At 63.5% G+C, this 43,462-nt stretch carries 45 protein-coding genes; 20 read left to right on the top strand and 25 right to left on the bottom strand.

Features of this window, described 5'->3' with window-relative positions; translation table 11 throughout:
- A partial coding sequence (locus tag VFZ66_12535) for a LysE family transporter (GenBank protein ID HEX6290015.1) occupies nucleotides 1-300 on the top strand: 300 nt, incomplete at its 5' end.
- Here the strand turns inward: VFZ66_12535 and VFZ66_12530 are convergent.
- From VFZ66_12530 to VFZ66_12515, 4 genes are all read right to left on the bottom strand, one after another.
- Complete coding sequence (locus VFZ66_12530; protein HEX6290014.1) at nucleotides 244-501, bottom strand: hypothetical protein; 258 nt, start codon at nucleotides 499-501, stop codon at nucleotides 244-246. The two genes, VFZ66_12535 and VFZ66_12530, sit on opposite strands and share 57 nt — an antisense overlap.
- On the bottom strand, nucleotides 458-1,576 hold the full coding sequence (locus VFZ66_12525; protein HEX6290013.1) for an MraY family glycosyltransferase: 1,119 nt from the start codon (nucleotides 1,574-1,576) through the stop codon (nucleotides 458-460). The genes VFZ66_12530 and VFZ66_12525 overlap by 44 nt, the downstream gene beginning before the upstream one ends.
- Nucleotides 1,577-1,599: 23 nt before the next feature.
- The gene (locus VFZ66_12520) at nucleotides 1,600-1,896 is read right to left on the bottom strand and encodes a (2Fe-2S) ferredoxin domain-containing protein (GenBank protein HEX6290012.1); all 297 of its coding nucleotides are present in this window, start codon (nucleotides 1,894-1,896) and stop codon (nucleotides 1,600-1,602) included.
- 192 nt (nucleotides 1,897-2,088) lie between these two features.
- A complete protein-coding gene (locus VFZ66_12515; protein HEX6290011.1) occupies nucleotides 2,089-2,730 on the bottom strand; it encodes a Crp/Fnr family transcriptional regulator in 642 nt (213 codons plus the stop codon).
- Nucleotides 2,731-2,865: 135 nt separating this feature from the next.
- Here VFZ66_12515 and VFZ66_12510 point away from each other — a divergent pair, with 135 nt between their 5' ends.
- On the top strand, nucleotides 2,866-3,795 hold the full coding sequence (locus VFZ66_12510; protein HEX6290010.1) for a LysR family transcriptional regulator: 930 nt from the start codon (nucleotides 2,866-2,868) through the stop codon (nucleotides 3,793-3,795).
- A 126-nt stretch (nucleotides 3,796-3,921) separates the two neighbouring features.
- On the opposite strand, the gene VFZ66_12505 is transcribed toward VFZ66_12510, so the two are convergent.
- From VFZ66_12505 to ligA, 4 genes are all read right to left on the bottom strand, one after another.
- On the bottom strand, nucleotides 3,922-4,506 hold the full coding sequence (locus VFZ66_12505) for a response regulator (GenBank protein HEX6290009.1): 585 nt from the start codon (nucleotides 4,504-4,506) through the stop codon (nucleotides 3,922-3,924).
- Nucleotides 4,507-4,655: 149 nt separating this feature from the next.
- Nucleotides 4,656-5,795 (bottom strand): glycosyltransferase family 4 protein, encoded by a 1,140-nt coding sequence (locus tag VFZ66_12500; GenBank protein HEX6290008.1) that lies wholly within the window; start codon nucleotides 5,793-5,795, stop codon nucleotides 4,656-4,658.
- A gap of 183 nt (nucleotides 5,796-5,978) precedes the next feature.
- Complete coding sequence (locus VFZ66_12495) at nucleotides 5,979-6,182, bottom strand: hypothetical protein (protein HEX6290007.1); 204 nt, start codon at nucleotides 6,180-6,182, stop codon at nucleotides 5,979-5,981.
- Nucleotides 6,183-6,371: 189 nt separating this feature from the next.
- Nucleotides 6,372-8,471 carry an NAD-dependent DNA ligase LigA gene (gene ligA / locus VFZ66_12490; GenBank protein ID HEX6290006.1) on the bottom strand — a complete coding sequence of 700 codons (2,100 nt, stop codon included), beginning with the start codon at nucleotides 8,469-8,471 and terminating at the stop codon, nucleotides 6,372-6,374.
- A gap of 334 nt (nucleotides 8,472-8,805) precedes the next feature.
- Here ligA and VFZ66_12485 point away from each other — a divergent pair, with 334 nt between their 5' ends.
- Nucleotides 8,806-10,836, top strand: a complete 2,031-nt coding sequence (locus VFZ66_12485) for an ATP-binding protein (protein HEX6290005.1) — start codon at nucleotides 8,806-8,808, stop codon at nucleotides 10,834-10,836.
- A gap of 137 nt (nucleotides 10,837-10,973) precedes the next feature.
- Here VFZ66_12485 and VFZ66_12480 read toward each other — a convergent pair whose 3' ends face one another.
- The 6 genes from VFZ66_12480 to VFZ66_12455 all read right to left on the bottom strand — a co-directional run bounded on the left by VFZ66_12480 (nucleotide 10,974) and on the right by VFZ66_12455 (nucleotide 15,771).
- Nucleotides 10,974-11,465 (bottom strand): MogA/MoaB family molybdenum cofactor biosynthesis protein, encoded by a 492-nt coding sequence (locus tag VFZ66_12480; GenBank protein ID HEX6290004.1) that lies wholly within the window; start codon nucleotides 11,463-11,465, stop codon nucleotides 10,974-10,976.
- An 11-nt stretch (nucleotides 11,466-11,476) separates the two neighbouring features.
- The gene (locus VFZ66_12475) at nucleotides 11,477-11,863 is read right to left on the bottom strand and encodes a DUF309 domain-containing protein (protein ID HEX6290003.1); all 387 of its coding nucleotides are present in this window, start codon (nucleotides 11,861-11,863) and stop codon (nucleotides 11,477-11,479) included.
- Nucleotides 11,863-12,858 carry a diphosphomevalonate decarboxylase gene (gene mvaD, locus VFZ66_12470; protein HEX6290002.1) on the bottom strand — a complete coding sequence of 332 codons (996 nt, stop codon included), beginning with the start codon at nucleotides 12,856-12,858 and terminating at the stop codon, nucleotides 11,863-11,865. Before mvaD ends, VFZ66_12475 begins: the two co-directional genes overlap by 1 nt.
- A 226-nt stretch (nucleotides 12,859-13,084) precedes the next feature.
- A complete protein-coding gene (locus VFZ66_12465; GenBank protein HEX6290001.1) occupies nucleotides 13,085-13,996 on the bottom strand; it encodes a class I SAM-dependent methyltransferase in 912 nt (303 codons plus the stop codon).
- Between the two features lie 72 nt (nucleotides 13,997-14,068).
- On the bottom strand, nucleotides 14,069-14,962 hold the full coding sequence (locus VFZ66_12460; protein ID HEX6290000.1) for an acyl-ACP desaturase: 894 nt from the start codon (nucleotides 14,960-14,962) through the stop codon (nucleotides 14,069-14,071).
- Nucleotides 14,963-15,123: 161 nt separating this feature from the next.
- Nucleotides 15,124-15,771, bottom strand: coding sequence for a lysophospholipid acyltransferase family protein (locus tag VFZ66_12455; GenBank protein ID HEX6289999.1), 648 nt, complete (start codon nucleotides 15,769-15,771; stop codon nucleotides 15,124-15,126).
- 546 nt (nucleotides 15,772-16,317) lie between these two features.
- On the opposite strand from VFZ66_12455, the gene VFZ66_12450 reads away from it, so the two are divergent.
- Together VFZ66_12450 and VFZ66_12445 are read left to right on the top strand one after the other, a co-directional pair.
- Nucleotides 16,318-17,589: a S8 family peptidase gene (locus VFZ66_12450; GenBank protein HEX6289998.1), complete on the top strand. Its 1,272-nt coding sequence runs from the start codon at nucleotides 16,318-16,320 to the stop codon at nucleotides 17,587-17,589.
- 177 nt (nucleotides 17,590-17,766) lie between these two features.
- Entirely contained in the window at nucleotides 17,767-18,282 is a 516-nt protein-coding gene (locus tag VFZ66_12445; GenBank protein HEX6289997.1) for a PaaI family thioesterase, read from the top strand.
- 82 nt (nucleotides 18,283-18,364) lie between these two features.
- Here VFZ66_12445 and VFZ66_12440 read toward each other — a convergent pair whose 3' ends face one another.
- The gene (locus VFZ66_12440; protein ID HEX6289996.1) at nucleotides 18,365-19,444 is read right to left on the bottom strand and encodes a M20/M25/M40 family metallo-hydrolase; all 1,080 of its coding nucleotides are present in this window, start codon (nucleotides 19,442-19,444) and stop codon (nucleotides 18,365-18,367) included.
- Between the two features lie 326 nt (nucleotides 19,445-19,770).
- On the opposite strand from VFZ66_12440, the gene VFZ66_12435 reads away from it, so the two are divergent.
- The 12 genes from VFZ66_12435 (at nucleotide 19,771) to VFZ66_12380 (ending at nucleotide 30,387) form a co-directional block, all read left to right on the top strand.
- The gene (locus VFZ66_12435; protein HEX6289995.1) at nucleotides 19,771-20,448 is read left to right on the top strand and encodes a helix-turn-helix domain-containing protein; all 678 of its coding nucleotides are present in this window, start codon (nucleotides 19,771-19,773) and stop codon (nucleotides 20,446-20,448) included.
- Between the two features lie 99 nt (nucleotides 20,449-20,547).
- Nucleotides 20,548-21,354 carry a Fe-S cluster assembly ATPase SufC gene (sufC, locus tag VFZ66_12430; GenBank protein ID HEX6289994.1) on the top strand — a complete coding sequence of 269 codons (807 nt, stop codon included), beginning with the start codon at nucleotides 20,548-20,550 and terminating at the stop codon, nucleotides 21,352-21,354.
- Entirely contained in the window at nucleotides 21,344-22,531 is a 1,188-nt protein-coding gene (sufD, locus tag VFZ66_12425) for a Fe-S cluster assembly protein SufD (GenBank protein ID HEX6289993.1), read from the top strand. The genes sufC and sufD overlap by 11 nt, the downstream gene beginning before the upstream one ends.
- Nucleotides 22,532-22,605: 74 nt before the next feature.
- Nucleotides 22,606-23,859 carry a cysteine desulfurase gene (locus VFZ66_12420; GenBank protein ID HEX6289992.1) on the top strand — a complete coding sequence of 418 codons (1,254 nt, stop codon included), beginning with the start codon at nucleotides 22,606-22,608 and terminating at the stop codon, nucleotides 23,857-23,859.
- Nucleotides 23,860-23,921: 62 nt separating this feature from the next.
- The gene (locus VFZ66_12415) at nucleotides 23,922-24,320 is read left to right on the top strand and encodes an SUF system NifU family Fe-S cluster assembly protein (protein HEX6289991.1); all 399 of its coding nucleotides are present in this window, start codon (nucleotides 23,922-23,924) and stop codon (nucleotides 24,318-24,320) included.
- Between the two features lie 54 nt (nucleotides 24,321-24,374).
- A complete protein-coding gene (sufB, locus tag VFZ66_12410) occupies nucleotides 24,375-25,793 on the top strand; it encodes a Fe-S cluster assembly protein SufB (protein HEX6289990.1) in 1,419 nt (472 codons plus the stop codon).
- Between the two features lie 118 nt (nucleotides 25,794-25,911).
- Nucleotides 25,912-26,229 carry a non-heme iron oxygenase ferredoxin subunit gene (locus VFZ66_12405; protein ID HEX6289989.1) on the top strand — a complete coding sequence of 106 codons (318 nt, stop codon included), beginning with the start codon at nucleotides 25,912-25,914 and terminating at the stop codon, nucleotides 26,227-26,229.
- 23 nt (nucleotides 26,230-26,252) lie between these two features.
- On the top strand, nucleotides 26,253-27,110 hold the full coding sequence (locus tag VFZ66_12400; protein HEX6289988.1) for a sulfurtransferase: 858 nt from the start codon (nucleotides 26,253-26,255) through the stop codon (nucleotides 27,108-27,110).
- A gap of 202 nt (nucleotides 27,111-27,312) precedes the next feature.
- Nucleotides 27,313-27,765 carry a SufE family protein gene (locus VFZ66_12395; GenBank protein HEX6289987.1) on the top strand — a complete coding sequence of 151 codons (453 nt, stop codon included), beginning with the start codon at nucleotides 27,313-27,315 and terminating at the stop codon, nucleotides 27,763-27,765.
- 77 nt (nucleotides 27,766-27,842) lie between these two features.
- On the top strand, nucleotides 27,843-28,118 hold the full coding sequence (locus VFZ66_12390; protein HEX6289986.1) for a MoaD/ThiS family protein: 276 nt from the start codon (nucleotides 27,843-27,845) through the stop codon (nucleotides 28,116-28,118).
- 48 nt (nucleotides 28,119-28,166) lie between these two features.
- Nucleotides 28,167-28,487 (top strand): metal-sulfur cluster assembly factor, encoded by a 321-nt coding sequence (locus tag VFZ66_12385; GenBank protein ID HEX6289985.1) that lies wholly within the window; start codon nucleotides 28,167-28,169, stop codon nucleotides 28,485-28,487.
- Between the two features lie 406 nt (nucleotides 28,488-28,893).
- Nucleotides 28,894-30,387 (top strand): Mbeg1-like protein, encoded by a 1,494-nt coding sequence (locus VFZ66_12380; protein HEX6289984.1) that lies wholly within the window; start codon nucleotides 28,894-28,896, stop codon nucleotides 30,385-30,387.
- Nucleotides 30,388-30,408: 21 nt separating this feature from the next.
- On the opposite strand, the gene VFZ66_12375 is transcribed toward VFZ66_12380, so the two are convergent.
- From VFZ66_12375 to VFZ66_12365, 3 genes are all read right to left on the bottom strand, one after another.
- Nucleotides 30,409-30,930: a hypothetical protein gene (locus tag VFZ66_12375; GenBank protein ID HEX6289983.1), complete on the bottom strand. Its 522-nt coding sequence runs from the start codon at nucleotides 30,928-30,930 to the stop codon at nucleotides 30,409-30,411.
- A complete protein-coding gene (locus tag VFZ66_12370; protein HEX6289982.1) occupies nucleotides 30,900-31,877 on the bottom strand; it encodes a hypothetical protein in 978 nt (325 codons plus the stop codon). Before VFZ66_12370 ends, VFZ66_12375 begins: the two co-directional genes overlap by 31 nt.
- An 83-nt stretch (nucleotides 31,878-31,960) precedes the next feature.
- Entirely contained in the window at nucleotides 31,961-32,623 is a 663-nt protein-coding gene (locus VFZ66_12365; protein HEX6289981.1) for an HAD family hydrolase, read from the bottom strand.
- 119 nt (nucleotides 32,624-32,742) lie between these two features.
- Here VFZ66_12365 and VFZ66_12360 point away from each other — a divergent pair, with 119 nt between their 5' ends.
- Complete coding sequence (locus VFZ66_12360; GenBank protein HEX6289980.1) at nucleotides 32,743-33,456, top strand: YsnF/AvaK domain-containing protein; 714 nt, start codon at nucleotides 32,743-32,745, stop codon at nucleotides 33,454-33,456.
- A 127-nt stretch (nucleotides 33,457-33,583) separates the two neighbouring features.
- Nucleotides 33,584-34,825, top strand: coding sequence for a YsnF/AvaK domain-containing protein (locus tag VFZ66_12355; protein ID HEX6289979.1), 1,242 nt, complete (start codon nucleotides 33,584-33,586; stop codon nucleotides 34,823-34,825).
- A 55-nt stretch (nucleotides 34,826-34,880) separates the two neighbouring features.
- Here the strand turns inward: VFZ66_12355 and VFZ66_12350 are convergent, their stop codons facing one another.
- From VFZ66_12350 to galE, 4 genes are all read right to left on the bottom strand, one after another.
- Entirely contained in the window at nucleotides 34,881-35,654 is a 774-nt protein-coding gene (locus VFZ66_12350) for a hypothetical protein (protein HEX6289978.1), read from the bottom strand.
- Between the two features lie 138 nt (nucleotides 35,655-35,792).
- A complete protein-coding gene (gene proC / locus VFZ66_12345; GenBank protein ID HEX6289977.1) occupies nucleotides 35,793-36,617 on the bottom strand; it encodes a pyrroline-5-carboxylate reductase in 825 nt (274 codons plus the stop codon).
- Nucleotides 36,618-36,670: 53 nt separating this feature from the next.
- Nucleotides 36,671-37,288 carry a glycerol-3-phosphate acyltransferase gene (locus tag VFZ66_12340; GenBank protein HEX6289976.1) on the bottom strand — a complete coding sequence of 206 codons (618 nt, stop codon included), beginning with the start codon at nucleotides 37,286-37,288 and terminating at the stop codon, nucleotides 36,671-36,673.
- Between the two features lie 36 nt (nucleotides 37,289-37,324).
- Complete coding sequence (gene galE, locus VFZ66_12335) at nucleotides 37,325-38,311, bottom strand: UDP-glucose 4-epimerase GalE (GenBank protein HEX6289975.1); 987 nt, start codon at nucleotides 38,309-38,311, stop codon at nucleotides 37,325-37,327.
- Nucleotides 38,312-38,550: 239 nt separating this feature from the next.
- Here galE and VFZ66_12330 point away from each other — a divergent pair, with 239 nt between their 5' ends.
- A complete protein-coding gene (locus tag VFZ66_12330) occupies nucleotides 38,551-40,686 on the top strand; it encodes a Tex family protein (GenBank protein ID HEX6289974.1) in 2,136 nt (711 codons plus the stop codon).
- A 42-nt stretch (nucleotides 40,687-40,728) separates the two neighbouring features.
- Here the strand turns inward: VFZ66_12330 and VFZ66_12325 are convergent, their stop codons facing one another.
- The 3 genes from VFZ66_12325 to VFZ66_12315 all read right to left on the bottom strand — a co-directional run bounded on the left by VFZ66_12325 (nucleotide 40,729) and on the right by VFZ66_12315 (nucleotide 42,981).
- On the bottom strand, nucleotides 40,729-41,454 hold the full coding sequence (locus tag VFZ66_12325; protein HEX6289973.1) for a Wzz/FepE/Etk N-terminal domain-containing protein: 726 nt from the start codon (nucleotides 41,452-41,454) through the stop codon (nucleotides 40,729-40,731).
- A 184-nt stretch (nucleotides 41,455-41,638) separates the two neighbouring features.
- On the bottom strand, nucleotides 41,639-42,058 hold the full coding sequence (locus VFZ66_12320; protein ID HEX6289972.1) for a hypothetical protein: 420 nt from the start codon (nucleotides 42,056-42,058) through the stop codon (nucleotides 41,639-41,641).
- 140 nt (nucleotides 42,059-42,198) lie between these two features.
- Entirely contained in the window at nucleotides 42,199-42,981 is a 783-nt protein-coding gene (locus VFZ66_12315) for a class I SAM-dependent methyltransferase (GenBank protein HEX6289971.1), read from the bottom strand.
- Nucleotides 42,982-43,462: the final 481 nt, after the last annotated feature.

The following is a 43,462-nucleotide window of genomic DNA, read 5'->3' as shown; positions in this document are numbered from 1 at the left end:
CTGGCAGCCGCCTATACCTCGACGTTCGTGCTGACCATCACCAACCCGATGACGATCATAGCCTTTTTGGCGATATTTGCCGGGCTGGGTATTGCCACCACCGCGCGCGACTACGCCGCAGCAAGTATGCTTGTGCTGGGCGTTTTCACTGGCTCGGCGCTCTGGTGGCTGCTGCTAAGCGGCGGCATGGGCCTGCTGAGAACACGACTCGACCTGCGTCATCTCTGGTGGATCAACCGACTCTCAGGCGCGATCATCGTCGGGTTCGGGGTGCTGGCGCTGCTCGGCCTGCGTGGGTAAAGGAGGCGAATCCTGATCGGCCTGCGCTGCCTGCCGCTCAAGCCGCTGGTGCAGCCGCCAGATCGTCTGGACGCGGGCGCGATGCCAGGCGGCGCTCTTGGGGCCAGTCTCTTTCATCAACACCAGCCGCCGCACGGTGTCCCGCAGCCGCGCGGCCTCATCGTCCGGCGCTGGCCTGCCGTGGTCCGCGTCGTGTGACATAGATCAACGCTCCCGCAAGTAAGAGCACCAGCAGGCCAAGCGCGCCGAGCTTGAAAAGCCGGTAGCCGTCGGGCACCAGCAGCGCGATAGCGCCGAAGAGCAGGCTGACGGCGTAGTACAGCATGACTACCTGGCGCTGCGACAGGCCCAGATCGAGCAGCCGATGATGAAGATGCCGCCGGTCGGCTCCCATCGAGCGACCGCCGGTAAAGCGCCGGTAGAAGACCATCCAGACGCCGTCGAGGATCGGAATGCCGAGCACCAGCAGCGCCGTCGCCAGCTTCGCGCCGCCGATGATCGCCGTGATCGCCAGCAGGTAGCCCAGCACCATCGCGCCGGAGTCGCCCATGAAGATACGCGCCGGATGGAAGTTGTAGGGCAGGAAGCCGCAGCACGCGCCCGCGAGCGCCAGCGGCAGCAGCGCGATCGTGTACTGCTTGAGCGTAATCGTGTGGATCGCCAGAATCACCAGCGCGATAAAGGTCACGCCAGCCGCCAGTCCGTCAAGACCGTCGATCCAGTTGATCGTGTTGGTCATGCCGACGATCCAGAAGACCGTCACGCCGATCGCCAGCCACGGACTCAGCGCATGGAAGTTGATCTGACCGCCGCCGAGGGGATTGTTGAACGCCGTGAAAATGATGCCAAGCGCCTGATTATCCGGCTGGTGGAGCCGCTGATCCCACAGGTAGGGGCCGACCGCCACCAGCGCGCAGAGGAATTGCCAGATCAGACGCGGCAGCGCCGGGAGATCGCGCAGATCGTCGATCAGCGACACGATCCAGAGCATCGTCGCGCCGATCAGCAGCAGCACCACCCGCAGATTCTCGAAGCGGTCGCGCGGCAGCCAGCCCGTGACGTTGGTCAGCACCACCGAGAGCAGCATCGCCACCACAAAGCCCGCGAAGATCGCAATACCGCCAAGCTGCGAGATCGGCCGCTTGTGGATCGTGCGCGCGTTCATCGGCGCGTAGACGCCAAAGCGATCGGCCAGCGCGCGCACCAGCGGCGTGAGCGCCGCCGTCGTCAGCAGCGCCGCGCCGAACACGATTGCCATGATCGTCAAGCCGTCCACCCTACCTCCTCGCGCTGCTTGCGCTACCATTCGTCGCGGTACGTGTACTCCGCAACCGGATGACCTTCGGCCAGATGCTCGTGGACGATCCGCCGCACTTTTTCGGGCGTCAGGTGCGCGTATTTGGTCAGGTTCGGATACACGTTGATATTCGGCCCGTGGTCGCAGCGGCCCTGGCACCCGCTGACGATCAGCTCGCACCGATCGCTCAGCCGACAGGCGCGCACCTCGCTCTGCAAGGCGCTCCAGATCTGCCGCGCCTGATGCTGCGAGCAGGTCGGGCCATGACACACATAGATTCGGGTTTCTTGCATACTCATTGTAGCGAACAAAAAAGAAAACAGAGGAACAGGGGGAGAACCAAGAGCCGGAAACTTGAAACTCGAAACTTGAAACTTCTAACCCCGACCCCTGACCCTTGATTCTCCATTAATAACGAAAGGACGAGCCTGCGCCCGTCCCCATTGTATCGTATGTTACGCGATTAAGCCTGAACCGTGCGCAGCGCGCATTCAGTGCTGCGCGACCTTCTGCAAGCCTGAGACATCCAGCAGCGTCACGCCGCGCCGATCGACATCGATCAGATGGGCCGCGCGAAATTGATTGAGCACCTTGGTCGTCGTCTCGCGGTAGGCGTTGATCATATCGGCCAGCTCCTGGTGCGTCCAGCGCCCAGTCGTCACCGGCTCGTCGCGGCTGCTCGGCTGTGCCAGCTCCAGCAGCAGCGCGGCCAGACGCGCCGGAACCGATTTGAAGGCGACGTTTTCCAGGCGGCGGCTGAGCGCCTGCGAGTGCCTTCCCAGGTCATCCATCATGCCGAGCGCCAGCGCAGGCCGAGCGATCATCAGCGACTCAAGCTCATCGCGGCACACGGCGGCAACGGTTGTCGGGCGCAGCGCTTGGGCAAAGGTATCGAAGGCGCCGTCGGAGAGCAGCGCCGCATGACCAAAAATGTCGCCGGCTCTGACGACGCGCACGGTCAGCGTGCGGCCTTCGGACGAGAGCAGGTTGAGCGCAACCCGGCCTTCTTTGATCACATACAGCTCCGTCGCGGGCTCATCGGGCATGTAAATGGTAGCACCCTTCACAAAGCGCCGTGTCACACCACGCCGTTCCAGCTCATCCCACCGACGATTTGCTCCGTTTTCTGCCATACAGCTATGCCTTCCTCTGCCTCCAACCAGGATGCAGAGGTATTATAGCACGTCGGGAGCGGGAGCGGCGGCTATCGATGCGACGTGATTCATGCGCGTACGCTATAATGCGCCTTCGATGTGGAGGCAGATCAGGTGGAACTACGCCAGCTTGAGTGTTTTCGTGTGGTTGCCAGAGAGGGCAATGTAACACGGGCGGCCAGGAAGTTATACATCACACAGCCCTCGCTCAGTCGGCAGATCCAGAAACTCGAAGACGAGCTGGGCGCGCCGCTGTTCGATCGCTCGAAGCGCGGCATGCGGCTGACGGCGGTCGGCGAGACGTTTTTACAATATGTCGAGCGCGGCTTCGATCAGTTCGAGGCCGGTCGTCAGGCTGTACGCGATCTGCTGGGGCCGGAGCACGGCCATGTTCGGATGGCGTTCATGCCCGCAGTTGGAGCGGATCTGCTGCCGGAGGCACTAGCCGCCTACCGATCGCGCTATCCAGACGTGCAGTTCACGCTGCGCCAGAGCACAACGCTGGAGATGCTGCGCTGGCTTCAGGCGGGCGAGATCGAGCTGTGCATCGCCACAGCGCTGCCCTACAGCCACGAGATGGCAGAGCTGGCGAGCGCGCCGCTGCTGATCGAGGAGCTACACGCGGCGCTGCCGCCCGATCATCGCTGCGCCGAACACGCGGCGATCGACCTTCAAGATCTCGCCGCCGATCCGTTTGTGCTGGTCCGAAGCGGATCGGGCTTACGCCGGGTGATCGAGGCGGCCTGCCAGCGGGTGGGATTTTTGCCGCGCATCGCCGTCGAGGGCGAAGACCTGGCGACGGTGCGCGGCCTGGTAGCGGCTGGGCTGGGCGTATCGCTGCTGCCGGGGCTGGCGCTGCACGAGTGGGGGCGGCTGCGGCCCGCGATCGTGCCGCTGAGGGCAGCGCCGAGCTGGACGGTCGAGGCGGTGTGGCACGCCGGGCGCTACCTGCCCGTCGCGGCGCGCATGTTCCGCGACTTTCTGCAAGAGTATATCGCGGCGCATCCGCCGACGCGGATCGAAAGCGGGCGGCTCGGACGGTAGCCGCGCACGGAGCTGCTACAAAAAACGGCCCCACCGACATACCCGGCGGGGCCGCCTTCAAGCCAATCAAAGATAGGAAATAAGTACAGCTTTCAGCAGATCGTCTCTTTGGGGGGCGAGGCTCGTCTAGCCCGACAAAAACTCTTCGGCGGCGATAATCGTCTGCGCGACCTGAACCATCTTGACGCGCTTCTCGCGCGCGCGCTGGCGCATGCGCGAGTACGCATCGTTCTCGCTCAGGCCCACACGCTGCATCAAGATCGCTTTGGCCTTGTCGATCGTCTGGCGCTCGGCCAGCGTTTCTTCCAGCCGCTCGACCTCGCTGCGCAGCGCCTCTTTGTCCTTATGCCGAGCCAGCGCCAGCCGCAGCGACGCTCCCAGCTCTTCGGCGGCAACCGGCTTGAGCAAGTAGGCCAGCGCCCCGGCCTCGGCGGCGCGCAGCACCAGCGGACGCTCGCTATAAGCGGTCAGCATCAAGATCGGAATATCGAACTCACGGCTGATCTCTTCGGCGGCGCTAATGCCATCGCGATTCGGCATCTTGATATCCAGAATCGCAATGTCGGGCCGCTCCTGCTGCACCATTGCGACCGCCTCCTCGCCATCGCTCGCGACCGCGACCACATTATGTCCCAGCTCAGTCAGTTGATCCGACAATGTCACAGCGACAAGCGGATCATCCTCGGCGATCAAAACGCGCAAGCGATCCATCGCACGCTCCCTTTCACGCGGCAAAAGAATAGATCAAGAAGAAAGTATGACTATTATCTCACAGGTAGATCCAAAAAACATCAGGGATCGCGTCTGTATACCTGAGACGCGAGACACAGGCAGCACATAGATTCATGATGAGCTACGTATCAGATAGCGCGATCGAATCTCCGGCGCTCGGCGCGTACACGCTCGTACACGTCGAGCACCGCCTGCCCGACGGTACGCCAGTTGTACCGCTCCGCCGCAGCCCGATTACGAGCACCGACGCTTTGTGCATACGCCGGATGCTCGACCAGGCTGGCAATCGCTCCTGCCAGCGCGCGATCGTCGCCGGGGGGTGCGAGCAGGTTGCCGGGATGCGCCGCCAGAAGCCCGGCATATCCGGCATTAGCCGCCGCCACGATCGGAAGGCCCGCCGCCATCGCCTCGATCAGCACGATGCCGAAGCTCTCGGCGTAGGTCGCGGGAGCGCAAAAGAGATCGGCGGACGCGAATAGCCGTGGCAGATCGGCGGACGGCACGTAGCCCAGAAACACAACGCGCTCAAGAGCGTGCTCCTGCACCAATCGTCCCAGCGTTGCGCGCTCCGGCCCGTCACCGCCGATCACGAGCCGCAGATTGGGATACTGCCGTTGCAGACGGGCGAACGCCCGCACCAGATGCGCGACGCCTTTGCGCTGCTCCAGCCGCCCCAGGTACAGCAGATTGACGCAGCCATCGCGCAGACTCGGCAGCGGCGCGACATCGGGCGTAAAGCGGTCGGTATCCACGCCACACGGCACCAGATCGTAGTGACCGCCGTAGAGCGCCTGCGCCGTCTCGGCTGCCGTCTCCGAGATAGCGATGCGCGCGTGGAACCGCCGTAGCGAGCGGCGCTGAAGCCGCGCCAGCAGGCCCAGCAGGGAGCGATACGGCCCCGGCTCGATCGCGACCAGAAAGGTCAGCACATGCGCCGTCCGCGACTGGACCAGCAGCCGCCCGCTCAGCGTCGGCGAGTAGGGGGCCATCACATGCAGCACATCGCAGGCTTCGCGCGCGAGAAGCTGCCGCAGCCGTGCGGGAGCAGCCAGCGTGATCGGGATCGACGTGGATGAGCCGCTGCCGCTGAGCGGCAGCGCAGCGCCAAGCGGGATCAGCCGGAGATCGGCCTGGGGCTGGCCGCCCGCGCTGGAAAAGATCACCGCCTCGTGGCCGTGGGCGCGCAGGTAGTGATATAGCCCGCGCACGTACTCCTGCACGCCGCCGGGCCGCGCCATGTGATCGTCGATAACAAAGCCAACTTTCATCGTCGCGGATGATACCACAGCCCGTAGAACGGATGCATGGAACCAACGAGGCTTCGGCAGGGCGGTACGGTATTGTTCAAGGGTCTGGGTTTGTGCCCGAATGTCACAAGGACACACCCCCAACCAATGACAATGGGGCCGGCACGATCGTACCAGCCCCATCGACGATGATTGTGCTAGCGATTAATCTTTCAGCGCCTCCGCATCTTCGCGGGTCCGCTCGCTATCGTCAAGGGCCAGGTCGTAGGCTGGATCGGAGACATCGATCTCAAGATCATCCGCCGACGGCTCACGCAGACGAGCAGGCGGCATCGTGAGCGGCGAAGGCTCGTGGGAATGCTGTTCGTGGGAATGCTCCTGGTGTTGTCGCGACTCTCTCTGGCTCATCGCATCCTCCTTCATCGCATCCTCAAGACACGGGGAAATCCCGGCTATGTCTCAGCTCTGGAATCGAGGATACGTGGGGGACAACCCCCACAACCCCCGGCCTGACGGCGCATTAACCTCGTCGGCACAGCATGCCTATGCCTGCGATGCCTCGATCAGTGCAGCAAGCTACGGGCCATCGCCCCGGCGCTACGCTTCGAGATCCAGCTTGAGCTGGCTCTGCGGCTGCTCCGATGGCGCGGCGGCTGGCTCCGAATCGGCAGCCGGTGTTTGCTCCAAAAGCTGCAACAGCGCGGCCTCATCCAGGATCGACACGCCAAGCTGCTGCGCTTTGGTATACTTCGAGCCGCCCGGCTCAGCGCCAACCACCAGATAATCGGTCTTTTTGGTGACGCCGCTCCCCAGCTTCCCACCAGCCTGCTGAATGCGCTCCCCGGCCTGCTCACGGGTCATCGTCTCCAGCGTGCCGGTGATCACCAGCGTCTTGCCGCTGAGCGGGCCATCAGCCGCGATCTGCTGCGCTGGCTGCGTATCTTCGGTCTGGACGCCGACCTGCTTGAGCTTCTCGATCAGCGCGCGATTGTCGGGCTCTCCACAGTACCGCGCGATGCTCTGCGCCACGTGCGGCCCGATCCCGTCGATCGTCTCCAGTTGCTCCGCCGACGCATCGGCCAGCGCCGACAGCGAGCGGAAATGCCGCGCCAGCGTCACCGCCAGCGTGCTGCCGACGTTGGGAATGCCCAGCGCCGAGATCAGCCGGTGGAGCGGGCGGTGCTTCGACGCCTCGATCCCGGCCAGCAGGTTGGCGATCCGCTTCGGTCCGTAGCCCTCGATGTCGGCGAACGCCTCGGCAGTCAGCGTGTAGAGATCGGCAACATCTTTGATCAGCCCGCGCTCGACAAACTGCCGCGCCTGCCGCTCGCCCATGCCGACAATATCCATCGCGCCCTGGCTGACCCAGTGCTCCACCGAGCGCACGATCTGCTCGGGACAGTAGCGGTTGGGACAGTGATAATCGGCCTCGCCCTCGCGGCGCACCACGGGCGTACCGCACGACGGGCAGGTTGCGGGCATGCGCCACTGCCGCTCGGCTCCGGTCCGCGCCGCGACGATCGGCCCAACCACCTGGGGGATCACATCGCCCGCGCGCTTGACCGTGACCCGATCGCCGATGCGAATATCGCGGCTGACGATATAATCCTCGTTGTGCAGCGTCGCGTTGGCGACAGTCACACCGCCAAGATTGAACGGCTCCAGCACCGCGTTCGGGTTGAGCTTGCCGGTGCGCCCGACGTAGACGACGATCTCACGCAGCGTGGTCGTCGCCTCGCGCGCCGGGAACTTGAAGGCCGTGGCCCAGCGCGGCTCGCGCGCGACCACGCCCAGCTCGCGCTGCTGCCCAAAGCTATCGACCTTGATCACCACGCCGTCGGCCTCGTACGGCAGCGAGTCGCGGCGCGACATCCACTCTTCGCAGTAGGCGATCACCTCGTCGAAATCTTCAAGGCGGCGAATGTCGGGATTGACCGGAAAGCCCAGCGTCCGCAGATATTGGAGCGTCTCGTACTGCGAGCGCAGCGTCACGCCCTCGACCGGGCCGACGCCATAGGCGAAGAAGCGCAGCGGACGGCTGGCGGTGATCGTCGAGTCGAGCTGGCGGAGCGATCCGGCTGCGCCGTTGCGCGGATTGGCAAAGACTTTCTCGCCGTTGGCGGCCTGCTGCTCGTTGAGCCGCTCGAAGTCGGCGATACGCATGTAGATCTCGCCGCGCACCTCGATCCGCTGTGGGATCGAGCCATCGCCGCGCAGCGTGAGCGGCACGCTCTTGACCGTGCGCACGTTGGCGGTGACATCCTCGCCGATGAAGCCGTCGCCGCGCGTTGCCGCCACGGCAAGCCGCCCCTGATCGTAGGTGATCGCCATCGCCAGGCCATCGATCTTCGGCTCGACCACGTAGGCGATGCTGGTATCCGCGCCCAGCAGCTTCACCACGCGGTCGCGCCAGGCCAGGAGATCGGAGCGATCGAAGGCGTTGCTCAGCGAGAGCATCGGCTGGGGATGCTGCACCTTGGCGAAGCGCTCCGCCACGGGAGCGCCAACCCGCTGCGTGGGCGAGTCGGCTGTCACCAGCTCAGGATGCGCCGCCTCCAGCTCGCGCAGCTCGCGCAGCAGTGCATCGTACTCGGCATCGCTGATCGTAGGATCATCCAGGACATGGTACCGATAGTTATGCTGGTGAATGTCGTTACGCAGCGTTGTGATGCGATCGAGGATAGCAGGAGATGTCATGAGGCACCTTTATTCAGCGGATTGGAGTCAGAGACAAGAATAGTACCAAAGCCGATCCAAAGTATGACTTGCGGTGGATAGGTCGCCGCCGCCGTTGGGGCTATTATAACAGCACATCCTCCTTCTCCCTCCTTCCACCAGCGGCCCGTCGAATGGCGAGTAACGACGGGCTGTTGGTTTTAACAAGGGAAACGCTCCGCGCACAATCAGCGAAGAATGACCGGCTCCTTTTTGCTGTACAATCCAACCCGGCGAGCATTCTTCAACATCAGAGGCATGAACGAGCAGCAGATCTCGATCGGAGAGCGGCGCGACGCCGCAATCGAGCAACACTATGGAACGCATTCTGATTGTTGAACCACATCGCACGATGGCACGTCTCTTCGCCGAGCACTGGCTCCCGGCGCTGGGCTATCAGGTGCTCATTACGCACAGCTATGCCCAAAGCCGCACGGCGCTAGCCAGCCAGCCAGTCGATCTAGTCCTCCTCGAACTCCATCTGCCCGACGCGACCGATCTGGAGCATGTCGCCGCGCTGCGCCGCGAGTTTCCCGCGCTGCCGGTGATTCTGATGACCGCGCACGGCTCGGAGCGCGTCGCCGTCGAGGCGTTCCGCCTGGGCGTGCGCAACTATCTCAAAAAACCGTTTACGGTCGAGCATCTCCAGCAGGCGCTTGAAGCGGCGCTGCGCGAGCGCCGCCTTCAGCAAGAAAAAGAGCAACTGGCGGCGGGCTTGCAGCAGCGCGTGCAGGAGCTAACCGTGCTGCACGCCGTCGGACGATCGCTCACGACGGCTAAAGAGCTTGACGAACTGCTGAAGCAGATCGTCGAGGCGGCGATCCATCTGTCGCAGGCTGAGGAGGGCTTTCTGCTGCTGCGCGACGGCAACAGCACTCAGTTGACGGTCCGCGCCGCCAAAAATATCGGCGATGCGCGCGTGCAGGTGTTGCGGCTGCCGGTGAAGGAAAGTCTGGCCGGCCAGGTGATGCGTACCCGGCAGCCGGTACGGCTCAATCGCCCGCATCCGGCCCAGCAGCTAAAGCTCAAAACGGGCTACCTTGTCCGCTCGCTGCTGCTGGTGCCGCTGATCGCGCAGACCGAGGCTCTGGGCGTGCTGGGCGTCGATAACGTCGTGGAGTCCGCCGCCTTCACCGACGCTCACGAGCGCCTGCTGACCGCGCTCAGCGACTACGCGGCGATTGCGCTCGAAAATGCCCGGCTGCTGCGTACCAGCCAGCGCTCCGAGGCGCGCTACCGCGACCTGTTTACCCATGCGAACGATGTGTTTCTGGTGCTGGATCGCCATTTACGGATCACCGAGGTGAACGCCGCAGGGCCGCGTCTGCTGGGCTATCCCCCGGAGCTGATCGTCGGACAATCGCTGCACACCTTCACGCTGGCCGAGCGCTGGGCCTACATCGAGGCGCAGATCCAGCGCTGCGCCCAGGGCCAGGATGTCACGCCATTTGAGCTGACGCTGAGCAAGCGCGACGGCGAGCGCATCAAGGTCGAGATGTCGGTGCGGATTATGCTGGACCCCGACGGCGAGCCCGCGATCTTCTGCTCGATCCGCGATCTGACCGAGCGGCTGATGCTTCAGAAGCAGATCGCGCACGCCGACAAGCTGGCCGCGCTGGAGCATGTTGTGGCGGGCGTGTCGCACGAGCTCAACAATCCGCTGGCGAGCATCATCGGCTATAGCCAGCTGCTCCTGCGCGATCCGCAGTTGCCGCCGGGCGCGCGCAGCGACATCGAGCGGATCTTCGACCAGGGCCAGCAGGCCAGCCGGATCGTCCAGGGCATGTTGATGTTTGGCCGCAACTCGCAGCTCCACCGCTCGACGGTCGACATGAACGCGCTGATCGACCGCGCGCTTGAGCAGCACCTCACCGACGCCTGGCCGGAGACGATCACCGTGGCGCGAGAGCTGACGCCGCGCCTGCCCGGCATCCTGGCCGATCCGTCCCAACTGCACCAGGTGTTGCTCCATCTGCTGAGCAACGCGCAGCGCGCCATGGAGAGCAGCGGCGGCACGCTGACGATCCGCACCTACGCCGTCGACGATCTGGCAAACCTGACGATCGAAGGGCCGACCTCGCCGCTGCCGACGAGCATGCACGGCCCGGCGGTGATCACCGAGATTCGGGATACCGGCGTGGGCATCTCGGCCCATGAGCTGCGCAGTATCTTCGACCCCTTCTGGACGACCAAGGATGTTGGTCAGGGGCCGGGGCTGGGGCTATCCATGTGTCACGGTATGATCACCCAGCATCGCGGGTATATCTGGGCGTCGAGCGTGCCGGGCGGCGGCACGACGATGTACCTGGCGCTGCCGCCTAAATCGGCGCTGCTCAACGGGCTGTAGCAAGCGATCGGCGTAACCTCCCAAAAGATCCTTGACGTATGGCTGCTATATTCTGCCTATTCCTCAGCCTAGACTTTTGTCCTATTTTCACCTATTGACGCCAGGAATAACCTTGTGGACGATGTTGTCTACAAATTTTACGGCGCGCAATCCTGCGGATCGCCAAGCAGCTTGTCGAGGCCATGCGCCAGCGCCGGGAGCACGACCGCCAGGTTTTCGCGCACGCCCTTGGGGCTGCCCGGCAGATTGATGATCAAACACTGGCCGCGCGTCCCGGCGACCATCCGCGACAACATCGCGAACGGTGTCACCGCGAGGCTGGCGGCGCGCATCGCTTCGGGAATGCCCGGCACCTCACGCTCGATCACGGCGCGGGTGGCCTCCGGCGTCACATCACGCGGCGCGAGGCCGGTACCGCCGGTCGTCAGAATCAGATCGGCGCTGCGACCATCGGCCCACTCGCGCAGGGCAGCCTCGATCGCCGGTCGCTCATCCGGCACCACGCGGTACCCGACGACTTCGGCGTTCAGCCCGGCGGCGATCATCTCGCGGATCACCGCGCCGCTGGCATCGGCGCGCACGCCCTGGGCGCTCCGATCGCTCACCGTCAAAATAGCGACTCGAAACATATCAACCTCGCTTAGACGCGCTGCTCGTTTCGCGCCGCATCCTCCGCTGATGCTCCCGACGGCGCGGGATCGAGCGCGATCTCAAAAGGAGCAACGTCGATCTGTGGCTGATCGAGGCGCGCCTGCTGTGTGGCGATCCAGCGATCCAGCGCGGCCAGATCCAGCCCATGATGGCGCGGCTGATACGGCTGCAATAGCTCGCGGGCCGTCGCCAGCAAGAAGCGCGGCCCGCTGTCCAGCCCCAGCCGGATCTGATTCAGCCCGACGACCAGCCGGATCAGCCCTTTATGAAAATCATCGCGCTGGGCAAACCACAGCTCCTCCAGCGGCTCGACGCACGCGCGATACTCGCCTCGATTGAAGTGGGCCACAAAGGCCAGATATGGCTGCGGATACATCAACTGATCAGCCTCGCGCCCGCGCCCGGCCCGTTGGCAATCGTAAATTGAACTTCGGGCAGCGCCTGCAAGCGCCGCTCGATCTCGGCGGCATCCTGCTGCGCGCAGATCACATGCACATTCGGCCCGGCGTCGATCGTGAAGTAGCTGAACAAGCCTTCGTTGCGCCAGCGCCGCAGCGCGTGAATCACCGCCATCGTCCCGGCGTTCCAGTAGAACGTCGGAGGAATAGCCGTCATGGCGACCACATGCATCGAGACGGCATCGGCCTCGCAGATCATGCCAAGCTGCCCCAGATCACGATCGCGGATCGCCGTCAGCGTCTGCTCGATCCGGCCCAGCACCTCTTGCAGGCGCACAGGAAAGTACGGACTGGTTGATACCAAACGATGATTATCGGCGGATGTAACACTCTTGACACCGGGATCGACTACCGCCACAACATCGGCGAGCGCCCAGTGGTCGGGCGGCGCGACCGAGACAGCGTACGAGCCCGCGTCGGTGCCATCGTTGAGCCAGTGGACAAAGCCCGTGGGGATCGAGCGACAGGCCGAGCCTGAGCCGGAGCGCCGCGTCAACGCCGACAGCTCCGGCTCGCTCATCTTCAGGCCGAGCGCCGCGACCGCCGCCAGCGTCAGCGCGGAGAACGCCGCCGCCGACGAGGCGATCCCCGCATCCGAGGGAAAATTATTCTCCGAGCGGACCCGTGCCCGCGTGGTGGTATTCGACAGCGCGCGCACCCGATCGAGCTGCGCGACCACCCGCTCAAGCGCACGGCCCGCCGCTGGCTGCTCGTCCTTGCCGTGCAGCTTGAGCGTAACCTCGTCGGCGTTGAGCCGGGCATCGAACTCGACCGTCGTGGTGGTCAGGCAGCGATCGAGATTCATCGAGATCGACTCGTTGTAGGGCAGCGTGAGCGCGGCGTCTTGCACGCCCCAGTATTTGACAAACGCGATATTGGCAGGGCTGATGGCTGTTGCTCGTCCGGTGGTCATAGCCTGTGGGCGATCCTTTTCAAACGCCGCAAGCCGATAGCTGCGACGATCCTGATTGCTGAGCGCTCCTGGACGCTGGGCAGAATCATTGAACCGCAGAGCGTGCTGCCGCTCCGCCAGGGTCAATCCATCTGCCCATTGCTTTAGACGCTGGCGCAATCCTACCACAATTAGCAACAGACGCTCGCACGAGCGTCTGTTGTCAGATTCGGTTGCCGAGATCGAGCTAGATTTTGTGCGACACGATCACGTCCAGCGTCATCTTCGTGCCGCTAAAGGTCCGCCGCACGATCTTGAGATAGGCCCTGAACTGGCGATAGTACTCCTCGCCGACCAGCGCTTGCAACTCCTGTTTGTGCTGGTGCATATTCGAGAGCCAGCGATCCGCAGTCTTGCGGTAGTGCTCCAGATCGATCTGGTGGATCGTGCGGACCTCGAAATTATTCTGATCGACCAGGGTCAGCTCGTCGGCCAGCGTGCGATAGCTGCCAGTCAGGCCGAAGATCTCATGGTGAAACACATTCGCCCGCGTGAGCTTCTGGTTGTAGCGGCTGCTGGTGAAATGGCACTCCTTGTTGAGCATCACGCCGCCGGGCCGCAGCAGCGAATGGATCTTGCCGAAGAACTGGCCGAGATTTGTGAAATGAACGATCGCCTCGTCGGTATAGACCGCATCAAAGCCTTGGTCGTCCTGAAAATCTTCCCAGTTACACTCATGAATCTGCACATCGACGCCATAATCTGCGGCGCGCTGCTGAGCAACCCGGCGCTGGGTAGGCGAAAGATTCAAGCCAACGCCGGAGACGCCGTAAGTCTTGCAAAGATAGACCAGCGGCCCGCCCCAGCCACAGCCCACGTCCAGGATGCGCTGGCCTGGGCGCAGACTCATCAGCGTCGCGAAGAGATCCAGCTTCTCCTCCTGGCTCTCGGTGTCGTTGGTGGCGCGCTCCCACAGGTTACATGAATAGACCTGCCACTCGCCGCCGAGGATCGGAAAGAAAAACTCCGGCGGCTGCTCGTAGTGAGCATTCGTACGGGCTTTGTACTCCTCCTTAGAGTAGGTTTGAAACATCTCCTGCCCGTCGACGGCTCCGGTCCAGGCACGGGAAGACGGTAGTCGTTTGAGCGGTGTCGTCATCGCGAATCTCCTTTCCACAGGCGGGCGTTGCAGTTGGCGCGAAGAGCAGGTGTCGACGAGCGATCTTGTGGCTCAGCCGCCGACGGCCTTTTGTCTACTCCGCTGCCGCGCGAAGAAACGAGCCAGGCGGGCGTGCTGATCGACAAGCTTCTGCTGGGCCGCGCGGGCCTCAGGGTAGGTCGGCGAGAGACGAGCGATGTCCCAGTGATGCATCAGCACATCGATCACTTGGCGATAATGATGCTCAGGACCGTAGGCCGCGTCGCTTGCCATGGCAGCGATCCGCTCCTTGTAGTCGGGCATGCCCGCGCCCGGCATCTCGAAGCCGAGCATCACATCGGTGAGCGGCCAGACGTAGTTCGGCTCGATCAGCAGATGAGCCTTGACCACCTCGCGATAAAAGGTGTAGTGCAGCGTCTCATCCTGGGCAAGGCGGCGCAGCAGCCGGGCAAGCTGGGGATCGTCGGCCTCGACCACATGCGCGACGTTCTGGTAAAACGTCATGGTAGCCAGCTCCTGAATCGTGGTGTACACAACCGCCTCGAACGCCGTGGACAGCTTGGAATACCAGCCCTGGCGGAGCACCTCTTTGCGGAGCTGCGCGCGCTCGCCGGGATTGCCGTTGCGGGTCAGCAGCAGATAGGTTTCCAGCAGCGTCGAGTGCTGATCCTCCTCGGCGGTCCAGGTATGCACAAAGTCGAGCATCACCTCCAACGAGCCGACAAAGCCGCGATGCAGCTCGGTGGTGAACCAGGGAAGATTCACTTCGGTCAGCAGCGCGGTTTCGATCGCCCGATAGACCGGCGGTGAGAGCTTCGGCGGCGGCTCTGTTGCGGTACCGTTGAGCAGATCCTGGGGTAGAAACTGGTGGTAGCTCCAGTCGATGCGGGCGGCACGCTCAAGGTGTGCCCGATACAATGTCTGGATCTGGCCTTCGAGACGTTGATCCAGCACCGACAGCCGCATGACGATCTCCTTTTCTCATCCAAAATGGTTGTCTTTGATCGTCGGCAACCGCAGAGAAGGATGTGGAGCTGGAAGGGTTGCGATCAGCAAGGAGGCGATTGACCTCTACCACTACGCGGCGCCGCGAAGAGTCGATCCGTGGCGATGCGGACCAGACGGAGCTACGCGGAGCGTTGGACCGGCGGTGATGGACTGTGTCGTGTCGCAAGCAACTCTGCGATACGTGCCATCAGCCGTTGAGCGGCCTCTTGTCGGTTCTGGCGCGTCACAACGCCAAGATCCTCCAGCACAAACGGCTCTCCAATCACGATCCGCACCTTCGTGCGCCGGTACCACGGAGGCTGCCCGCCAAAGATCCGGTTGGTGCCCTCAATCGCGATCGGGACGATCGGCACGCCGGTTCGCTGGGCGAGAAACACCGCTCCCGCCCGCGCCTCCTGGGTCGCGCCGGTTTTCGAGCGGGTGCCTTCGATAAAGATGAAGACCATCTCACCCTGCCGCAGATACGCTTCCGCCTGCCGCAGCGCCTCACGATCGACGCCTCTACGGTGAACCTTGATCGGTTCAAGCGGCTCGATCAGCTTGCGCACAAACCATGATTCATATAATTCACTCTTGGCAAGACCGTGAAAGTGGCGTGGAATACTGGCGATCAAACAGAACGGATCGACGTTGCTCAGGTGATTACTCACGAGCAGACATGGGCCAGTTCTTGGAAGATGCTCGCTGCCACGGATGGAGTGTGATGTAAGGAGGGGGACGATAGCGCGGAGCGTGCGGTGATACGCCGTATAGTGCAATGATCCCATTCGCTCATTCCTGCTAGTTGGACACCGCTTGCGTATGTGCAAGCCTACACCTCGACAAGCGTAGTGTCAACTAGGTCTTAAGCAGGATGCGCCCGACTGAAACAGGCGGTACGCTACAGCGGGCATGATAAAAGCGCCTACTCCGGGCTTTATTTAAGCGTGGAGTGGGAGCATACGTCTGCCAGGGCAGTTCCACACATTTGTTCCCCAATCCGGATACCCTCACAACTGTAACATTCTTGTTAGGTCGAAACCTTGGATGATTCAGGACTGTATGGAATACTTCCGACGCAACCGTTCCCGACGCGATCTCCCAGCACCGCTCACGAGCATCGTTGCGAACCTTGCCGCTTGCCTCGGCCACCCAGCGATCAACCTGAATCAGCCGCGTTTCGTGATCCGCCCCGTCAGGAACAGGAGTAGTATGGCCTGAGTCTATCCCCATGCCCTAACGTTCACCGTCCACAAACTCATGGAGCCATACGGCTCCCCCCCAAGTGTCCGCGTCCAACGCGCACGTGCCAGCATAGCAGGAGGAATTCGCGAGTGAAACGTCTAACCTTCTTCGGGGCGCTCCTTTTGGTGCTTTCGGTAGCACAGTTCGGTCAATCCCACGCCGCGCCCACCCCCCAGGACGCACCTCAGGCCAACGCCATAGCAGGCGAGTTTCTGATCAAGTTCAAGCCCAACAGCCCGGCATCCGAAAAGGCCGCCGCCGTACAAAGCGTCGGCGGTACGCTTGGCGCTGGCGTTCCTCAGCTCGGCGTCGATCTCGTCACGGTTGAACGCCTGAAGGACAACATCGCGGCGCAGGCTGCCGCCGATGTGCTCACCACCCTGACGAATCACCCGGCGGTCGAGTATGTCGAGCCGAACTATATCTATACTATCGCCGACGAGCCGGTGAGAGACGCTGCGAACATTCTGGCGGCGAATTCCGTCTTCGTCCCGATGGTCGTCAATATCACGCGCTTCATCCCCAACGATCCCTCGCTTGGCAGCCAGTATGCCTGGGATCGGATCAGCGCATTCGACGGCTGGCACATCACCAGGGGCAGCGCGGGCGTGGTGATCGCCGTGGTCGATACCGGCGTGCAGCTCAATCATCCCGATCTGGCCGCCAAGCTCGTGCCGGGCTATGATTTCATCGACAACGACACCAATCCCAGCGATGGCAACGGACACGGCACGCATGTCGCCGGAACTGCCGCCGCGATGACCAATAACGCCATCGGCGGCGCGGGCACCTGCCCCGAATGCCGGATCATGCCTGTGCGGGTGCTGAACAACAGCGGCAGCGGCACCTTGACCGGCGTGGCGAACGGCATCATCTTCGCCGCCAACAGCGGCGCGCAGGTGATCAACCTGAGCCTGGGCGGCTCCGGCAGCAGCACGCTGGAGAACGCGGTGAACTACGCCTGGAGCAAAGGCTCGCTGCTGGCCTGCGCCGCAGGTAATGACGGCACCAGCGACACGACGTATGCCTATCCCGCCGCCTACACCAACTGCCTCGCGGTCGGCGCGACCGACTCCGCCGACGATGATGCGTGGTACTCGAACTGGGGCCTGTGGGTTGACATTGCCGCGCCGGGCAGCGCCATCTACTCGACCTGGACCGGCAGCGGCTACAACACGATCAACGGCACCAGCATGGCAACGCCGCACGTCGCGGGCGTGGCGGGTCTGGTAGCCTCGCAGGGCCTCAACAACGTGCAGAACCGCAACCGCCTCCAGACCACCGCCGATCCGATCGACGGCACCGGGCTGTGGTGGAGCAACGGACGGCTCAACCTGCTGCGCGCGGTGCGCGGCTCGTAGTCTGCCCTTAGGCCCAGGTTGGGGTATAAAAATTCCCCTTTCTGATGCAGAATCGGCAGTTTCGAGGCTCCTTGATGCTACATTAGTCCGATCGGCCAAGGCACAAGCTGCTCATTTCGGGTACACTGAAACTCCGGTCAGACGTGGCCGGAGTTTCTTCTTTGGAGTGGTTGGATCATGGTAGATATTCCTGAAACCGAGCGCGTCCTCGATCTGCTCGCGTCGCTGCCGGCCGAGGTGCGCACGCTTGCGCTCGCCAATCTGGAGCGCTGGGCGGAGCGCGATCCGCATACCGGGCCGTTCGGCTGGCAGATCGGCCTCCGCTACATCGAGCGCGCGCCCGGTCGCGTGACGGCGATGATCGATGTGGACGAGGCGCATCACAATCCGGGGCATGTCGCGCACGGCGGCGTGATCTTCACCCTGGCCGACTCGGCGATGGGCGCGGCGACGTTTACGCTGCTTGAGCCGGGCCAGCGCTGCACCACCGCCGAGCTAAAGCTGAACTATATCGCGCCCGTGATCAAAGGCAAAGTCACCGCCACCGCGACGGTCGTCAACAAGCGGCGACGGCTGGCTGTGCTGACCGCCGAGGTCCGCGACGAGCAGGGCGCGCTGGTTGGGCTGGCGCAGGGCACGTTCGCGATCATTCGTGGCGAGGCCCAGCAGCCGCCGATCGAGGGCGATAGCTGAAGAACGGAGGAACAAGGGATCAAAGGAACAAGGGAACAAGGGAGCAGCAGGTTTAACCCTTTGTTCTTTTGTTTGTCCCGTGCTAATACTCGCTCGCCAGCCGCCTGAGCACCTCGTAGTACGTCACCAGGCTGTCGATGCTGACCCACTCCTCGTGGGAGTGCAGGCCCGCGCCGTGCGGCCCGAAGCAGACCGCCGCCATGCCCGCCTCGCTGTAGTAGCGCGCGTCCGAGCCGAAGTGCTCCTCGGCAAACTCTGCCGCCTGTCCGGTGATGGTTTCCAGCGCCCGCACGAGCCTGCCGACCTCAGGATTGCTCTCTTTGGTGTAGAGCGGGCTGCCCTGGCGGCTTGAGTCGATCTCGGCGTCGGGGAAGCACTCCTGCACGAACTGCAAGATCTCCTCCGGGTCTTCTTCGGGCACGCGCCGGATGTCCAGCGCTACCTGCGCATCGACGGGCACGCGGTTGTGGGCGTCGCCGCTCTGGAACACGGCGGGCGTTACGGTCGTGCGCCAGATCGCGGCCTCGGGGATCGGGTAGCGCTCCAGCACCTTGAGCACGCCCTGCGCCATCGGCACGATCGGGTTGGTGCCGTCCCAGGGCCGCGAGCCGTGCGCGGGGTTGCCCTGCTGGGTGATCGTGAGCTGAAGCATGCCCTTGGCCCGCACGACGATCTTGAGGTCGGTCGGCTCGCCTGCGATGAAGAAATCGGCGGTGTAGCCGCCCTGGAGCAGATAGCGCGCGCCGTCCTCGCCGCCGATCTCCTCGTCGGTGACGAACTGCCACGCGATGTTGGGCCGCTGCCCGCTCTCGGCTAGCTCCTTGAGCAGCACGAGCATCGCCGCGCCCGCCGCCTTCATGTCCTGCGCGCCACGGCCATAGATGCGGCCATCGCGCTCGAACGGCTCGAACTGCTCCGGCTTGGCGGGCACCACGTCAACGTGGGCGTTGAGCACCAGCGCCTTGGCGTGCTGCGCGTCGAAGGCCGCCACCAGCGACGGAACGCCGTTCGACTCGTGCCGCTTGACGTAGACGCCGGGTAGCCTCCGGCAGTACTGCTCGATGTAGTCGATCACCGCCGCGCGACCAGCGGCATCATCCGAAACTGAGGGAATCGCGATCAGGTCTTTGGTAAGCTGCACAAGTTCATCTCGCAACGGCATAGTCGCTCCTGTTGAAAAGTCCATGCCGTAGCATACGCGAGTGTTGCAGCTTGTGCAAACGGGCAGCAGCAAGGTGTGCTCGCCGGTTGGATCTTTGGCGAACGCCCCGCCTCCTGCCAGGCGATCCACTCGGCCCAGGCGCGGTCGGCGTTGTGGTAGCTAATAAAAAAATCCTTCATCGTTTGTCCTGCCGGTAGCGCCAGTATACCCGATCGGCGCGGCGCTGGATACAGAAATTTGCTGCTTTGGAATGCAGCAAAACAATTAAAACAGTTAGAACTGTATAAATTGACTCTTCACAAAGTCTGTGTTAAACTACCCACAACATGGATACGGCAAAACAGACAAGTGACGATAGCCTGAGCTACCTGCAACGCGGCCCGTCCGGCGAGATCTTGCGGCTGTTGCAGCGCAACGGCCCGATGAGCGCCAAAGAGCTACAGGCTGCACTAGGCGTGCGCAGCCTGAACGCGGTGCGCGAGCAGTTGAATAGCCTGACCGCCGCAGGATTGATCCGCGCGAATACCGTGCGGCGCGGCGCGGGCCGTCCGGCCTACATGTACGCGCTCAGCGATAAAGCGCAGGCGCTCTTTCCCAAAGGCTACGACGTGCTGCTGAAGCTGCTGCTGGAAGAGCTTGACGCGCAGCTTGGAGCCGAGCGCGTGCAGCAGATTCTCGCGGGCGTCAGCGGGCGGCTGGCCGCAGAGTACGGCGGGCACGCCGACGGTCAGGAGCTAGAGCAGCGCCTCGCGGCATTGGCCCAGGCGCTCGACAAGCGGGGCACGCCGATTGCCATCGCTGAGCACGAGGATAGCGTCGTGCTGCACGAGTACACCTGCCCATACTTCAACGTCGCGCAGGAGAACGCCGAGGTCTGCCAGATCGAGCAGCAGATGTTGGAGCAGGTGCTGGGGCGCAAGGCGCGGCTGACCAAGCGCATCGTCGATGGGCACGCGGGCTGCCAGTTCGTGGTCGACGGTCGCAAGGAGCGACCGAAGACGTAGCCCGGCTGTCGATAATGATAATCAGTTGCAAAACTTGATGTATAATCTCATCGCTTGACAAAGAGTTAAGAATATCGTACCGAGGAGTACATAAAAAGCATGTCAAACGGAAACATGAGCAACCTGGAGATCCGTGATCTACACGTCCAGATCGAAGGTGAAGATAAGGAGATCCTGAAAGGCATCAATCTGACCGTCGAATCGGGCAAGATTCATGCGGTTATGGGGCCGAATGGCTCAGGTAAAAGCACACTGGCCTACACGCTGGCGGGCCATCCGCGCTACGAAGTGACCGAGGGCGAGGTGCTCTACCGGGGCGAGAGCGTGCTCGATCTTGAGCCCGACGAGCGCTCGAAGCTCGGCCTGTTCCTGGCGTTCCAGTATCCCGTCGCCGTGGCGGGCGTGACGGTCGCCAACTTCCTGCGGGCCGCGATCAACGCGCACCGGGCCGAAGAGGGCAAGGACAGCCGACAGACCGCGATTCCGGTTTCGGAGTTTCGCAAGCTGCTCAACGAGCGCATGAAGATGCTCGACATGGCTCCTGAGTTCGCCCGGCGCTACCTCAACGAGGGCTTCTCCGGCGGCGAGAAGAAGCGGCTTGAGATCCTGCAAATGTCGATGTTGCAGCCGAGCATTGCGCTGATGGACGAAACCGACTCCGGCCTTGACATCGACGCGCTGCGCATCGTGGCGAACGGCGTCAACACGATCAAGGAGCAGAATCCGCAGATGGGCGTGCTGGTGATCACGCACTACCAGCGCCTGCTGAACTACATCAAGCCCGACATGGTTCATGTGCTGATGGACGGCCAGATCGTGCGCGAGGGCGGGCCTGAGCTGGCGCTTGAGCTTGAAGAGAAGGGCTACGACTGGATTCGTGAAGAGGTGTTCGGCAATGCCAGCTAAGAGCGAACTGCAAATGCTGCCGACGCTGCGCGAGCTGACGGCTGAAGCGCTGGAGCGCGATACGCTGGTCGAAACCCGACGCGCGGCGCTGACCACGGCGCAGCAGCTTGAGCTTCCGTTCTGGCGGCGCACCGACCTCAAGCGCTTCAAGCTGGACGAGCTCCGCCCGACGTACGGCACGGTCGAGATCAGCGCGCGCGCGCCGCAGGGCGTGTACGTCGCCGATTTCCAGACCGCGCTGCGCGACAAGGCCGATCTGGTCGGGCGCTACCTGGGCACCGCGCTGCCGACCGACTTCAACACGTTTGTCGCGTACAACATGGCGCTGGCGAACGACGGCGTCGTCATACACGTGCCGCGTAACGTCGAGGTCAGCGAGCCGATCCGCGTGGTCTATCGGCTTCCAGCGGCGGGAACGGCCACCTTTCCGCGCACGCTGGTCATCGCCGAGGCCAACAGCCGCGTGACGGTCATCGAGGAGTTTCGCTCGGATGATCTGACGAGCTACGGGCTGAGCGCGCCTGTGACGGAGCTGTTCGCGAACGACAGCAGCGAGATCCGCCTCGTCAGCCTGCAGACACTAGGGCAGAACGCCTACCAGCTCGGCGCGCAGCGCGCGATCGTCGGCAAGGATGCGCGCGTCTGGTGGCTGTCGGGCGCGGTCGGCGGGAGCGTGCAGCACATGGACATGCAGGTCAATCTGCAAGGCAGCGGCTCCGCTCTGGAGTGGTACGGCTTTACGTTCGGCACCGACTCGCAGCAGTTGCTCTGGGCACCGCGCGTCAACCACATTGGGCTGAGCACCGAGGCGCAGATCGACTGGAAGAGCGCCGTCTCGGATACCGCCTACGTCGTCTTCGACGGCATGATCGACATCGAGAAGGGCGCGCAGGGCACCAACTCGGATCTGCGCGACGCCGCGCTGCACCTGTCGGACAAGGCGCGCTCGGACTCGATCCCCGGCCTGGAGATCGACGCCAACGAGGTCAAGGCCGGTCACGGCTCGACCAGTGGGCAGATCGACGAGGAGCAGCTCTTCTACCTGATGGCACGTGGCCTGAGCCGCGCCGACGCAACGCGCATGATCGTGCTGGGCTTCTTCGCCTCGGTGGTCGAGCGCATCCCGTTCGACGAAGTGCGCGACCGTGTGCTGGAGCTGATTGAAGCGAAGATTTAGCAGAGCGGAGAACAAAGAACAAAGCAAATACAAGCCCTTTGTTCTTTGTTCCGTTGTTCTTTGTTCTAGGAACTATGACTCAAACCGCAGCACCACAACTCGATCTGGCCCGTGTTCGCGCCGACTTTCCGATCCTGCACCAGCAGGTCAACGGCTATCCGCTGGCCTACCTGGACAGCACGGCCTCGTCGCAGAAGCCCGCGCTGGTGATCGACGCGCTGAGCGACTACTACCGGCGCTACAACGCCAACGTTCATCGCGGCGTGTATCAGCTTTCGGAGCAGGCGACCGAGGCGATGGAGCAGGCGCGGCATAAGATCGCCCGCTTCATCAACGCGCGCAGCCCACGGGAAGTGATCTTCACGCGCAACACCACCGAGAGCATCAACCTCGTGGCGCATACGTGGGGCCGCGCCAATCTCAAGCCCGGCGATCGGATTCTGCTGACCGAGATGGAGCATCATTCCAATCTGGTGCCGTGGCAGATCGTGGCGGAGGCGACGGGCGCGACGCTCGATTTCATTCCGGTAGACGGAGCGGGACGGCTGGCGCTCGACGATCTGGCCGCGCTCCTGCGCCCAGAGGGCACCCGGCGAACGAAGCTGGTGGCGCTGACGCACATGTCGAACGTGCTCGGCACGATCAATCCGGTGGCGCAGATCGCGCGGGCGGCGCACGCAGTGGGAGCGCTGGTGCTGGTCGACGGCGCGCAGAGCGTGCCGCACTTCGCGGTAGACGTACAGGATCTAGAGATCGACTTTCTGGCCTTTTCGGGGCACAAAATGTGCGGGCCGACCGGCATCGGCGTGCTGTGGGGGCGCAAGAAAATCTTGCAGGCGATGCCGCCGTTCCTGGGCGGCGGCTCGATGATCCAGACCGTCGAGCTGCGCCGAAGCACGTGGAACGAGCTGCCGCACAAGTTCGAGGCGGGCACGCCGCCGATCGGCGAGGCGATTGCCCTGGGCTATGCGGTAGACTATCTGAGCGCGATCGGCATGGAGGCGATCCACCAGGCAGAGCAGCAGTTGACGGCGTACGCGCTGGAGCGGCTGAGTACGATCCCAGGGCTGACGACCTACGGGCCGTCGGTGGAGGAGCGCGGCGGCGTGATCTCGTTCAACCTCGACGGCGTTCACGCGCACGATGTCGCGGCGGTGCTCGATCGGCACGGCGTGGCGGTGCGCGCGGGGCATCACTGCTGCCAGCCGCTAATGGGCATCCTGGGCGCTCCCGCAACGGCGCGGGCATCGTTCTACCTGTACACGACGACCGAAGAGATCGATCAGTTGGCGGCGGCGCTGGAAAAGTGTAAAGCGATTTTCGGGTAGGAAAGGGGGAATCTTGGGGGACTCCCCAAACCCCCGGCCTAACGGCGACGGGCAGCATTGACATGGACGATCTGTATCAGCAGAACATTCTGGACCATTCGAGACATCCGCGCAACAGCGGGCGGCTGGAACATCCAACCGTGAGCTACGAGGCGGTCAATCCGCTGTGCGGCGACAAACTCCGGTTCGATCTGCTGATCGAAGACGGGACCGTCAAAGATGTGCTTTTCAGCGGTCGCGGCTGCGCGATCAGTCAGGCGGCGGCCTCGATGCTGACCGAGGAGGTCAAAGGCAAATCGCTCGACGAGGTTCGCGCGCTGAGCAAAAACGATGTGCTGGAGCTGCTGGGCATTCCGATCGGCTATACTCGCTTGAAATGTGCCCTGCTGGGCTTGAAGGCGTTGAAAGTCGGCGTGTACCGCGCGATCGACGAAGAGTGGGACGAAGACGAATTATTCTAAGGTGCGGCGCTATGGACGATCGTTCAGGCGCGTCATGGATAAGGAGTGAGCGCGATGACTACCGCTCAAAAACCAGAGCTGAATTTCGATTATTCTAAGTATGGCTTTCGCGACGAAGAAAACTACACGTTCAAGTCGTCCAAGGGCCTGAGCGAAGACATCGTGCGCGAGATCTCGCGCATGAAGAGCGAGCCGGAGTGGATGCTGAAGCGGCGGCTCAAGGCGCTCGACATCTTCAACAAGAAGCCGCTGCCGCTCCAGGGCATGTGGGCCAACGAAGAGCTAGCCGAGCTGGACTTCAACGACATTCACTACTTTGTCCGCCCCGGCGAGAAGCCCGCGACGGACTGGGACGCCGTGCCCGAGTCGATCAAGAACACCTTTGAGAAGCTGGGCATTCCTGAGGCGGAGCGCAAGTTCCTGGCCGGCGTCGGCGCGCAGTACGAGTCGGAGGTGGTCTATCACTCGCTCCGCGAGGAGTGGGAGAAGCTCGGCGTGATCTTCCTCGACATGGATACCGGCCTCAAGGAGTATCCTGAGATCGTCAAGGAATACTTCGGCACGGTGATCCCGGCAGCCGACAACAAGTTTGCCGCGCTGAACACGGCGGTCTGGTCGGGCGGCTCGTTCGTGTACGTGCCCAAGGGCGTCAAGGTGGATATTCCGCTGCAAGCCTACTTCCGCATCAACGCCGAGAACATGGGCCAGTTCGAGCGCACGCTGATCATCGTCGATGAGGGCGCGGAAGTCCACTACATCGAAGGCTGCACCGCGCCGGTCTATAGCACCAACTCGCTGCACTCGGCGGTGGTCGAGATCATCGTCAAGAAGGACGGCAAGTGCCGCTACACGACGATCCAGAACTGGGCCAACAACATCTTCAACCTCGTCACCAAGCGCGCCGTTGCGTACGAGCACGCGCAGATGGAGTGGGTCGACGGCAACATCGGCTCGCGCCTGACGATGAAGTATCCATCGGTCTATCTGATGGGGCGCGGCGCAAAGGGCGAGGTGCTCTCCGTCGCCTACGCGGGTGAGGGCCAGCACCAGGACGCGGGCGCGAAGATGATCCACGCTGCGCCGGACACCACCAGCCGCATCACCAACAAGTCGGTGTCGAAGAATGGTGGCCGCACGACGTACCGTGGCCTGGCGAAGGTGCTGCCGGGCGCGACCAACGCCAAGGTCAACGTCGTGTGCGACGCGCTGATCCTGGATGATCGCTCGGCCTCGGATACGATCCCGTTCATCGAGATCGAAGAGGACAAGGCCACGCTGGCGCACGAGGCGACGGTCGGCAAGATCGGCGAGGACCAGCTCTTCTACCTGATGTCGCGCGGCCTGAGCGAGGCCGAGGCGCTCTCGATGATTGTGCTGGGCTTCATGGAGCCGTTCACCCGCGAGCTGCCGATGGAGTACGCGGTTGAGCTGAACCGGCTGATCCAGATGGAGATGGAAGGCTCGGTCGGCTAGGATCGAGCGCTGGCAGCGGGGTAGAGGTGCGCACCTCTACCCCGCTGTCCTATGCCCGGCAACTGCACTCGTGGTCTATGATACAATAGTAACTTGAGTAACAAACAGGAGTATAGGCATGGCGGAGTTTGTTACGGTGGCGAGCGTCCAAGACTTTAACGAAGGCACGGTCAAGGCATGCACAGTCAACGGAGAAATGATCGCGATCGTGGCCTGCAACGGGCAGTTCTATGCCATCAACAACATTTGTAGCCATGAATACGCCGAGCTGCACGAAGGCGAGGTCGATACCGACGAATGCACGATCGAGTGTCCGCTGCACGGCTCGCAGTTCAGCCTGGAGTCGGGCCGTCCCCGAACGCTGCCAGCCGTCACGCCGATCGCGACGTATGAAGTCCGCGTCGTCGGCGATGAGATTCAGGTAGCCGTTAGCTAGAATATCCGCAGGAGGAGGTTCGCATGACACAAGCCTCACACACCTACGCCCGTCCAGAGGTACTGGTCGATACACAATGGGTCGCGGAGCACCGCGACGATCCCGGCGTGCGGATCGTGGAGTGCGACGAAGACGTGCTGCTCTACGATCTGGGTCACGTCCCCGGCGCGGTCAAAATCGACTGGGTAGAAGATCTCAACGATCCGCTGGTCCGCGATTATCTGGACAAAGCAGGCTTCGAGAAGCTGATGCGCAAGAAGGGCATCGCCAACGACACGACGGTCGTCTTCTACGGCGACAAAAACAACTGGTGGGCGACCTATGCCTTCTGGGTCTTCCAGCTCTTCGGGCACACCAACGCCAAGATCATGAACGGCGGTCGCAAGAAGTGGATCGACGAGGGACGCGAGCTCGCCACGGAGGTGCCGCAGTACCCGGCGACGGACTACACGGCTCCTGAGCGCTCGGACGAGCAGATCCGCGCCTTCCGCGATCAGGTGCTGGCGGCGCTTAAACAGCGTGACGTTGCGCTGGTCGATGTGCGCTCGCCCGACGAGTACACCGGCAAGAAGCTGCACATGCCGGAGTATCCCCAGGAAGGCGCGCTGCGCGGCGGTCACATCCCAGGCGCGCAGAACATCCCCTGGGCCACGGCGGTCAACGAAGACAGCACGTTCAAATCGCGTCCAGAGCTGGAGCAGATCTACGGCTCGAAGGGCATCACGCCCGACAAAGACGTGATCGCCTACTGCCGCATCGGCGAGCGCTCGTCGCACACGTGGTTTGTGCTGACATACCTGCTGGGCTACGACAAGGTGCGCAACTACGACGGCTCGTGGACCGAGTGGGGCAACGGCGTCGGCCTGCCGATTGAGAAGTAATCGGCTCGACAGACTCGCCGAAGGACAGAGGCCACGCGCTTCTGTCCTTCTTGCATGTGGCCTCTGCTACAATACAAGCGACAAGAACGTTCTTGTTCTTTGGGTCCTTTGTTCCTAACGGTTTGTTCTTTGGTTCCTAACGGTTTGTTCTTTGTTCTCTCGCACGGATTGCATAATGATCCGGCGGATACAGGAGATAGAAATGTCTGAAACCCAGATTCCGCCCCGGCTCGAAGAGATCATCGAGGACTTCAAGCTGGCGGAAGGCGCTGAGAAGCTTGAGCTCCTGCTGGAATACGCGCGCAACATGCCGCCGCTGCCCGCATGGCTTCATGGTCAGCGCGATGCGATGGAGCAGGTTCACGAGTGCATGACGCCCGTGTTCGTGTATGCCGAAAACCAGAACAATCACCTGAAGTTCCACTTCGACGTGCCCGAAGAGTCGCCGACGGTGCGGGGCTATGCCGCGCTGCTGAGCGAAGGCGTGGAGGGCGCAACGCCGGAGGAGGTGCTGCGCATCCCCGGCGACTTCTATCAGGAGATGGGCCTGCAAGATGTGCTTTCGCCGCGCCGGTTGCAGGGCGTGCATACGATCCTGGCCTACATCAAGCGGCTGGCGACCAAGGAGCTGGCGAGTGAGGCGGGCCAGCGCTAAACAGCGGCACGACGCATGCTCAGCAGCCAATACCATCGTACGGCGCTGGCTGAATCGTGAAAGGATAGATAGAAGCTATGGCGATCACAGTGATTTTGCCGAATGCGCTGCGGCCCTACGCCGCATACAACGATCGAGTCGCGCTGGATGCCGCCACCGCTGGCGATGCGCTGGGCAAGCTGGTCGAGCGCTATCCCGACCTCAAGGCGCGCCTGCCGGAAGATCTGAGCACGCTGCCGCCAGGAATGGGCATCTACCGCAACAGCCAGGACCTGCGCGGCCTCCAGGGCCTCGATACGCCACTGCGCGAAGACGATCGGCTGACGATCGTCGTGCCGGAAGGCGACCTGTAGCGCCCACAGCGGGTGGTACAATGCAACCAGCAGATACTAAGGAGTACCATGATGATAAATGAAGATATGGTCCGAGCTGCCCTGAGAAACGTGTACGATCCTGAGATCGGCCTCAACATCGTCGATCTGGGGCTGGTGTACGACGTAAACGTCGACGAAGAGGGCAAGCAGGTAAAGATCGATATGACGCTGACCACGCCCGCCTGTCCGGCTGGCCCGATGATCATCGAGAGCGCGCAGAAAGAGGTGCTGACCCTGCGCGATGTTCATCCGCAGCTCGAAGAGGCAAAGATCAACCTCGTCTGGACGCCCTTCTGGAACCCGTCGATGATGAGCGAGGACGCGAAAGAAGAGCTGGGCTACTTCTAAGCTGCAGCCCGATCTCTGGCACCAAGCTTGCAAGGCCCAAGGCGGCTTCGTCTTGAGAGGAGAAGCCGCCTTGGAGAGCAAGGCACCGGAGCCAGACACGCGCACTCTTCCAGGCGGAGAGTGCGCGTTGTTACGTATCTTCAACTGCCCCGCGATCCGCCCGCGAATCGTGTAGAACTACGCATCCAGTGTGTGCTATAATGCGGCCCTACCCCGAATTCTACCGTACGTCATAGCAGCGGGGAAAGTGCATATGTCGGTATCCCATCGCAAGCACGTTCACCACGGGACACCATCGAAACGGCCCGCAGCTCGCAACGCACGGGTCGCTCCTCAACAAACAACCTCATCTGCGGACCATGCGGTCCCACATGCCTCTCCCTCGGCGATGAGCGCCGCCGATCTCTTGGCGCTTCAGCGGACCGTTGGCAACCAGTCGGCGCAACGCGAGCTAGCCACAGCCAACCATGCCCCATCCAAGGCGGGCAAGGCTGCGCCGGATGCGGCCTCTCGGATCTCGCAGGAAGATGTCAAGTACGAGATTATCGCCCATCAACTCGCGTATCAGAACACCATCCCCGACGACGCCAAGCGTCTGCTGACGCGGTGGGGCTATGAGGGCGAGTGGCTGGGATGCGTCGACGATCAGGCCAGCAGCTTCTTCGTCGGCATGCTGGTGCCAAACGAGGCTGGCAAAAAGGCTGGCAGGCTGCCGATCCTGGCGTTTCGGGGCACGAAAGAGCTGCTGGGCGACCTCGTCGCCGACACCGACCCGGTTGCGGTCGGCTACGAGCAGTTTATGGCGAATAAACGGCATGTCGCGCAACTGATCAAAACGGCTGGCGGCAGAGTCGATGCCGTGGGGCATAGCCTTGGCGGCGCGCTAGCCCAGCACGCGGCGGTCAACTTTCCCTCGGAGATCAACCGGGTTGTCACCTTCCAGGCACCAGGCGTGACAGCGGCCCAGGCGGCGCGCTTTGCCAAGCTCAAGAAGCGGCCATCGGTAACGCACCATATCTCAAAGGGCGATCTCGTCGATCTGGCGGGCGTGGGTCATCTCGATGGAGAAGTCTACCAGCACTCGCCCAACGGCAAGAGCGCGATCGGCGCGCATACCGCGCAGTTGCTGAGCGCGCCTGAGTTCAAGCGCCACCACCAGGCGCTGGGCCTCAACTCCGATCAGGACTGGGCCGACATGGGCGTTGCAAAAGATGCCCGTGTCACCAGCAAGCAGCCCGTCGAGCGGCACACAGCGTATCCGCACAAGCTCAAAGGCATGCTCAGCGAAACCGCGCGCACCGGGATCGGCCTGAGCCTGACAGGGATCAGGGCGCTGATCAGCCTCTCGACCGCCACCGCCGATCTGTTCCGCGAGGAGAACGCCGACATTCACGCGCTTGCCAAGCAGGGCGAGGCCGGATTTAGCGCCCTGTCGGCTGAGAAGCGCAGCTTCATGGTCTATCGCCTGTGCCAGGGCCGCACCGCAGGGACCGATGAGTCGGCGATTCTGACGATCCTGCGGGCCTCCGTGGCAAACGGCGATGTCGCCCAGGTGATCCAGCTCGCCGGCCCGACCGCAATCTATTACGCTCTGGATGGCGCGAACTACAAGGCGCTGCGCTCGATCTACAATCAGCACTACTACAAGCAGGCTTCCATGGCCGATCTGCAAGGGCTGGTCAATCACTGCCTCAACGGCCTAACCGAGCGCTGGGAGGAAATGCTGGCTGATCTTTTAGTCGCTCGCGCTCAGGATAGCGGTAGAGCCATTTTGATGCAGGCTGGTGGGGGAAACTATAACCTTGGCCTGCGCAGAATTCTGCGCGTCCTCGACGGCAAAGAAAAGAGCATGGTTGCCGCGCACTACCGATTCGATGCGGAGATCAGAGCGGCTCCTTAGCAGGGCCGCCGCACGCGGCGTTTATTCGGAGGAGTTCGCGAAAAGGCTTAGCCGCTTTGTCGCCTTGAGCGCGGCATCCCGAAAATCCGCCCACAGCACCTCAGTCGCGTCGTCGGGCTGCCACAGATCTGCCACATCGGCGGCGGTGGAGAGGCGTCCAAAGGTCGTCGGGATGAACGTGATACGCCGTAAGCGTCTGCTTGGAATCGGATGTGCGAGGCGCTGCACCGGGCCGAGCGCCACGCGGTAGTACTGCTCGGCGGCGCGGGGATGATCCGGCTCGTCGGGAAGCAGCTCGCGCCGCGTCATCTGGTTGTAGCGCAGCGCGGGCGCGTAGAAGCCCACCTGCCACACGGCAGCACCCAGCGGCCTGGTCAGGTAGAACGCCAGGTAGAGCGCGGCGACCGGATGCGGCGCGCGGCTGAGCGGAATCCGGTACCACTGCTCCTCACACACGCGCTGCCAGTCGCGCCGGTTGTTGACGACGACGACCAGCGTGGGCGCTGCCGGGTCTATGCTGTCTGCTCGCTGCAGCTCAGCCATGCGGCAACCTCCGGCTCGTAGCGCGCCAGATCGCGGCGCAGGCGCAGCAAGGCCACATCCGACGCCTTGGCCTCAAGCATCACGTCAAAATCGCGCACCGTCGCCGCCAGCCGCACAAACGCCGCAAACTCCCAAACGTTCAAAAAATCGGCATGATGGCCCGGACGCGGCGGACGCAGCAGCCAGCGGCTCCGCCCCGTCTCCGGCTCGACCTGCTCGACGGCGCGCAGCTCGGTACGCGGCGAAGAAAAGTGGACCTTGGGCGTGCGATCGTGGGGCCACGTTTGCAGCGCCGCGTCCAGCGCCGCGTCCAGCGACCAGCCCTCAGGGTTGTTCAGGCGAAAGTGCAGATGATCGAAGACCACAGGCACGCCCGTCGCGCCGTGCAGCCGCAGCGCAGCGCCAAGCGACGCGCCGTTATCTTCGTGCTCCAGCACAAGCCGCCGCTGCACGCACTCCGGCAGCCGATCCAGGCTTGCGACCCAGCGGCTCAGCGCGGCATCCAGGTTGCCGTAGGTCCCACCCACATGCACGACGATCACCGCGTCCGCGTCGAGCGCCATGCCGTCGAGGATCGCCGCCAGCAGCCGCAGCACGAGCCGGGAGTGCTCGGCCAGCGCAGGATCATCTGCGGCTACCTGCACATGCAGCGGCGCGTGAAACGACAGCCTGATCCCATATCGGCGGGCCAGCGCGCCCACCTCAGCCAGCTCCGCCTGACACTCGTCGATCTGGTGGTGAAACTGCGGCAGGGCCGGATGCGTAATAAACGGCGCGAGATCGGTGGACATGCGGTAGAACGCGATCTGCGCGCGCGACAGATAGGCGAACACATCGCGCAGATGTGCCAGGCTGATGCTGAGATGCGGCGCGTGCTCAGGCCGACGTGCGTCATACGCTCGCAGGCCGCGCTGGCCCAAGATCCGAACCGGAAACCCTAGACGCATAGTGCTGGCTGCCGTGACGACGATCTAGAACGGGTGTGTCAGCAGTGTAGCATACGCGGCTGTGCATGCCTAGATCTTCTGTTTTACGCCCGCAGCGGCGACGATTCGTAGTGAGCCAGCAGATCGGCGGGATCGTCGTAGATCGCGCAGGCATCTGCAAGCTGCCGATCGTCGAAGCCGCCGGAGCGCACCGCGATCACGCCCACCCCACACGCGCCCGCCGACTCGATATCGTAGGGCGTATCGCCGAGCATGATCACCTGGGCGGGCTCCAGCCCTAATTTCTCCAGCGCCGCGCCGACAATATCGGGCGCGGGCTTCGATTCCTCGGCATCGCTTGAGGTCGTCGCATCGGCGATCAGATCCTCTACCTGAGCGGCCTTGAGCAGCGACTCCAGCTCATCTTTTTTGGCCGAGCTTGCCACGATCAGGCGCAGCCCGTCGTCGCGCAATCGCAGCAGCAGTTGGCGCGCGCCGCTGGCGGGCTTGAGCGTCGGCGCGTAGCACTCGGCAAAGATCGCTTTGCGGCGCTCGGCAATCGCTTTGCCGACGCCCTGCCGATCGCTGAGGCCGGGGATCACCGCCGGCAGCAGCTTATCGCCGCCCATGCCGATCAGCGGACGCACGCGCTCGAAGGGCACAGCGTAGCCATGCTCGGCAAAAGCCTCGACCCACGCCTGCGCGTGGGCGTCGTTGCTCAGCACCAGCGTGCCGTCGACATCCAGAATCGCTCCCTGTAGTCGCATAAGTGTACTCCACATCCGGATTGCAGTTTTATTGCCTGTGCAGCCGATAGCAAGGGCAAGACCAGCAAGCGCTGGCATATCAGTTGCTCGAATGTCACCGTAGAGCAAAGGAGCACATTATGGATCAAGTCTATGTAGGCATGACAGTTGAAGACGTAACCGGACCGATCGGAGTGGTCGAGTCGATCGAAGAAGATCCGACGACGGGCAATCCGCGCGTGATGGTGCGACGCGACGACGGCGATCTGCTGACGCTCGCTCCTGGCATGTACATGGTCGTGGGAGATGTGCTGCATATCGACGAGGTCGAAGAGGGCCAGGCTGGCATCGTGACTGACGCGACGACGGCCAGACATTCGGGCATCGCGGCAAACAGGTTCGATCCGCTGCGCACGCAGGAGCTACCGACAACCGACCGAGGCATGCTGCATACCGAGCAGGATCTCGCGCCGGGCGAGGAGCTGCGTATCCCGGTGATCCGCGAAGAGGCCGTCGTGCGCACGCGCGAGGTCGAGGGCGGCGGCGTGCGGGTTCACAAGACCGTCAACGAGCGCGAGGAGGTGGTCGAGCTGCCGACGCTGCGCGAAGATGTCGATGTCGAGCGCGTCGCGATCGGGCGAGTCGTCGAGGCTGCGCCCGAAGTTCGCGAAGAGGGCGACACGCTGATCATCCCCGTGCTGGAAGAGATGCTGGTCGTCGAGAAGCGGCTGGTGCTGAAGGAGGAGATTCGGATCACGCGCCGACGCAGCACCGAGGTGGAGCAGGCGCGGGTGGTGCTGAACGAGGAGCAGGTGACGATCGAGCGACTCGACGAGCGCTCCGCCGGTCGCTAATTCGATCGCGCACTGGTATGCCGTGGCACGGACTTTGCCATATGGTTATCGGGCTGATCAAGCCCATGATGAGAAGAGAGGCACAACGACATCTTAACGGTGGATAACCGGAAGGGAAGGAAGAGGTATGGCTAAGAACGTTGTAGGTCTGTTCGACAACATGAGCGATGCGGAAGCGGCAGTTCGTGATCTGCGTGACGCGGGGTTCCCCAGCGGCGACATTAGCTTTGTCGCCAACAATGCGGACAACCGCTACAGTATGGACAACACGAGCTACACCACAGCGGACGACACGGAAGCTGCGGAAGGCGCTGGCATCGGCGCGACCGGCGGCGCGGTGCTCGGCGGTCTGGCCGGTCTGCTGGTCGGCCTTGGCGCGCTGGCGATCCCCGGCATCGGCCCGGTGGTGGCGGCGGGCACGCTGGCGACAGCGCTCGGCACGACTGCGGTAGGCGCTGGCATTGGCGCGGCAGCCGGTGGTCTGGTAGGCGCGCTGGTGGGCGCGGGCATTCCTGAGGAAGACGCCCATGTGTACGCCGAGGGCATTCGCCGTGGCGGCGCGCTCGTCGCGGTGCAGGTCGCGACGGATGACGAGGCCAATCGCGCAGCCGACATCATGGATCGCCACAACGTCGTCGATATCGACGAGCGCGGCAGCACGTATCGCCAGAGCGGCTGGTCGCGCTTCGACGAGAGCGCCACGCCCTACACCGACTTCGACAGGAGCCGAACGGCGGGCACGGCGTATGGCAGCACGACCAATGTGAGCGGCACTGACTTCGACACGACGCGCACCGGCTACAGCAGCACCAACCTCGAACACGGCGGCGAAGCCAAGATTCCGATCATCGAGGAAGAGCTGCGCATCGGCAAGCGCGAGGTCGAGGGCGGCGGCGTGCGGGTCAACACCCGCATCGAGGAAACGCCGGTCAACGAGCAGGTGACACTGCGCGAGGAGCGGGTCGACGTGCATCGCAAGCCGGTCGATCGCCCAGTCTCGGATGCCGACCTAGCAAACCTTCAGGAAGGCACCTTCGAGGTCCGCGAGCGCTCCGAGGAAGCGATCGTCGACAAACAGGCGCGTGTGGTTGAGGAAGTTCACCTCAGGAAGGATGTCGAGGAGCACACCGAGAATATTCAGGATACGGTTCGGCGGACGGATGTCGATGTCGATCAGATCAGCAGCGAGCGCACCGTTGGCTACACCGACACCGACCGCACCACGACGGGCTTCAACCGCACAGGCACGGACGAGGGCGCGATCGAGCGCGGCGCGTCCAAGCTGGGCAACGCCGCCGAGCGTGGCCTGGGCGCAGACCTCGACCGCGACGGCGATGTTGGGCAGCGCGACCCGCGCAATAACTTCTAAGACTAACCTCCGATTGGCCGGGGACGCTCATCTCGTCAGAGATGGGCGTCTTTGGTTATTGCCTGCGGCCTTGATTGGCCTTGCGAAACGCGGCGGCAAGCGGACTCTCGGCCTCGTCGTCTTCGGGCGTGGAGTAGAAATGCTCTTCGGGGGCGGGCGGCGGCTCGGCCTCGGCTGCCTCGTCCTCGTCCCAATCCAGCGAGAGCGGCCTGTCACCGGCCAGCGCGATCAGCGCCTCGACATCGAGCACCGCCACCTCGATCGCCGCTGGAAAAGGCTGAAGCTCGTCCAGGGCAGCAACGCGGCGCAGCTCATCGTGCTCGGCGATGGCCTCGTCCAAGGTCTGCGGCAGGCGCTCAGGGGCGTCGGGCGCGGCGGCCAGAGCATCGCGCTCCTCCGCCGTGACGATGCCGGTATCCACCAGCACGATGCTCGCGCTGACACCAGGAAACGCCAGCGCCAGGATCGCGTACGTATCGCGAAGCTGCCGCAGCGCGCGGTGGAGCGCGCCCGCCCTGCGGCTGGCCTTGATCTCGAAGACATGAATCCGCGACTGACCATCCAGCACCACGGCGTCCAGCTCGCGGTACTTGCGCTGCCAGCTCCGCCCGATGCGCTCCTCGTACTCCAGAATGCGCCGATCGGAGAGCGTCAGGCGCGCTGCGAGCGTGTCGCGCACGACCGTCTCGACCTCGCCGCCGAAGAGATCGCGCTGTGAGGGTGGGCGGATCGCCCGCTGGTTGGCCCGCTGAAGCAGCATCTGCGCGACATGCCGCTGGTAGGCCGGATCGTCCTGGGTGATCAGGCGTGGACGATTGAAGCGCTGCATAGATTCCTCAGTTTCAAGTTTCAAGTTTCGCGTTTCAAGTTTCGCGTTGCAGGCCCTCACCCGGGCCGGGGTACCACGCCGGGTGCCATGCCCAAAGGGCACCCGGTCTGGCGCCCGCACGGCGCCCGTTCTTTATTCTTACGTCCTCGTCTTCCCGCCTAGCTCCTGTGCCCGCCGGTAGGCCGCCCAGATGCCATCGGCCATCACCGTGCGCAGGCCGCCGCGCTCAAGCGCATGAAGCGCCTCGGCTGTGGTGCCGCCGGGCGACGTGACCATATTGCGCAGCTCGGCGAGATGCTTGCCCGATTGCATCGCGAACGACACCGAGCCATGCATCGTTTGCAGCACTAGCTCTTCCGCCACGCGCCGGGGAAAGCCCATGTGTACGCCCGCGTCGACCATCGCCTCCAGCAGCAGAAAGCAGTACGCGGGGCCGGTGCCCGACAGCGCTGTCGCCATATCCAGATACTTCTCGTCGGCGACGTAGTGCTCTTTGCCGAGCGCGCCCAGGATCGTCGCCGCCATGCCGCGCTGCCGCTCGGAAACCGCCTCCGTGGCGGTCCATACGGTCATGCCCTCGGCGATCTGCGCGGGTGTGTTCGGCATTGCCCGCACGATCGCGGCATGGCTCAGCGTGTCGCGGAACGTGGCGATCGTCGCGCCCGCGATGATCGAGAGCACCAGGTCTTTGGTCTGAACCGCGCCGCGCAGCGTCGGCAGGACTTTGGGGAGCGTCTGCGGCTTGAGCGCAAACACAACTACATCGGCGTCGTGGGCGGCCTCGCGGTTGTCGTCGGTGACGCGAATGCCGTACTTCGTCTGGAGCGCTTCCCGGCGCTCGACGCGCGGCCCCGTGGCGATGATCTGATCAGCCGGAACCAGCTCCTCCTTGAGCAGGCCCGCGATCATCGCCTCGCCCATCATGCCCGCGCCGAGAAACGCGATCGTCACGTGTTGCAGCATATATCACCTGTCTGGTATCGTGCAGAAGACGTTGAGATCCACATGCACACGATTTAAAGCCGCGCATCGCGATCCCGAATCCAGCGGTTGAGGATCAGATCGCGCTTATTGGGCGCTTCCCGCCACATGCGCCGCAGATCCGGCACCTGTTTCCAGGCCAGCAGCAGCAGCACTCCGATCGGCGCCGCGACGGAGATCAGCGGGTAGCCGCGCCACCAGGCGGCTGCCGTCAGCAGCAGACCAGCCGCCACGCCCGTAAAGGCGAGGTTGCGGGTCAGCAGCAGCACCAGCAGCGTGCCGCCGACGATCAGCCAGGCCAGCGCCGGAAAGAGCACCAGCACCACGCCCAGGCCAGTTGCCAGGCCCTTGCCGCCCCGGAAGCGCAGCCAGAGCGGGTAGGTATGGCCCAGCACGGCGCACCAGCCCGCTGCCACAGGCAGCCACGCGGGGCCAGCGGCGCGCAGCGCGAGCAGCACAGCCAGCGCGCCCTTCGCCGCGTCCAGGCCAAGCGCCAGCCAGCCCCAGCCACGCCCGACATGCCGCATCACGTTGTGCGCGCCGATGTTGCCGTCGCCGAGCGAGCGAAGATCACGGCCAGCCAGGCGCGCAACCACGTATGAGAACGGGATCGCGCCGAGCGCATAGGCCACAAGCAGCACCAGCCACCACATTGCGCGCTCCTGCGTGCCGCCGCTGCCGTCGAGCGGCTACTTCGTGTCGTATCCGTCGGGATGAGTCGAGTGCCACTGCCACGCGGTCTGGACGATCTCATCCAGGCCGTACTGCGGCTGCCAGCCAAGCAGCGTGCGCGCCTTGGTATTATCGGCGTAGATTGCGACCGGATCGCCCGGACGGCGGCCTGTGTGCTCGACCGAAATATCGACGCCGCTGACGCGCCGGGCGGTATCGATTACCTCCTGCACCGACGAGCCTTGGCCGGTGCCCAGGTTGAAGATCTGCGATTGATTCTCGCGCATCAGGTATTCTAGCGCCTTGATGTGCGCGTCGGCAAGATCGATCACATGGATGTAGTCGCGGATCGCCGTCCCGTCGGGCGTCGGGTAGTCGGTGCCAAAGACCTTGATCACCGGGCTGCGGCCCAGCGCGGCCTTCATCACCAGCGGGATCAGATTCAGCGTCAGCGTCCAGTCCTCGCCGATCCTGGCGTCGAACGACGCGCCCGCCGCGTTGAAGTAGCGCAGGCTGGCGTAGCGCAGGCCGTGGCAGATGTCGAACCATTTGAGCATCTGCTCGACCATCAGCTTGCTCTCGCCGTACGGGCTTTCGGGATGGAGCGGGTTTTGCTCGCTGACCGGCAGCGTCTCAGGCGTGCCATAGACCGCGCAGGTGGACGAGAAGACGAAATAGTTGATCCCCGCCCGCTGCATGGCCCGCAGCAGCGAGAGCGTGGCGCAGACGTTGTTCTCGAAGTAGCGCTCCGGCTGCTCCATCGACTCGCCGGGCGCTTTGTAGGCCGCGAAATGGATCACCGCGTCGATCGCATGCTCAGCAAAGAGCCGATCGAGCAGCGCCTCGTCGCCGGTGCTGCCTTCGATCAGCGGCGCATCGCCGACGGCAGCGGGGTGGCCGTACTCCATGCTGTCCAGCACGATCACATCGTAGCCCTGCTCCCGCAGCAGCCGCGCGGTGTGCGAGCCGATATAGCCCGCGCCGCCTGTCACCAATACCTGCATGTCCTTCTTCCTTTCTTATGTCCACCTGATCGAGGCGAGTTGTCGCAGCCGCCCTCTCTTTGTGCGGCATAACCTGAGCGTTAAGCATAGCCGAAAACCGCCGTTTGCGCGATCACGGTTTGCGCTGTGAGGGCTGCGAGCATCTCGGCACACGAAGATGAACGCTTATCCGCTGGCGATCGTGACGTAGTGTGGTACGATCCTCAGAAATTGAAGCATGACCGGACAAAGAACAGCCCATGACCTACGCCCAACAGATTGCTACACAGCTCAACCTGCGCCCTGAGCAGGTCGCGGCCACGATCGAGCTCTTCGACGACGGCAACACGCTGCCGTTTATCGCCCGCTACCGCAAGGAGCGCACCGGCGGCCTGGACGAGGAGCAGCTTCGCGCGGTCGGCGGCGCGCTCGAATCGCTGCGGGCGCTGGACGAGCGGCGTCAGACGATCGTCGCCGCGATCGAGGCGCAGGGCAAGCTCACGCCTGAGCTGCACGCGCAGATCCTCGCCGCCGCCACGCGCACCGCGCTGGAAGATCTCTACCAGCCATACAAGGCCAAGCGCCGCACACGCGCCAGCATTGCCCGTGAGCGCGGCCTGCACGCTCTGGCCGATCTGATGCTGGAGCAGATTCGCACGCCACAGACGCTTGAGCAGCTTGCCGCGCCGTTCCTCAGCGCCGACGTGCCCACGGTGGAGGATGCGCTGGCCGGGGCGCGCGACATCGTGGCCGAGACGATCAGCGATCATCCGCAGGTGCGGCAGCAGACTCGCGACCGCGCCTTTCAGTGGGGCACGCTCCACAGCGATCGGATCGAAAAAGCCGACGATCCGCGCGGCGTGTACCAGACCTACCACACGTTCAGCGCGCGTGTCGACCGGCTGCGCCCGTATCAAGTGCTGGCGATCAATCGGGGCGAGAGCGAGGGCGTGCTGCGCGTGCGGGTCGTCGTGCCGGAGCGCGACTGGCAGGCGGCGATCACGGGCGTCTTCCGGCCCGACCGCCGCTCGCCGCTGGTTGAGCAGATGAGCCTCGCTATCGCCGATGCCGCCGATCGGCTGCTGCTCCCGACGATCGAGAGGGATGTTCGGCGGGCGCTGACCGAGCAGGCCGAGAGCCACGCGATTCAGGTCTTTGCCAGCAACCTGCGCGCGCTGCTCAGCCAGCCGCCCCTGGCGGGGCATGTGATCCTGGGCATCGATCCCGGCTTCCGCACCGGCTGCAAGCTGGCGATCGTGGACGCGACCGGCAAGCTGCTGACGACCGCGACGATCTACCCACACCCGCCGCAGCAGCAGCGCGCCGCCGCTCGCCAGACCTTGAACGACCTGATCGCGCGGCATCACGTCACGCTGATTGCGATCGGCAACGGCACGGCCTCCCGCGAAACTGAGCAGCTGGTCGCCGAGGTGATTCGCTGGCAGGCTGCCGTGCGCTACCTGATGGTGAGCGAGGCCGGCGCGAGTGTCTATAGCGCCAGCCCGCTGGCGCGCGCCGAGCATCCGGAGCTGGATGTGAGCCTGCGCGGCGCGGTTTCGATCGCGCGGCGGGCACAAGATCCGCTAGCCGAACTGGTCAAGATCGAGCCGCAGGCGATCGGCGTGGGGCTGTACCAGCACGATGTGGATCAGGCGCAGCTTGCGAAAGCGCTCGGCGGCGTGGTCACGGAGGTCGTCAACCGCGTGGGCGTCGATCTCAACACTGCGTCGGGGGCGCTCCTGACGTATGTCGCCGGGATCGGACCCAAGCTGGCGGAGCGCATCGTCAACTACCGCGACACGAACGGACGCTTCACTAACCGCGCGGCGCTGCGTAAGGTTTCCGGCCTGGGACCGAAAGCGTTTGAGCAGGCGGCAGGCTTTTTGCGCGTCCGCGACGGCGACACGCCCCTCGACGCCAGCGCGATCCACCCTGAGAGCTACCCGATCGCGCGATCGATCCTGGCGCGGGCCGGAATCGACGAGCAGACGCCGCTGCATGAGCGGCAGACAGCGCTCGAAAGCCTGCGCGAGTCACAGCCGCTTGAGGCGCTGAGCGCGGCGCTGGGCGCTGGCGTTCCCACGCTGATCGACATCTTCGAGCAGCTTGTGCGTCCGGGCCGCGACCCACGCGCCGATCTGCCAGCGCCGATCCTGCGCAGCGATGTTCTTTCGCTTGAAGATGTGCGGCCCGGCATGCTGCTGACCGGCACCGTGCGCAACGTCGTCGATTTTGGCGCATTCGTGGATATTGGCGTCAAGCACGATGGTCTGCTGCACCGCACGCAGATGCCGCGCGGCCAGCGGCTCAGCGTCGGCGATGTGATCGAGGTCGAGATCGTGGAGGTCGAGGCCGAGCGCGGGCGGATCGCGCTCAGGCTGCCGTCGGCAGGGTGACGCTTCCTGGACAGAGCGGCGAGAGGAGCAGGGCGAGAGCGATCAGGCCGATCGCTCTCCGGCGCTCGAACGCGAAGGCGTGCCAACTCTCAGCCGTGGCCGCGTACGACTCGCCGTATCCGTGCCGCCTGGGATCAGCCCGACGGTGACAAGCTGCACGTAGCGCTCAATATCTTCGCTGCTCTTGAGCGTGTTATCGGCGTATTCGAGCACCATCCCCAGCAGCGCGCCCAGGATCAGCCCAAGAATGCCGCCCGCCAGCATATTGATGCGCGTCATCGGCTTTGCAAGCCACGCCTGCTGCGCTGGCCTCAGCCGCAGACTCACGCGATCCTCGCCCTGCAAGTTGCGGTTCTCTTCCACCACCAGCGCGTTAAGCTGCTGGCCCACGGTGTTAACCAGATCGCTGGCAGTTGTGGGATCGAAATAGTCGGCCTCGATGACGATCAGCGAATCGTTCGGCTGCGGCTGAAGACGCACATACTCCATGAGCTGCATACCGGGCATGTCGAGCTTGAGCCGATCCGAGATGATTTGCATCTGGTCCGGGGTATAAATCAGGTTCACAAAGCCATTATAAATCGAGTTGGCGAACATATTGCCGCCCGTATCCAGCCGATTGAAGCGCACGACATAGGCTGCCCGCGAGCGATACATGGGCGTTTGAAGCTTTGAAAATCCGTAGGCCGAGACGACGCCAGCAACGGCGACCAGGGCGATGATCCACCATTGTCTGCGGATAATATTCACATAGTCTTTGAGCTGCATAGCATACCAGGCACCCCAGAGCGCAACGCGCCGCTCCCTGATGGCCTGCTACCCCTTTCGCTAACGTGTTCGGGCGGTATGGTACCATACTCTGCCATAGCGCGAGAATCGCCTGAACGAGGCGGTGGCTGATGCCGACGTGACGAGCCGCTGATGCACGCGCCGCGATACAGGGGCAATCGGCTCAAGCGCGATGCGCGAGAATCCAGGCCGCGTAGCGCCGAACGTACTCCCTGGAATCCTGCTCGCAGCCTCGCGCCACGGCGAAGGCGCGCTCGGCGTCGAGGTGCAGCACCAGGCGGAGCTGATCTTTGAACTGCTCGGAGAATCGCCCGCTGACGAGTCGCTTGAGGATCGCGTCGATCGCGCGCGCCTGCTGCTCCTGGCTAAGCGCACAATGCTTCAGGCGACGTGCGATCAACGCCCGTGCGCGGCCATGCCAGCAGCCGTACGTCTCGGCCTCAAGAAAAGCGACGCAGCGCTCGATCGCAGCGGGATCTTGGAGCAGCAGCCAGTCGGCAAGCGCATGCAACTGGACCTTGCTCAGCTCTTCGAGCGGGTCCCAGAACGCATTATCAACCGGGGTTGACCTGTGATGTTTCATACTGCTCCTGCGGAGAACAAAGAACAAAGGGACGAGAACAAAGGAACAAAAGAACAAAGGAACAAAGAACAGTCTTGGAACTTGGAACTTGGAACTTGAAACTTGAAACTTGAAACTTAGAACCGTCCCAGGGAAATGATTCAATCATCTGATGGCCGACGCCCGACCACGGTAAACAGCCGATCTTGTGGCATGACTGGCTCGAAGCTAAACTCGTGGTAGAGCCGGACATCCACAAACCCGGCTCGCTCGAAAAGGGTACGTGCCTGCGCCTGCGTGTAGGAGCGCGTCGCGGGCGCGCGGTGGTGCTGCTCCTGCGCCACGATCGTCCCATCCACAAGCACCTGGTAGAGATCCTCGGTATCCTCGCACTCGGTCGCCGGATCGAAGCGCGCGCGAGCCACCCGCCGGATCGTCGCGCCGTCCTCCGGTCGCACCGCCGACTTCTCCCACTCCCCTTCCAGCGGCTCGCCCGCGCTCCACAGCGTCATGAACGGCGCGGTCAGTATCCCGCCCGGCTCCAGGTGGGCGAAAAAGCGCTGCATGGCCTGCGCGACCAGCGCCGGGTCGAGCAGCAGTTGCAGCGAGCTGGACGGAACCAGGATCGTGCGGTAGGTGCGCGGCAGCGCCAGCGACTCCATCGTCTGCTCGTGCAGCCGGGGCGCGAGGCCGAGCCGCTCCGCTTTTTGCCTGCACAGCGCCAGCATCTCAGGCGAGTTGTCCATGCCGTCCACGTCGATGCCCTGCGCCAGGTAATCCAGCAGCAGCCGCCCGGTGCCGCAGCCGACATCGAGCACCGGCTGGCCTGATTGCTGGATCAGCTCAAGGAAGAAGAAGCGGTCGGGCCATGTGGAGGTATCGCCGCGCAGCAGATCCCACGCCTGCGCCATCAATCCGCTGTATTCATAATCGGCCTGCGCCATAGCCTTTTCCTCGCGGCCGTCCGCCTGATCTCAGATCGAAAGGAACACGAGCATTATCGCCGAGTCTGGGATGGGCCGCAACTAAACTCTATACATCAGCGCGTTTTAACCTGCTATTGACAAATCTGCTATACTCGATCTATAGTGTACACAGAGCATTCGCCGTGTAGCCATAGGCTACTTCTATCGAGTACAGCTACACTCCTTTGATCTGGCGTTAGCGGTATGTAGTGCCGCACGCCCTTGTGCATAGCCTGGCCGGACCGCGCTCACGTCCTCACGCGCCGTCGACGGCTCACCCCCCACAACCTTGTACGCCGATACTCATCGGCGCTTATCGTTTTGTCTGGACGCGCCCATTGGCGACGCATCGCCCGCCCAGCGCTGCGTGCGCCCGTACTTCATACCCCGCTCGCTGGTCTGTGCGACACGGTGCAGGCCATTACTCGCCTACGGAGGAAAATCAATGCACACACGTCGG

Source organism: Herpetosiphonaceae bacterium, from assembly GCA_036374795.1.
Classification (GTDB): Bacteria; Chloroflexota; Chloroflexia; order Chloroflexales; family Kallotenuaceae; genus LB3-1.
This window is presented reverse-complemented; position numbering and strand designations above follow the sequence as displayed.

Coding starts and splice junctions, on each gene's coding strand:
- VFZ66_12440 (HEX6289996.1), bottom strand. CDS start 19,444: ATGCCGTTGCGAGATGAACTTGTGCAGCTTACCAAAGACCTGATCGCG.
- VFZ66_12315 (HEX6289971.1), bottom strand. CDS start 42,981: ATGGCGCAGGCCGATTATGAATACAGCGGATTGATGGCGCAGGCGTGG.
- VFZ66_12460 (HEX6290000.1), bottom strand. CDS start 14,962: ATGCGGCTGTCGGTGCTGGATCAACGTCTCGAAGGCCAGATCCAGACA.
- VFZ66_12445 (HEX6289997.1), top strand. CDS start 17,767: ATGGTAGATATTCCTGAAACCGAGCGCGTCCTCGATCTGCTCGCGTCG.
- VFZ66_12480 (HEX6290004.1), bottom strand. CDS start 11,465: ATGTTTCGAGTCGCTATTTTGACGGTGAGCGATCGGAGCGCCCAGGGC.
- proC (HEX6289977.1), bottom strand. CDS start 36,617: ATGCTGCAACACGTGACGATCGCGTTTCTCGGCGCGGGCATGATGGGC.
- VFZ66_12495 (HEX6290007.1), bottom strand. CDS start 6,182: ATGAGCCAGAGAGAGTCGCGACAACACCAGGAGCATTCCCACGAACAG.
- VFZ66_12415 (HEX6289991.1), top strand. CDS start 23,922: ATGGACGATCTGTATCAGCAGAACATTCTGGACCATTCGAGACATCCG.
- VFZ66_12375 (HEX6289983.1), bottom strand. CDS start 30,930: ATGGCTGAGCTGCAGCGAGCAGACAGCATAGACCCGGCAGCGCCCACG.
- VFZ66_12465 (HEX6290001.1), bottom strand. CDS start 13,996: ATGACGACACCGCTCAAACGACTACCGTCTTCCCGTGCCTGGACCGGA.
- VFZ66_12455 (HEX6289999.1), bottom strand. CDS start 15,771: ATGGGATCATTGCACTATACGGCGTATCACCGCACGCTCCGCGCTATC.
- VFZ66_12530 (HEX6290014.1), bottom strand. CDS start 501: ATGTCACACGACGCGGACCACGGCAGGCCAGCGCCGGACGATGAGGCC.
- VFZ66_12405 (HEX6289989.1), top strand. CDS start 25,912: ATGGCGGAGTTTGTTACGGTGGCGAGCGTCCAAGACTTTAACGAAGGC.
- galE (HEX6289975.1), bottom strand. CDS start 38,311: ATGCAGGTATTGGTGACAGGCGGCGCGGGCTATATCGGCTCGCACACC.
- VFZ66_12485 (HEX6290005.1), top strand. CDS start 8,806: ATGGAACGCATTCTGATTGTTGAACCACATCGCACGATGGCACGTCTC.
- VFZ66_12500 (HEX6290008.1), bottom strand. CDS start 5,795: ATGAAAGTTGGCTTTGTTATCGACGATCACATGGCGCGGCCCGGCGGC.
- ligA (HEX6290006.1), bottom strand. CDS start 8,471: ATGACATCTCCTGCTATCCTCGATCGCATCACAACGCTGCGTAACGAC.
- VFZ66_12390 (HEX6289986.1), top strand. CDS start 27,843: ATGGCGATCACAGTGATTTTGCCGAATGCGCTGCGGCCCTACGCCGCA.
- VFZ66_12515 (HEX6290011.1), bottom strand. CDS start 2,730: ATGGCAGAAAACGGAGCAAATCGTCGGTGGGATGAGCTGGAACGGCGT.
- VFZ66_12350 (HEX6289978.1), bottom strand. CDS start 35,654: ATGCAGCGCTTCAATCGTCCACGCCTGATCACCCAGGACGATCCGGCC.
- VFZ66_12365 (HEX6289981.1), bottom strand. CDS start 32,623: ATGCGACTACAGGGAGCGATTCTGGATGTCGACGGCACGCTGGTGCTG.
- VFZ66_12475 (HEX6290003.1), bottom strand. CDS start 11,863: ATGTATCCGCAGCCATATCTGGCCTTTGTGGCCCACTTCAATCGAGGC.
- sufD (HEX6289993.1), top strand. CDS start 21,344: ATGCCAGCTAAGAGCGAACTGCAAATGCTGCCGACGCTGCGCGAGCTG.
- VFZ66_12505 (HEX6290009.1), bottom strand. CDS start 4,506: ATGGATCGCTTGCGCGTTTTGATCGCCGAGGATGATCCGCTTGTCGCT.
- VFZ66_12400 (HEX6289988.1), top strand. CDS start 26,253: ATGACACAAGCCTCACACACCTACGCCCGTCCAGAGGTACTGGTCGAT.
- VFZ66_12370 (HEX6289982.1), bottom strand. CDS start 31,877: ATGCGTCTAGGGTTTCCGGTTCGGATCTTGGGCCAGCGCGGCCTGCGA.
- VFZ66_12340 (HEX6289976.1), bottom strand. CDS start 37,288: ATGTGGTGGCTGGTGCTGCTTGTGGCCTATGCGCTCGGCGCGATCCCG.
- sufC (HEX6289994.1), top strand. CDS start 20,548: ATGTCAAACGGAAACATGAGCAACCTGGAGATCCGTGATCTACACGTC.
- VFZ66_12395 (HEX6289987.1), top strand. CDS start 27,313: ATGTCTGAAACCCAGATTCCGCCCCGGCTCGAAGAGATCATCGAGGAC.
- sufB (HEX6289990.1), top strand. CDS start 24,375: ATGACTACCGCTCAAAAACCAGAGCTGAATTTCGATTATTCTAAGTAT.
- VFZ66_12360 (HEX6289980.1), top strand. CDS start 32,743: ATGGATCAAGTCTATGTAGGCATGACAGTTGAAGACGTAACCGGACCG.
- VFZ66_12520 (HEX6290012.1), bottom strand. CDS start 1,896: ATGAGTATGCAAGAAACCCGAATCTATGTGTGTCATGGCCCGACCTGC.
- VFZ66_12330 (HEX6289974.1), top strand. CDS start 38,551: ATGACCTACGCCCAACAGATTGCTACACAGCTCAACCTGCGCCCTGAG.
- VFZ66_12320 (HEX6289972.1), bottom strand. CDS start 42,058: ATGAAACATCACAGGTCAACCCCGGTTGATAATGCGTTCTGGGACCCG.
- VFZ66_12435 (HEX6289995.1), top strand. CDS start 19,771: ATGGATACGGCAAAACAGACAAGTGACGATAGCCTGAGCTACCTGCAA.
- VFZ66_12385 (HEX6289985.1), top strand. CDS start 28,167: ATGATGATAAATGAAGATATGGTCCGAGCTGCCCTGAGAAACGTGTAC.
- VFZ66_12355 (HEX6289979.1), top strand. CDS start 33,584: ATGGCTAAGAACGTTGTAGGTCTGTTCGACAACATGAGCGATGCGGAA.
- mvaD (HEX6290002.1), bottom strand. CDS start 12,858: ATGACCACCGGACGAGCAACAGCCATCAGCCCTGCCAATATCGCGTTT.
- VFZ66_12325 (HEX6289973.1), bottom strand. CDS start 41,454: ATGCAGCTCAAAGACTATGTGAATATTATCCGCAGACAATGGTGGATC.
- VFZ66_12420 (HEX6289992.1), top strand. CDS start 22,606: ATGACTCAAACCGCAGCACCACAACTCGATCTGGCCCGTGTTCGCGCC.